This window comes from Bradyrhizobium sp. LA2.1 (genome assembly GCF_040547725.1).
Taxonomy (GTDB): domain Bacteria; phylum Pseudomonadota; class Alphaproteobacteria; order Rhizobiales; family Xanthobacteraceae; genus Bradyrhizobium; species Bradyrhizobium barranii.
Genome location: NZ_JBEPQI010000010.1, coordinates 229,388 through 287,058, shown reverse-complemented (window position 1 = coordinate 287,058; position 57,671 = coordinate 229,388). Strand labels below are relative to the sequence as shown.

At 61.1% G+C, this 57,671-nt stretch carries 48 protein-coding genes (2 of these 48 running past the window's edge); 18 read left to right on the top strand and 30 right to left on the bottom strand.

Annotated elements, in window-relative coordinates:
* On the top strand, positions 1-132 hold the final stretch of the coding sequence (gene egtD / locus ABIB95_RS21745; protein WP_354241992.1) for an L-histidine N(alpha)-methyltransferase. 822 nt of this gene lie to the left of the window's left edge; the window shows 132 of its 954 coding nt (coding positions 823-954); the start codon falls outside the window, past its left edge; its stop codon occupies positions 130-132.
* 69 nt (positions 133-201) lie between these two features.
* Positions 202-660, top strand: coding sequence for a DUF3788 domain-containing protein (locus ABIB95_RS21740; protein WP_354241990.1), 459 nt, complete (start codon positions 202-204; stop codon positions 658-660).
* Positions 661-958: 298 nt separating this feature from the next.
* Here ABIB95_RS21740 and ABIB95_RS21735 read toward each other — a convergent pair whose 3' ends face one another.
* From ABIB95_RS21735 to ABIB95_RS21720, 4 genes are all read right to left on the bottom strand, one after another.
* Positions 959-1,504 (bottom strand): carboxymuconolactone decarboxylase family protein, encoded by a 546-nt coding sequence (locus tag ABIB95_RS21735; RefSeq protein ID WP_354241987.1) that lies wholly within the window; start codon positions 1,502-1,504, stop codon positions 959-961.
* Positions 1,505-1,538: 34 nt separating this feature from the next.
* Positions 1,539-2,174, bottom strand: a complete 636-nt coding sequence (locus tag ABIB95_RS21730) for a nitroreductase family protein (protein ID WP_063981749.1) — start codon at positions 2,172-2,174, stop codon at positions 1,539-1,541.
* Between the two features lie 176 nt (positions 2,175-2,350).
* Positions 2,351-3,268, bottom strand: a complete 918-nt coding sequence (locus tag ABIB95_RS21725) for an NADP-dependent oxidoreductase (RefSeq protein WP_063986174.1) — start codon at positions 3,266-3,268, stop codon at positions 2,351-2,353.
* A gap of 269 nt (positions 3,269-3,537) precedes the next feature.
* Positions 3,538-4,029: an OsmC family protein gene (locus ABIB95_RS21720; RefSeq protein WP_354241984.1), complete on the bottom strand. Its 492-nt coding sequence runs from the start codon at positions 4,027-4,029 to the stop codon at positions 3,538-3,540.
* 468 nt (positions 4,030-4,497) lie between these two features.
* Between ABIB95_RS21720 and ABIB95_RS21715 the strand changes: the two genes are divergently transcribed.
* The 3 genes from ABIB95_RS21715 (at position 4,498) to ABIB95_RS21705 (ending at position 9,878) form a co-directional block, all read left to right on the top strand.
* Positions 4,498-5,031 (top strand): peroxiredoxin-like family protein, encoded by a 534-nt coding sequence (locus tag ABIB95_RS21715; protein WP_135214187.1) that lies wholly within the window; start codon positions 4,498-4,500, stop codon positions 5,029-5,031.
* Positions 5,032-5,478: 447 nt separating this feature from the next.
* On the top strand, positions 5,479-6,702 hold the full coding sequence (locus tag ABIB95_RS21710; protein ID WP_354242060.1) for an efflux RND transporter periplasmic adaptor subunit: 1,224 nt from the start codon (positions 5,479-5,481) through the stop codon (positions 6,700-6,702).
* Positions 6,699-9,878 carry an efflux RND transporter permease subunit gene (locus tag ABIB95_RS21705; RefSeq protein WP_354241981.1) on the top strand — a complete coding sequence of 1,060 codons (3,180 nt, stop codon included), beginning with the start codon at positions 6,699-6,701 and terminating at the stop codon, positions 9,876-9,878. The genes ABIB95_RS21710 and ABIB95_RS21705 overlap by 4 nt, the downstream gene beginning before the upstream one ends.
* 104 nt (positions 9,879-9,982) lie before the next feature.
* Here the strand turns inward: ABIB95_RS21705 and ABIB95_RS21700 are convergent, their stop codons facing one another.
* Positions 9,983-10,168, bottom strand: a complete 186-nt coding sequence (locus ABIB95_RS21700) for a hypothetical protein (RefSeq protein ID WP_063981754.1) — start codon at positions 10,166-10,168, stop codon at positions 9,983-9,985.
* A gap of 537 nt (positions 10,169-10,705) precedes the next feature.
* Between ABIB95_RS21700 and ABIB95_RS21695 the strand changes: the two genes are divergently transcribed.
* Positions 10,706-16,591: an AAA family ATPase gene (locus ABIB95_RS21695; RefSeq protein WP_354241978.1), complete on the top strand. Its 5,886-nt coding sequence runs from the start codon at positions 10,706-10,708 to the stop codon at positions 16,589-16,591.
* Here ABIB95_RS21695 and ABIB95_RS21690 read toward each other — a convergent pair.
* Positions 16,586-16,978: a response regulator transcription factor gene (locus ABIB95_RS21690; protein ID WP_354241976.1), complete on the bottom strand. Its 393-nt coding sequence runs from the start codon at positions 16,976-16,978 to the stop codon at positions 16,586-16,588. The two genes, ABIB95_RS21695 and ABIB95_RS21690, sit on opposite strands and share 6 nt — an antisense overlap.
* A 222-nt stretch (positions 16,979-17,200) precedes the next feature.
* On the opposite strand from ABIB95_RS21690, the gene ABIB95_RS21685 reads away from it, so the two are divergent.
* The 5 genes from ABIB95_RS21685 to ABIB95_RS21665 all read left to right on the top strand — a co-directional run bounded on the left by ABIB95_RS21685 (position 17,201) and on the right by ABIB95_RS21665 (position 22,964).
* Positions 17,201-17,836, top strand: a complete 636-nt coding sequence (locus ABIB95_RS21685; protein ID WP_354241973.1) for a response regulator transcription factor — start codon at positions 17,201-17,203, stop codon at positions 17,834-17,836.
* Positions 17,837-18,199: 363 nt separating this feature from the next.
* A complete protein-coding gene (locus ABIB95_RS21680; protein ID WP_354241970.1) occupies positions 18,200-19,090 on the top strand; it encodes a LysR family transcriptional regulator in 891 nt (296 codons plus the stop codon).
* A gap of 387 nt (positions 19,091-19,477) precedes the next feature.
* A complete protein-coding gene (locus tag ABIB95_RS21675; protein WP_354241968.1) occupies positions 19,478-19,879 on the top strand; it encodes an SPW repeat domain-containing protein in 402 nt (133 codons plus the stop codon).
* Positions 19,880-20,122: 243 nt separating this feature from the next.
* Entirely contained in the window at positions 20,123-21,718 is a 1,596-nt protein-coding gene (locus ABIB95_RS21670; protein ID WP_354241965.1) for a GMC family oxidoreductase, read from the top strand.
* A gap of 88 nt (positions 21,719-21,806) precedes the next feature.
* On the top strand, positions 21,807-22,964 hold the full coding sequence (locus ABIB95_RS21665; RefSeq protein ID WP_354241963.1) for an adenylate/guanylate cyclase domain-containing protein: 1,158 nt from the start codon (positions 21,807-21,809) through the stop codon (positions 22,962-22,964).
* 50 nt (positions 22,965-23,014) lie between these two features.
* On the opposite strand, the gene ABIB95_RS21660 is transcribed toward ABIB95_RS21665, so the two are convergent.
* From ABIB95_RS21660 to ABIB95_RS21650, 3 genes are all read right to left on the bottom strand, one after another.
* Positions 23,015-24,031 carry a helix-turn-helix transcriptional regulator gene (locus ABIB95_RS21660; RefSeq protein WP_354241960.1) on the bottom strand — a complete coding sequence of 339 codons (1,017 nt, stop codon included), beginning with the start codon at positions 24,029-24,031 and terminating at the stop codon, positions 23,015-23,017.
* A gap of 236 nt (positions 24,032-24,267) precedes the next feature.
* Complete coding sequence (locus ABIB95_RS21655) at positions 24,268-26,481, bottom strand: xanthine dehydrogenase family protein molybdopterin-binding subunit (protein WP_354241957.1); 2,214 nt, start codon at positions 26,479-26,481, stop codon at positions 24,268-24,270.
* Between the two features lie 4 nt (positions 26,482-26,485).
* Complete coding sequence (locus ABIB95_RS21650) at positions 26,486-26,941, bottom strand: (2Fe-2S)-binding protein (RefSeq protein WP_354241955.1); 456 nt, start codon at positions 26,939-26,941, stop codon at positions 26,486-26,488.
* Between the two features lie 238 nt (positions 26,942-27,179).
* Between ABIB95_RS21650 and ABIB95_RS21645 the strand changes: the two genes are divergently transcribed.
* Positions 27,180-27,359: a hypothetical protein gene (locus ABIB95_RS21645; RefSeq protein ID WP_354241953.1), complete on the top strand. Its 180-nt coding sequence runs from the start codon at positions 27,180-27,182 to the stop codon at positions 27,357-27,359.
* A gap of 86 nt (positions 27,360-27,445) precedes the next feature.
* Positions 27,446-28,294, top strand: coding sequence for an indole-3-glycerol phosphate synthase TrpC (gene trpC, locus ABIB95_RS21640; RefSeq protein ID WP_063986175.1), 849 nt, complete (start codon positions 27,446-27,448; stop codon positions 28,292-28,294).
* Positions 28,295-29,014: 720 nt separating this feature from the next.
* Here trpC and ABIB95_RS21635 read toward each other — a convergent pair.
* On the bottom strand, positions 29,015-29,404 hold the full coding sequence (locus tag ABIB95_RS21635) for a hypothetical protein (protein ID WP_354241952.1): 390 nt from the start codon (positions 29,402-29,404) through the stop codon (positions 29,015-29,017).
* A 393-nt stretch (positions 29,405-29,797) separates the two neighbouring features.
* Here ABIB95_RS21635 and ABIB95_RS21630 point away from each other — a divergent pair, with 393 nt between their 5' ends.
* Both ABIB95_RS21630 and ABIB95_RS21625 read left to right on the top strand, forming a co-directional pair.
* Positions 29,798-30,535, top strand: a complete 738-nt coding sequence (locus ABIB95_RS21630) for a sensor histidine kinase (protein WP_354241951.1) — start codon at positions 29,798-29,800, stop codon at positions 30,533-30,535.
* A gap of 87 nt (positions 30,536-30,622) precedes the next feature.
* Positions 30,623-31,249 carry a response regulator gene (locus tag ABIB95_RS21625; protein WP_063981767.1) on the top strand — a complete coding sequence of 209 codons (627 nt, stop codon included), beginning with the start codon at positions 30,623-30,625 and terminating at the stop codon, positions 31,247-31,249.
* 523 nt (positions 31,250-31,772) lie between these two features.
* On the opposite strand, the gene ABIB95_RS21620 is transcribed toward ABIB95_RS21625, so the two are convergent.
* The 7 genes from ABIB95_RS21620 to ABIB95_RS47385 all read right to left on the bottom strand — a co-directional run bounded on the left by ABIB95_RS21620 (position 31,773) and on the right by ABIB95_RS47385 (position 39,114).
* Positions 31,773-34,901, bottom strand: a complete 3,129-nt coding sequence (locus ABIB95_RS21620; RefSeq protein WP_354241949.1) for an efflux RND transporter permease subunit — start codon at positions 34,899-34,901, stop codon at positions 31,773-31,775.
* On the bottom strand, positions 34,898-36,142 hold the full coding sequence (locus tag ABIB95_RS21615) for an efflux RND transporter periplasmic adaptor subunit (RefSeq protein ID WP_063981769.1): 1,245 nt from the start codon (positions 36,140-36,142) through the stop codon (positions 34,898-34,900). The genes ABIB95_RS21620 and ABIB95_RS21615 overlap by 4 nt, the downstream gene beginning before the upstream one ends.
* 35 nt (positions 36,143-36,177) lie before the next feature.
* Positions 36,178-36,663, bottom strand: coding sequence for a DUF992 domain-containing protein (locus tag ABIB95_RS21610; RefSeq protein WP_354113646.1), 486 nt, complete (start codon positions 36,661-36,663; stop codon positions 36,178-36,180).
* Positions 36,664-37,263, bottom strand: coding sequence for a hypothetical protein (locus tag ABIB95_RS21605; RefSeq protein WP_135214203.1), 600 nt, complete (start codon positions 37,261-37,263; stop codon positions 36,664-36,666).
* Positions 37,260-38,396, bottom strand: a complete 1,137-nt coding sequence (locus ABIB95_RS21600; protein WP_354241946.1) for an AI-2E family transporter — start codon at positions 38,394-38,396, stop codon at positions 37,260-37,262. Before ABIB95_RS21600 ends, ABIB95_RS21605 begins: the two co-directional genes overlap by 4 nt.
* Positions 38,397-38,447: 51 nt before the next feature.
* Positions 38,448-38,684, bottom strand: coding sequence for a hypothetical protein (locus ABIB95_RS21595; RefSeq protein ID WP_071911297.1), 237 nt, complete (start codon positions 38,682-38,684; stop codon positions 38,448-38,450).
* Between the two features lie 232 nt (positions 38,685-38,916).
* Entirely contained in the window at positions 38,917-39,114 is a 198-nt protein-coding gene (locus ABIB95_RS47385; RefSeq protein ID WP_208072594.1) for a DUF6894 family protein, read from the bottom strand.
* A 240-nt stretch (positions 39,115-39,354) separates the two neighbouring features.
* Between ABIB95_RS47385 and ABIB95_RS21590 the strand changes: the two genes are divergently transcribed.
* The gene (locus tag ABIB95_RS21590; RefSeq protein WP_063981774.1) at positions 39,355-40,065 is read left to right on the top strand and encodes a Bax inhibitor-1/YccA family protein; all 711 of its coding nucleotides are present in this window, start codon (positions 39,355-39,357) and stop codon (positions 40,063-40,065) included.
* A 6-nt stretch (positions 40,066-40,071) separates the two neighbouring features.
* Here ABIB95_RS21590 and ABIB95_RS21585 read toward each other — a convergent pair whose 3' ends face one another.
* The 7 genes from ABIB95_RS21585 to ABIB95_RS21555 all read right to left on the bottom strand — a co-directional run bounded on the left by ABIB95_RS21585 (position 40,072) and on the right by ABIB95_RS21555 (position 44,908).
* Complete coding sequence (locus tag ABIB95_RS21585; RefSeq protein ID WP_354241943.1) at positions 40,072-40,575, bottom strand: DUF1269 domain-containing protein; 504 nt, start codon at positions 40,573-40,575, stop codon at positions 40,072-40,074.
* 187 nt (positions 40,576-40,762) lie between these two features.
* Positions 40,763-42,484, bottom strand: a complete 1,722-nt coding sequence (locus ABIB95_RS21580) for a complex I subunit 5 family protein (RefSeq protein WP_354241940.1) — start codon at positions 42,482-42,484, stop codon at positions 40,763-40,765.
* A 50-nt stretch (positions 42,485-42,534) separates the two neighbouring features.
* Positions 42,535-42,876 carry an NADH-quinone oxidoreductase subunit K gene (locus ABIB95_RS21575; RefSeq protein WP_135214208.1) on the bottom strand — a complete coding sequence of 114 codons (342 nt, stop codon included), beginning with the start codon at positions 42,874-42,876 and terminating at the stop codon, positions 42,535-42,537.
* Complete coding sequence (locus ABIB95_RS21570) at positions 42,873-43,802, bottom strand: MnhB domain-containing protein (RefSeq protein ID WP_247345505.1); 930 nt, start codon at positions 43,800-43,802, stop codon at positions 42,873-42,875. Before ABIB95_RS21570 ends, ABIB95_RS21575 begins: the two co-directional genes overlap by 4 nt.
* An 11-nt stretch (positions 43,803-43,813) precedes the next feature.
* Positions 43,814-44,107: a cation:proton antiporter gene (locus ABIB95_RS21565; RefSeq protein ID WP_247345502.1), complete on the bottom strand. Its 294-nt coding sequence runs from the start codon at positions 44,105-44,107 to the stop codon at positions 43,814-43,816.
* Positions 44,104-44,394, bottom strand: a complete 291-nt coding sequence (locus ABIB95_RS21560; RefSeq protein WP_071911305.1) for an MrpF/PhaF family protein — start codon at positions 44,392-44,394, stop codon at positions 44,104-44,106. Before ABIB95_RS21560 ends, ABIB95_RS21565 begins: the two co-directional genes overlap by 4 nt.
* Positions 44,387-44,908 carry a Na+/H+ antiporter subunit E gene (locus tag ABIB95_RS21555; RefSeq protein WP_354241936.1) on the bottom strand — a complete coding sequence of 174 codons (522 nt, stop codon included), beginning with the start codon at positions 44,906-44,908 and terminating at the stop codon, positions 44,387-44,389. The genes ABIB95_RS21560 and ABIB95_RS21555 overlap by 8 nt, the downstream gene beginning before the upstream one ends.
* Positions 44,909-45,273: 365 nt before the next feature.
* Between ABIB95_RS21555 and ABIB95_RS21550 the strand changes: the two genes are divergently transcribed.
* Positions 45,274-46,377, top strand: a complete 1,104-nt coding sequence (locus ABIB95_RS21550) for an efflux RND transporter periplasmic adaptor subunit (protein WP_502917853.1) — start codon at positions 45,274-45,276, stop codon at positions 46,375-46,377.
* Positions 46,374-49,439 (top strand): efflux RND transporter permease subunit, encoded by a 3,066-nt coding sequence (locus ABIB95_RS21545; RefSeq protein ID WP_354241931.1) that lies wholly within the window; start codon positions 46,374-46,376, stop codon positions 49,437-49,439. The genes ABIB95_RS21550 and ABIB95_RS21545 overlap by 4 nt, the downstream gene beginning before the upstream one ends.
* A 6-nt stretch (positions 49,440-49,445) precedes the next feature.
* Here ABIB95_RS21545 and ABIB95_RS21540 read toward each other — a convergent pair whose 3' ends face one another.
* The 6 genes from ABIB95_RS21540 to ABIB95_RS21515 form a co-directional block, all read right to left on the bottom strand.
* Positions 49,446-51,275: an SLC13 family permease gene (locus ABIB95_RS21540; protein ID WP_354241928.1), complete on the bottom strand. Its 1,830-nt coding sequence runs from the start codon at positions 51,273-51,275 to the stop codon at positions 49,446-49,448.
* Between the two features lie 52 nt (positions 51,276-51,327).
* Entirely contained in the window at positions 51,328-53,157 is a 1,830-nt protein-coding gene (locus ABIB95_RS21535) for an SLC13 family permease (RefSeq protein ID WP_354241926.1), read from the bottom strand.
* Between the two features lie 54 nt (positions 53,158-53,211).
* Positions 53,212-54,594, bottom strand: coding sequence for a M20/M25/M40 family metallo-hydrolase (locus ABIB95_RS21530; protein WP_354123506.1), 1,383 nt, complete (start codon positions 54,592-54,594; stop codon positions 53,212-53,214).
* 96 nt (positions 54,595-54,690) lie between these two features.
* Positions 54,691-56,349 carry an MFS transporter gene (locus tag ABIB95_RS21525; RefSeq protein WP_354241923.1) on the bottom strand — a complete coding sequence of 553 codons (1,659 nt, stop codon included), beginning with the start codon at positions 56,347-56,349 and terminating at the stop codon, positions 54,691-54,693.
* A 72-nt stretch (positions 56,350-56,421) separates the two neighbouring features.
* Positions 56,422-57,420, bottom strand: coding sequence for a glutaminase A (glsA, locus tag ABIB95_RS21520; protein ID WP_354241920.1), 999 nt, complete (start codon positions 57,418-57,420; stop codon positions 56,422-56,424).
* Between the two features lie 202 nt (positions 57,421-57,622).
* Positions 57,623-57,671, bottom strand: the 3' end of a protein-coding gene (locus ABIB95_RS21515; RefSeq protein ID WP_354241917.1) for an AbgT family transporter. 1,517 nt of this gene lie beyond the right edge of the window; 49 of the gene's 1,566 nt are visible here — the last part of the coding sequence; its start codon lies off the right edge, out of view — the gene reads right to left on this strand; its stop codon occupies positions 57,623-57,625.

The window sequence follows — 57,671 nt, the reverse complement described above, 5'->3', positions numbered from 1 at the left end:
CATACTGAGAGCTCCCGAAAATATACTGCGGAGAGCTTCGAGCGGCTTGCCCGCTCCGGCGGATGGAAGGTTGTCGAGCTTTGGCAGGACGCGGGCGGATTATTCGGCCTGTTCGGGCTCATTCGCTATTGATCTGCCGATGATGCGGCACACCAGGTCTTCCGAAACCAACGTGAGAGTTGCGGTGTAAAGGAAAGCGGCATGGAACAGTCCCCCCAGATCGGCGACAGGATCACCGACAAATCAGCATCGCCCGACGACAGCACTGTCCGAGACTGGATCGGGCCGAAGGCGTTCGGGCATTGGGCCGAGCTGCGAAAATGGATCGAGGCATACTACCCCGATGTTTTCGTGCCGGATTGGCTCTATCGTGGCAAGAAGCGTGGTTGGTGCCTGCGTTACAAGAAATCCAAGGCATTCTGCACCTTCCTGCCGGAATACAGGCTGTTTTCGGTCGAGGTGGTCTTGGGGGCAGCAGAGCGAGAGAAGTTTGAGGCGCGGCGTTACGGGTGGCGCTCGCAGCTGGTGAAGCTTTACGATGAAGCCCGAACATACCCAGACGGAAAATGGCTGAAAATTGCTATCTCATCCGCAGCCGATCGGCATGACGTGACGGAGCTTTTAAGTCTGAAGCGTCCGCCTCCGCGGTCGCGCGATTGAGACGCTCGCGCCGCTCCGGCGCGATGGTGGTCCTCCAGATGAAATAGACACGCGCCTTGAACACCTTCTTGTGCGACGGGGCGACGACATCGTTCTCGCTGGTGATCTGGCGGCCTGGAGCGATCCCTTGAGTGCTTTGTCGAGGAGCTTTGGCGCCGTGGCGACAAACGGCGACAGTCTTCGCGCCAACCAAAAGCCCGGACGCGTTCCCAAGAATCCTTCCCGGGTGCGTCCGAGCCTTGCGTGATGCTCGCATCATAGAGGCTCCTCAGAGATCGTAGATGCGAATGGATTGAGTTCAGATCGATCCAGCCGGCGCAACGGCAGGAAAGTCCTTCTCGGGATCGAACACGTTGTTGAAAAAGTTCGTCAGAGAGTACATGGCCACCAGCGCGACTATCTCGATGACGTTCGCATCCGTGTAGCCTGCGTCGCGGACGACTTTCAGATCGGCGTCACTAACCTTGCCGCGGGTCTCGATGACTTTACGCGCAAACTGGATGGCAGCGTCCCGCTTCGGGTCGCTGGCATGGCCCTTCCGAGCGAGAGTGATTTCATTGGCGGGCAGCTTGGCCATATGATTGGCCGTAAAGCTGTGAATCGTCAGGCAGTAGTCGCAGCCATTCACTTCGGAGACAGCGAGGCCGATGCTGTCGCGCGTCTTCACGTCTAGCGCCTTGCTCAAGGAGCCAAGCAGGGCGGCCCATGAGTTGAACGCGATCGGGCTTGCCGCGAATGTCGCCATCATATTTGGGGTGAACCCGATGTTCTTGGTGAACATATCGAGGGTCGGTTTCGAATCCGCCGGCACTTGTTCCGGCTTCAGAGCTGTAATTCTTGGCATCATAATCTTCGCAGGTTCTCGGTTTCACTGATCACTAAATGAGGTCCAACACATCGGCCACCGGGCGACGCGGCTTCTGCGGCCAGTTTCCCGGACGCTCCGCTCCTACGGACAGCAGCATGACCGGGACTTCGTCCTCGGCCAATCCAAAATCTCGGTGCACCGCTTCGGCATCGAAACCGATCATCGGCGTCGAACCCAGGCCCAGCGATCGGGCCGCATAGATCATCGCCGCCGCACCGAAGGCGCCGGTGCGCACTGCTTCGTCGCGCTGGCGCTGCGGGTAGTCCTTATAGAGATCGCGTGCGGGGATTTCCCAATCCGGTATCAACTTTGCCGGCATGATACCCGCCTCCACCACCGGCGCCAGGCGGTCCGGAATTACACTGGAATCAGCCAACTGGCCGCAGATGATAAAGGTAACGGCGGCTTCAGTGATCGCCGGCTGCTTCCAGGCGATCGGACTCAACCGAGCCTTGGCTTCAGGCGTGCGTACCGCGATGAAGCGCCAGTTCTGCAAATGGAAGGATGTCGGCGCAGTAGTGCCGATTCGCACCAGCTCGCTGATTTGGTCATCGCTCAAAGTGGCGGCAGGGTCGTAGTATTTGGCGGAGCTGCGGCTCAGGATACATTCGATGACGGCATTGGTCATGGCGATTCTGTTGGTCATGGTGATTCCTGTGCGTTAGGGGATGACTTGAGATAACGAGTGCTTTCGCTCTCTTTGCTCGAAATGCCGCAGGGATGGAGCCCGTCTGGCATCTCATGCCCGGGGGCCGTGGTAGTTTCCTGGGTTGCGGCGCGTCTGGTAGGACGTGACGGCCGCGTGCATCGAATGTGGGTCGGTCACGGACGAACGCGGATGATCGTCTTCCCGCCGATCCGCTTTGTTGGATTGAAGGCGGCGACGGCATCTTCGAGTGTCGTTACGTGGCCGACGTTCGTGCGCAGTCGCCCGTCGCGAACCCGCCGGACGATCTCACTCAGTTGGGCACGATCGGACTCGACGACGAAGTCGACCGCCAGGCCATCGGCGGGCCGCGCCTCGGCCGGCCCGACGATGGACACCAGCGTTCCTCCGGATCGAACCAGGCGCGCGGAGCGTTTCCTGATGTCGCCGCCAATGAGATCGAACACCAGGTCGACCGGGCCGATGTCGTCTAGAGCGTCGTTCTCCAGGTCGACGAACTCATTCGCGCCGAAGTCGAGCGCCTTCTGACGGTCGGCGGCGCGTCCGGTGCCGATGACATAGGCGCCGGCCTCACGCGCGAGTTGCGTCACCATCGACCCGACTGCGCCGGCCGCGCCGTGCGCGAGGACGCGCTGCCCCGCCTGAAGGCGGCCGTGCACGAACAATCCCTGCCACGCGGTCAGACCCGAGACCGGCAGGCTCGCGCCCACCGTGAAGTCAACGTCGCCCGGCAGCGGCGCCAGGTTGCGTGCCTCGATCGCCACATACTCGGCCAGTGTGCCATCGCGATACCAGTCCGCGAGGCCGAACACCCGCTGTCCCACCGACAGGCCCGTCGTGCCATATCCGAGAGCGGTGACCACTCCGGCCAACTCGTGCCCGGGAATCGACGGTGTCCGGTCACGATCGAGGCGATCGGTCCACGTCGAAGGCCACGACAGCTCGGTTCCAACGAATCCTGACGCATAAACTTGAACGACGACGTCGTTTATTGCTGGCCGCGGTTCGGGTCGCTCCACCAGCTTCATCCCGACCGTTCCCGCAGCTTGGTCCGCCACGACGATTGCCCTCATCGCCAACCTCCTCGTGTGTGGTATGTCGTCATCTTCCGAATTGCCTTGCGGGCGACCAAAAATACGATCGCCAAATTCGACGGTCCAATGACCTGTGGCTATGGAATCGATGCCATCGACGCGAAAGATCAAAGCGCGTCGGCAGTGAACGTCGGGACGAATGCCCCGCGAGGGATGATTTCCGGGCACTGAGGACGCAAGAAAGAGCTGCAATGCGGGTTTGATCGGCTGCGATGCGCCGGTACGGTGATCGACCGCACGAGAGACGCTCAATCCGGAGTGATATTCGGGATCGGGAGTTGAGCCAGATCATCCTCGTAGCTGGCCTGAGTGCTTGGGCTGTGGCCGGAAGCAGTAGCGTCGAGGCGCGTGTTGATAGCGGCGCCGATGCCGAGAATCTTGCCAACGGGGCAGAGGTTTGCGGCTTCCAGCAGGAGCGCGCGCTGATGAGCATCGAGTTCTCCCTCCAGCACGAGGGTGCGTGCGAACGAGTCTCGTTCGCCCAGAGCGCCATGGCGGAAGCTGACGCTCACTTCCAGCCGCTCCAGCGGAAGTCTCTGGCGTCGAGCCTGAAAACGAATGCTCATAGCGGTGCATGCGGCGAGAGATGCGCTAAGGAGGTCGTAAGGATTGGGACCAGAAGAAATGCGGCCGACGCCATCCGGGCCGCCGACAGTAAAATGAGAGCCGCCGACACGGCATACCAGTGCACCAGGATTGGTGGGGTCGCTTGCGACAACAACTTCGCGGATCTTGGTCATGACTAGGTCCCGATTGTTCGAATGATCGACCACCGGCTTCGACGAGCGTGAACGCAAGCAGGCAGCGCAGAACAAGTCTTGCAGATAGCGCGAGGTCTCAGCGCGGCGTCCGCTCCGGCCGGCGCGTTCAGCAATTAAATCCGGCAACCATTCGGGTAAAGCTATCATGTCCATAACCGCCGGGAATGCTTCGGGAGTCGGTGCCGAAGCTCCGCGACGAGAAAATCCGTGAACCCGCGCGCCGGGCTTGACGGTCTTCCGCTCGCGACAACGCATTGACTTCCATCGAGGCGAAGTCTCGGTCGGAGAAACAACGCGCGGGAATGGAAATCATAACGGTCGGACATTTCTCAATTGAAGGTCGGCGACGTAGTTTCACCCTGCAGGGCGGGGCGGAGTGATGGCTCGTGCGCGATCGGCGGGTGCCGGAATTCCCGACGTACTTAGGAAAACACTGCGGAGAAGAGAATGCTGCTGCCTCGTCGACCGGTTCCCGAACTGCGCGTGCCGACCCTTGCTCATGGCGAATTTGATCTTGCTGCCGACGCGCCGAAGCTGTTTACGCTGATATGCTTTTATCGCGGACTCCATTGCCCGGTCTGCCTCAAATATCTGCGCGAGCTGGAATCGCTGATACCCGAATATGAGCGTCGCGGTACAAAGGTCATCGCTATCAGCTCTGACGTTCGCGAGCGCGCTCAGGAAATGGCAAACAAGGTCGGCGCCAGCTTGCGATTCGGATATTCACTGCCGCTGGCGGTTGCTCGCAAGTGGGGTCTCTATATTTCGTCGTCGCGTGGAAAGACATCGATCAACATCGAAGAGCCGTCACTGTTTTCGGAGCCCGGCGTATTCCTCGTCCGACCGGATGGTACTTTGTACTACGGCGCTGTTCAAACAATGCCGTTCGCACGTCCGTTGTTCTCGGAATTGCTTCAAGCGATCGATTTCGCTATCGCCAGGGATTATCCGGCGCGTGGCGAGTATGACGGCCCTCTCTGAGCGGCCGTCGGCTTAGCTACCGGCACACCCGCGAACATGAAGGCCGCTGCGCGGGAGCTACTGCTTGATTCTCTGTTCGGTCCGGCTGTTTCGGGTATGTTTGATCTTACCGGCTCTGACCGAGCGCGACTGGGAATTTCCCGCAGAATAAGACGTCGCGGTTTCGAGTGCCACGCGGCCTGCGGCATTCCTCGCGACGGCATCGCGCTCGCGCGGCGAGCAGCAATAACGACCGTTTATCGAGTCCATGGCGAGAGGTGATTTCCGTCGCCGGCATTGCAAGGCCATTCTCCAAAGCATCGTCGAGCCTAAACCTGCGGTTCTGCGATCAAAGCGCGGATCACGATGAAAGCTCGAGAGCGCAGTGGGTCGATATGCGAAGCAACGACGTAATCTAGATCATCGCGCTGGGTTCTTGGAGAGACGGAAGTGAGTATGACTGATAGAATGGTGCAACCGGCTCCGGCACCTCAGCTCGATCGCGGTTCGTTTTATCGCTTTCCACGACGCTTCGTCGCACCGATCGGTCTGCTGTTCGCGCTGGCGCTCGCGGGCTGCGACAAGAAGGCACAATCGCAGGAGGCTGCGCCTGCACCGCCGCTGGTTACAGTCGCGCAACCAGTCAAGCGCACGGTCACTGACTGGGACGAGTTCACCGGCCGCTTTGAAGCGATACAGGAGGTTCAGGTCCGTGCCCGCGTCGGTGGCTTCGTCAACAGCGTCGAGTTCACAGACGGTGCGATCGTTCATGCCAGCGATCTGCTCTACATCATCGATCCGCGCCCGTTCGAGGCGGTCGCCTCACAAGCGCAGGGCCAACTCGACGACGCGCGGGCCAAGGCAGAGCTTGCCAAGCGTGAACTCGACCGTGGGCTGAACCTGGTCCAGACCAGCGCAGTTTCGGTGCAGGTCGTCGATCAGCGCCGTCAGGCCTTGCAGGCGGCTTATGCGGCCGAGACGCAGGCCGAGGGTGCGCTGAAGGCCGCGCAGCTCAATGTCGAATTCACCCATGTGCTGGCGCCGATCACCGGCCGCGTCAGTCGCCATCTGGTGACCCCCGGCAACCTCGTGCAGGGCGCCGATAGCGGCGCGACGTTGCTCACCTCGATCGTGTCGCTCGATCCGATTTACATCTATTTCGACGTCGACGAGGCGACCTATCAGCGCAACAGCAGGCTGTGGTTCGAAGGCAAGCGGCCAAGTTCGCGCGATACGTCAAATCCCGTGCAGGTGACGCTGACCGGCGAGACAAAGCCCTCGCATGTGGGGAAGATGGACTTCCTCGACAATCGACTGGACATCTCGACTGCGACGCTGCGCAGCCGCGCGATTGTCCCGAACAAGGATCTCTCGATCCTCCCGGGGCAGTTTGGCCGCGTCAGGATCATCGGCTCGTCGCCCTACGAGGCGCTGCTGATTCCGGACGCCGCTATAGCCACCGACCAGTCGCGCAAGATCGTGTTCGTGGTCAAGGCAGACAACACGGTAGATGTAAGGCCGGTGATACTCGGGTCGCTCGATGGGGGGCTGCGCGTGATTCGCGAGGGCCTCATGCCGGGGGATCAGGTCATCGTCGACGGGCTGCAGCGTGCCCGCGTCGGCGCCAAGGTGACACCGAAAATGGCGCAGGCGCCGGCAGACGACAAGACTCCGGCGGGTGCGAAGCCATGAATCTTGGAAGGCTTTCCATCAACCAGCCAATCTTGGCGATGGTACTGTCGATCGTGCTTGTGATCGTCGGCACGATCGCCTACCAGACGCTGCCGGTCTCGGAATATCCGCAGGCGGTGCCGCCGACCGTCACCGTCACCACGCAATATCCCGGCGCCTCAGCGCAGACCGTATCCGACACGGTGGCAGCCCCGATCGAGCAGGAGATCAACGGCGTCGAGGACATGCTGTATCTCTACAGCCAGGCGACCTCGAACGGCCAGCTCACCATCACCGTCACCTTCAAGCTCGGTACCGACCTCGACAAGGCGCAGGTACTTGTGCAGAACCGCGTCGCGATTGCGCAGCCGCGGCTGCCGGACGAGGTGCAGCGCAACGGCGTCGTAACCCGCAAGAACTCGCCCGACATCCTGATGGCCGTATTCGTGCTGTCGCCCGACGACTCGTTCGATCAACTCTACATCTCCAACTACACGCTGCTGCAGGTGCGCGATCAGCTTTTGCGGCTCGACGGCGTCGGTGACATCCAGATGTTCGGCGCGCGCGACTACTCGATGCGAGTGTGGCTCGATCCCGACCGGATCGCTGATGTCGGCCTGACATCGGGCGAGGTGCTGGCGGCGATCCGCGCCCAGAATCTGCAGATCACCGGCGGACAGATCGCTGAGCCGCCGATCGCCGATCGCGCGCTCCAGCCGAACCTCGTCTTCACTGGCCGCCTCAAAGATATCGGGCAGTTTGAGGACATCGTGGTGAAGGCCGGTTCCGACGGCCGCACCGCACGTCTGCGCGACGTCGCGCGCGTCGAGCTCGGTGCGCTCTCCTACGCCACCAGCAGCCGCATACTGCGCAAATCGGCCGTCGCAATGGTGGTGACGCAACGGCCCGGATCGAACGCGCTCGCCACGGCGAAGGCAATCTCCACCACCATGGCGAAGCTGAAGGAGAGTTTTCCGAAGGGGCTCGACTACAATATCGGCTACAACCCCACCGAATTCATCGCCCAATCGGTCCATGAGCTGATTAAGACGGTCTACGAGGCGATGGCGCTGGTCGTCATTGTGGTGCTGGTGTTCTTGCAGGGATGGCGGCCTGCGATCATCCCGATCATCGCGATCCCGGTGTCGCTGGTCGGCACCTTCGCGGTGATGGCCGCGCTTGGATTCTCGATCAATAATTTGACGCTCTTCGGTCTGGTTCTCGCGGTCGGCATCGTGGTCGACGACGCCATCGTGGTTGTCGAGAATGTCGAGAGACATCTCCAGCACAGTATGAGCCGGCGCGAGGCGGCGCTCAAAACCATGGAGGAAGTCGGCGGCGCGCTGGTCTCGATCGCACTCGTGCTCTGCGCGGTGTTCGTGCCAACAGCTTTCCTGGGCGGCATCTCCGGGCAGTTTTTCCAGCAATTCGCCGTCACCATCGCAGTCGCGACCGCGATCTCCTGCTTCTGCTCGCTGACACTGTCGCCGGCACTGGCCTCCCAGATTCTTACGCCACACGAGGAGAAACGTCCGCCGGCGCGCTGGAACGTCATTGCGCGCGGCTGGGACGGCTTCACCGCGCTGTTCAACCGCATCTTCGATCGCCTAGCGCGCGGTTACGCGGCCACCGCCGACTTCGTGATCCGGCATACGGTGGTGATGCTTGTGATCTATCTCGGGCTGATCGGCAGCGCCGGCTGGCTACTCGCCACCACCTCGCAGGGCTTCATTCCCGCGCAGGATCGGGGTTACCTCATCATCTCGGCGCAATTGCCAGGCGCCGCGTCGCTGGCGCGGACCGCTGCGGTGGTGCGCGAAATCGAGCGGATCGCGCTGGATACGCCAGGTATCGTCCGTGTCGGGGCGTTCAGCGGGTTCTCCGGCGCGACGCGCACGCAGGCCGGCAATGCCGCAGCGCTGTTCCCGGTGTTCGACGAGCCGGAGGCGCGGCAGAAGAAGGGATTGACGGCCAACGCGATCACGGCCGATCTACGCAAGCGGCTGTCGGCGATCCAGGGCGCTTTCATCATCGTCATTCCACCGCCCGCGGTGCCAGGCATCGGCACCGGTGGCGGCTTCGCCATCCGCATCCAGGATCGACAAGGGCGCGGTCCCGAGCTGCTCGCAGCGGCGACGGACGAGCTCGTCGCCGCCGCGCGTAAGTCGCCAAATCTGACCTCGGTGTTCTCGCCTTTCACGGCGAATACGCCGCAGCTGTTTGTCGATATTGATCGTGTCAAGGCGCAGAAGCTCGCGGTCCCCATCGCCAACATCACCGACACGATCGAGACCTACTTCGGTTCGACCTATGTCAACGACTTTAATTTGTTCGGACGTACCTATCACGTCACGGCGCAGGCCGATCTCCCATTCCGCAAGGAGACTTCCGATCTCGCGCGGCTGCGTACCCGGAACGCCGCCGGCGACATGGTGATGCTCGGCAGCGTCGTTGACTTCAAGGACATCTCGGGACCCGATCGTGTGGCGCGATACAATCTCTACTCGACGTCCGAGGTACAAGGTGAGCCGGCGACGGGCGTAAGCTCGGCCACGGCGCTCAGCACCATCAAGCGATTGGCCGACGAAACGTTGCCGAGCGGCTTTTCTCTCGAATGGACCGACCTGTCCTATCAACAGGTGATGGGTGGCAATGCCGGCCTCTATGTGTTCCCGATCTGTGTGCTGTTCGTCTATTTGGTGCTGGCAGCGCAATATGGCAGCTGGACGTTGCCATTCGCGGTGATCCTGATCGTGCCGATGTGCCTGTTCGCGGCCACCATCGGGGTGCGCATCATGGGTCAGGACGTCAACATCCTAACCCAGATCGGCTTCGTGGTGCTGGTCGGACTTGCGGCCAAGAACGCGATCCTGATCGTCGAATTCGCGCGCGATATCGAGCTTGAGGGCAGGTCGCGGCTGGAGGCTGTCATTGAGGCCTGCCGGCTCCGCCTGCGGCCGATTCTGATGACCTCGTTTGCTTTCATCCTCGGCGTGCTGCCCCTGGTGGTTTCTACCGGTTCGGGCTCGGAGATGCGCCAGGCGGTCGGCGTCGCCGTGTTCTTCGGCATGCTCGGCGTCACGCTGTTCGGCCTGATCTTCACGCCGATTTTCTATGTCGTGGTGCGCAACCTCGCGGAAGGCACGAACGAGGGCAGGCCAATTCAGCCGAACGCGGCCGCGGCCGCGGCGGAATGAGCTGCGTTGGCCGCGGTGCGCTATGACGTTGGCAGCCCCAGCTTAGCAGCCGCTGGGCCGCTGCCGCGACGCCTATTCGACGGCTCACGCATTTCACGTATAGTCTAGCGGCGGATCGAGCAATCCCTTGCACCGTCGAGCGACGCCTTCTTGGCTCGCCGCTCGTGGTCGTCGGCAAGAGCCTTCAGCTGAGCCGCAATCACGTGGTCCGTCATGGCTTTGGCAGAGCGAAGCAAGGTCTTCGCTGTCCTCAAATATTCTTTGCCTCGCTGTGAGATATGAAGCGTCATGACGCCCTCGCGTGGTTTTCGGGCGACTGGTCGAAGCGTGTTGGAACCAGCCCATCCAATTGTGCTCACCCTGGCGGAGTGCCCTGAAGCGATCGACGCATCTCGGACCTCCTGGCCTACGATCGTTCAACAGAACGCCGACTTCGGCCGGTATCGAGGATGGGGGCGATTGGTTGCAGATTGTGTTCAAGCCAGTTGAAAGGAAAGTCACCTCTCGCCATGGAGTTGATAGCCGATCGTTATCGGAACGGCTGGGGCGCGCCTGGGATTCTGCGGCGAGAGAGCGGCGCTCGTTCCACGGGGATTTCGATCGAGCGGAACTCTCGATCCATTTGCTTTACCGGCGAATTTCGCGGCAATAAGGCCGGCTTCTGCGAGGGGGATCCCTATAGCCGTATCCGGTCGGACCGGGGATCGGCTGGCATTTCTCGGGCGACGGAGTACGATTTCTCCCGGCGGGGGAGAAACCGCGCGTGTGGCGCGCGAAGCGCTTGATTGGCCGAGTTCAGGCCGAAGCCCGACGCCGGAGTCTGACAGATGGTGCGGCAGTCGCTGAACGTCGCATACTCGGATGGTAGTTCCCAGGTGTTGTGGGAGGATGGCGAGCGCGTGTTTAGCCGCGGCTGGCGAGTGGACGACAATGGCAACCGGCTCGCCGTCCTGCTCGTTGCTCCTGCCGCCGATCACCCGTCCCGGTCAAGACTCCATCGTCTCACGCACGAATACGAGCTGAAGGATGAACTCGACGGGGCATGGGCGGTGCGGCCGCTGGCCCTCATGCGCGACGCCGGTCGGACCGTGCTAGTGCTCGATGATCCAGGCGGCCAGCCGCTCGAACATTTGCTCGGTGAGCCCATGGAGGTAGCGCGCTTCCTGTGCCTGGCTATCGCCGTTACCTCAGCCTTGGGCAAGCTTCATCAGCGCGGGCTCATCCACAAAGACATCAAGCCAGCTAATATCGTGGTGGACTGCGCGGATGGACACGTGCGTCTCACCGGGTTTGGCATCGCATCGCGCCTGTCCCGCGAGCGGCAGGCGCCCGAGCCGCCCGAGACCATCGCCGGTACGCTCGCTTACATGGCACCCGAACAAACCGGGCGGATGAACCGCTCGATCGACGCCCGCAGCGACCTCTACGCCCTCGGCGTCACGCTGTACCAGATGCTCACGGGCGTGCTGCCCTTCACGGCGGCCGATCCGATGGAATGGGTGCACTGCCATATCGCAAGACGACCGGCGCCGCCCAGCGAGCGGTTAAAGAGCCTCCCAGGCTCCGTCTCTGCGATCATTATGAAGCTGCTCGCCAAGACTGCCGAGGAGCGTTACCAGACGGCTACAGGCGCCGAGATCGATTTACGGCGCTGCCTCGCCGAATGGGAAACCCGAGGCGATATCGACGAATTTCCGCCCGGGGAACATGACACTCCGGATCAGCTGCTGATCCCCGAGAAATTGTATGGTCGGACAGCCGAGATCGATACCCTGCTTGCCTCCTTCGACCGTATCGTTGCCGGCGGCAGGCCGGAGTTGGTCCTCGTTTCCGGATACTCCGGCATCGGCAAATCCGCGGTCGTTAACGAGCTTCATAAGCGGCTTGTTCCGCCCCGCGGTCTTTTTGCGTCGGGCAAGCTTGATCAGTACAAACGCGACATCCCCTACGTCACCCTTGCGCAGGCCTTTCAGAGCCTGATCCGCCCTCTCTTGAGCAAGACCGAAGCGGAGTTGCGGAAATGGCGGGAGGCGCTGCTCGAGGCGCTCGAGCCGAACGCTCGGCTCATTGTCGATCTCGTTCCGGAATTGAAGCACATCATCGGCGAACAGCCACCGGTCCCCGAACTGCCGCCACAGGACGTGCAGGGTCGCTTTCAGCTGGTGTTCCGGCGATTCATCAGTGTATTCGGGCGACCGGAACATCCGCTCGCCCTGTTCCTTGATGATCTCCAATGGCTCGATGCAGCAACGCTCGATTTGCTTCAGGATCTGTTGACCCGGCCGGATGTACAGAACCTGTTGTTGATTGGCGCTTACCGCAACAACGAAGTCGATCCCGTCCATCCGCTGACACGCAAGCTTGAAGCGATCCGCCAAGCCGGAGCGATACTACACGACATCGTATTGGCGCCCTTATCCTGTGAAGATCTGGGACAATTAATCGCGGATTCCATTCACAGCGAACCGGAGAAAATCGCGCCGCTGGCACAGCTGATTCACGAAAAGACAACCGGAAATCCGCTTTTCGCTATTCAGTTCATTTCTGCGCTCGCAGACGAAGCATTGCTCACTTTCGATTATGACGAGGCGCGATGGTGCTGGGAACTGAATCGCATTCACGCCAAAGGTTACACCGACAATGTGGTGGACCTTATGGTGGGGAAGCTGAACCGTCTGTCCGCGGAAACCCGGAACGCACTGCAAAAGCTCGCCTGCCTGGGCAACGACGCAGGGTCCGCCATGTTGCGGATCGCTTACCAGGACTCCGGGGAGGAGATGCACGGGCAGCTTTGGGAAGCGGTGCGAGCAGGGCTGATCTTTCGTTCAGAGGATTCCTACAAGTTTCTCCACGACCGTGTCCAGGAAGCGGCCTACTCCTTGATTCCGGAGGAATCGCGTGCCGAAGCCCATCTCCGAATAGGGATGCTGCTCGCAGCGCAGACCCCCCCAGAGAGGTTGGAGGAGACGATCTTCGAAATCGTCAATCAGCTCAACCGCGGCTCGCATCTCATCACGTCAACTGAGGAGCTTGAGCGGGTCGCTGAGTTGAACTTCATTGCAGGTAAACGCGCAAAGACCTCGACGGCATATGCCTCGGCGCTGAACTACCTAGTCTCCGGCGTAGCACTGCTGCCAGGGGACTCCTGGGAGCGCCAGCACGACCTGATCTTTGAGCTGGAGTTGCACCGGGCCGAATGTGAATTCCTCACTGGTGCACTGGCGGAAGCCGAGCAGCGCCTGGCGATGCTGTCGGCCCGTGCCGCAACGACGATCGAACGAGCCCGCGTGACGTGCCTGCAGGTGGATCTTTACACGACCCTGGATCAGGGCAGTCGCGCGATCGCAGTCGGTCTCGACTATCTCCGCCACCTGGGTGTTGACTGGTCGGCGCACCCGTCGGAAGACGAGGCAAGGTGCGAGTATGACCGGATCTGGTCCCAACTCGGCTCCCGCGCGATAGAAACCCTGATTGATCTACCTTTGATGAGCGATCCCGTATCGCTCGCGACCCTTGATGTGCTGACGAAGCTCGGGCCGCCGGCCCACTATACAGATGCGAAACTACGTTCGATGGTCATCTGTCGAGCAGTCAATCTCAGTCTCGAGGGCGGCAATTGTGACGGGTCGTGCTACGCCTATGCAGTGCTTGCCAGGCTTGCTGGACCGGAATTCGGCGACTACCAGGCGGGACTTCGATTCGGCCGTCTCGGCTATGAACTGGTCGAACAGCGCGGGCTAAAGCGCTTCCAAGCCAGGACCTATTTGAACTTTGGATACTTACTCATGTTCTGGACGAGACATGTCCGGGAAGGTCGTGATCTGCTGCGACGTGCGTTTGAGACAGCAAACCAGATAGGTGACCTCACTTTTGCGGCGTACTACTACACCCACCTGAACACGTATCTTCTCGCGGCGGGCGATCCGCTCGATATCGTGCAGGTCGAGGTCGAGCATGGTCTTGCGTTCGCGCGGAACATGCGGTTCGGCTTTGCGATTGACTCCATTGCCGGCCAGCTAGGGCTGATCCGGACACTCCGCGGCTTGACGCCGATTTTCGGTTGCTTTGACGATGGGCAGTTCAACGAACTCCTACTGGAGTCTCGTTTCCGCAAGAACCCGGATCTGGCGTTGGCCGAGGGCTCGTATTGGACCCGCAAGCTGCAGGCACGTTTCTTTGCCGGCGACTATGTGGGTGCCCTCGAGGCCTCATTGAGGGCGCAACAGCTGCAGCCGACATCGGCGTCTTTTTTCGAATGCGCGGAATATCACTTTTACAGTGCGCTCTCCAGAGCGACATCCTGCGAGTCCGCGGCGGCCGGCCAACGGCAGGAGCATGTCGAGGCACTGGCTGCGCACCACCGACAGCTCGAGGTCTGGGCGATGGCTTGCCCGGACAACTTCGAGAACCGCGCCGCACTCGTCGGGGCGGAGATCGCCCGGATCGAAGGCCGCGCGCTCGATGCCGAACATCTTTACGAGCACGCTATCCGCTCGGCACACACGCATGGCTTGGTCCACAACGAGGCGCTCGCCAATGAAGTCGCCGCACGCTTTTATGCCGCACGCGGGTTCGAGAAGATCGCACATGCCTATCTGCGGGACGCGCGGTACGGATACATCCGCTGGGGAGCCGACGGCAAGGTGCGCCAACTCGACGAGTTGTATCCGCACCTCAGGAAGGAAAAGCCAGTTGCAGGCCCCACAAGCACGATCGGGGCACCCGTCGAACAACTGGATCTATCTACGGTTATCAAAGTCTCGCAAACCGTGTCGGGCGAGATCGTCCTGGAAAAGCTGATCGACACGCTGATGCGCACGGCGATTGAGTACGCGGGTGCCGGGCGAGGTCTGTTGATCCTTGCGGTCGGCGATGGGTACCGGATTGAGGCGGAAGTCACGATCAGCAATGATATGGTGACCGTCGGTCAGCGACAAGCAGGTGTAACCGCTGCAAATCTACCGGAGTCCATTCTACACTACGTGATCCGGACAAAAGAGAGCGTTCTTATCCACGATGCCGCCGCCGCGAACCCGTTTTCCGCCGATGAGTACATCCATAAGCATCACGCCCATTCAGTTCTCTGCCTGCCGTTGCTCAAACAAGGCAGACTGGCCGGCGTACTCTACCTAGAAAACAACTTGGCGGCCCACGTTTTCACACCCGACCGCGTCACAGTCTTGAAGGTGCTTGCGTCGCAGGCGGCCATCTCGCTCGAAAATTCGCGGCTTTATGACGACCTCGCGGATCGGGAAGGGAAGATCAGGCGTTTGGTCGACGCCAACATCATTGGGATCCTCATTGCCGATCGCGAAGGACGGATCCTCGAAGCGAATGACGCGTTTCTACGCATCGTAGGATATGACCGTGCGGACTTGGTTTCGGGCCGCGTGCGCTGGACCGAGCTGTCCCCGCCCGAATGGCGCGAGCGGGACATACTGACTCAGGCAGAACTGAACTCAGCCGGAATAGTTCGACCCTTCGAGAAGGAGTATGTTCGGAAGGACGGCAGCCGCGTTCCCGTGCTTATTGGCGCTGCTCTGTTCAAGGAAGGAGGCGACGAGGGCCTTGCATTCGTGCTCGATTTGACGGAGCGAAAGCGCGTCGAGGAAGCGCTTAGCCAGGCACAAAGACTCAGCCGCACCGGCTATTGGATCTACAACGCCACAACGATGCGTTACCTCTATTGGTCGGACGAGAGTTACAGGATCTGGGGGGTTGATCCGTCGCAGGGCCTGCCAAGTCGGCAAGGTATTTGGGAACGTATTCACCCAGAGGACCGCGACAGAGTGTGGGGCGCGGTTCAGGAGGCCGTGCAACAAAAGAGAGACTTCGTGGCCGAGTTCAGACTTCTCCTACCCGATGGAACAATCAAATGGGTCGAAGGAACCAGCTATCATGTGTTTTCGCCCGGGGGCGCGCTGGCTGAGGTTATCACCACAACCGTCGATGTGACGGAGCGAAGGCGGGCGCAGGACGAACGTGAAAAGCTGCGTCAGTTCGAACTGGATTTCGCCCACATGAACCGCGTGAGCATGATGGGAGAATTGGCGGCCTCGCTGTCTCACGAAATTCTGCATCCGATCGCTACCGCTCGTAACAACGCCCGCGCAGGGATCCGCTTTCTGGAGATGAAACCGCCAAATCTGGATGAGACCAGGGAAGCGCTTGCTTGCGTCGTGAGGGACACTGACCGCGCCAAGGATATCGTCGGACGGATGCGTGATCACATCAAGAAAGCGCCTCTGCGAAAGGAGCGTTTTGATCTCAATTCGGCTATCAACGAAGTGATTGTACTGGCGCAAAGCGCAATTCACAGGAACAGCGTTTCGGTCCAAACCCGGCTCGCGGATGGACTGCTTCCGGTTATGGGGGATTGCGTTCAGCTGCAACAGGTATTGCTGAACTTGATCCTGAACGCGGCCGAAGCGATGGGCCTGGTTGAGGAAGGGGCGAGAGAGCTATTGATCAGCACCAGGGAGGATCAGACCGGCGCCCTCGTAGTCGTACGGGATTCGGGGCGGGGCATTGATCCGGGGCATTTCGATCGAGTCTTCGACGCCTTTTACACCACGAAGTCCGGTGGAACAGGGATGGGGTTGTCGATATGCCGTTCCATCATCCAAGCACATGGAGGCAAGTTGTGGGCGGAAGCGAACGAACCTCGCGGCGCTGTATTTCAGTTTACCCTGCCGGCGGACAACGACTCATGAATTATCTTCAATCGGCGTACCCGACCGCAGAGCCGAGCGCACGCATCGCTCGAGAATGTCATCGTCCACTGGCTTGCTGAGATAGCAAATAACCCCGTCCTTCAGAGCCTGATCCCTGACAACCTCATCGGGGTAGGCGGTAACGAGGATCGTTGGGATTGCATACCCTGTATCGACCAAACGCCTGTGCAGCTCGACTCCGGTCATTCCGGGCATGTTAACGTCAGTGATCAAGCAGGCGGTTTCAGGCAGAGCCCGCGATGCCAGGAAATCGGCCGCCGACGAAAACGCTTCGACAGTATAGCCCAGCAGCATTATTAGCTTTCGCATTGACTCACGATGGGGCTGATCGTCGTCGACGACGGATATCAGTGTACGATGCAACATAGCGGCTTCCAGGCACTTCCGCCGGCCGGCGAGGCAGCGCCTCGCGCTGCATGCAACGTAGTGTCTCGGACATCCCTCAATAACGCAATGTCGGCGTTCCTAAGCGATGGTTTAGGCGTCCGGCTATCCGCTCAGGCAAAATATTCTGTTCATCTCGATAGATTGTGCGTAGGGTGTGCCGGACTAGGCAAGAATGCGCTTCCCCAACGCAGGATACCGGGAATGGGTGAGGCAAATCCCAGTGTCTTGGTTATCGATGATGATCGCGAATTTCGCGATTCGGTCGCGCGACTGTTGCGGACAGTCGGCTTGGATGCCCGACAATTTTCGTCTGTTCCCGATTTTCTCGAGGCCGATCCGCCGGATGGTCCTACTTGCCTGGTGCTCGACGTAAGAATGCCGGGGCGAAGCGGTCTCGATCTTCAGAGCGAACTTGTCGCCGCAAACAGGCAAGTGCCTATCATCTTTATCACAGCCTACGCCGACGTGCCGATGACTGTGCAAGCAATGAAGAGCGGTGCGATAGAGTTTCTTACAAAGCCATTCCGAGATCAGGATCTGCTTGACGCCATCGATGCCGGACTCACTCGCGATCGTGCCCGACGTGAGAGTGACAGCGTGGTGGCTGCAATAAGGCGGCGCCTCGACACGCTCAGCCCCCGCGAGACTGAGGTCATGCTCCATGTCGTGGCTGGTCGCCTGAACAAGCAGATTGCCAACGATATCGGCATCGCCGAGTCCACGGTGAAAGTGCATCGCACTAACCTGATGCGGAAGATGAAAGCGCGTTCGGTCCCGGAACTCACCCGGATGGCGGACTGCCTCAATATAAAACTACAGCATCTGCAGAACTTCTGAGCCTGAAAGGCGTGCCATCAGCGCTTCCGTGCGAGGGTGCCGTCTACTCGCAAATCGCGTCCACCTCATTTCGCCGCGCCGCTGATCCTCTCCTTTAGGGGCCGATCCGGCCAACGGATTCGGGGCGCGAGGTTTACGCTCTCACTTCTAAGCGATCGCTTAGCACAAGCAGCGACAAGCGAACCTCATCATACCTCCGCGTAGTCGACCGAGGCGCCCCTATCCGTCAAAATGCGGCCGTTGACGGTAACCGAGTTCGCCTTCCCCCTCTTGGTGAACGACCACGAGCGCCCGAATCCGGGCAGGGCGACGCAAGGCCTGTCAGTAGAGACAGCCGCACCTTGACGGAGAACATAGCAGCCCATGGAGCTTCATCAGGTTCGCTACTTCCTCGCCGTCGCGTCCACGCTCAACTTCACCCGCGCGGCCGAGCAGTGCAACGTTACGCAGCCCGCTCTGACCAAGGCGGTGCAGAAACTCGAGCAGGAGCTCGGCGGCCAGTTGATCTACCGCGAACGCCAGCTCACCCAACTCACCGATCTTGGAAAGGAAGTCCTTCCGATGCTGGAGCGCACACTGGTCTCGGCAGAGGCGGTGCGTCGCAGGGCCCAGGAGTTCCAACGCAAGGAGATCGCGCCACTGAGGATCGGCCTTGCCCCATCCATCTCGGCGTCGCTCGTCCTCGATCCGATCGCGGAGATCGCAAAGTGCGTCCCGGGACTTCACGTCGAGCTGCGCGAGGACGCGGCGGAGAAGCTCGTCGATCTCTTGCTTGAGGGGGAGATCAACGCCGCAATGGTCGGCGACGTGCAGGACGTGCCCGCCCGCATCGACGACTGGTCGCTGTTTGAGGAGCGCTATGTCGCGGTTCTCGCACCGACACACCGGCTCGCAAATCGTCCCTCGATCGGCATCGACGACCTCCGTGAGACGATCTTGCTGGAACGCGCCGGATGCGACATCGCCCCGAAGATCCAACGGTCGTATTTTCCCGAGGAACCGCTCCACCTCGGCCACTGCAGTGGTCACGACTTGCACTTGCAGCACATGGCCGCTGCTGGCTTCGGCGTGATACTCGCGCCCGAGCACATGCCGCACCTTCCGACGCTCAAGACCATCCCGCTCGAAGGCGACCTGGTTTCGCGGGAGGTGCGGCTGCTGGCTGTGCAGGGGCGCTGCTACTCGCCGGCGCTGGACGCTTTCGTCAGGTTCGTTCGCCTTCGCGACTGGTCGGTCGTCGCTCGGACGGCGTGAAATCGTCGAATGCGTACAGCGCCCGGAAGAGCATGCGGCGCATGCGTTCACCTGGTTGGTTCAAAGGCCATCCAAATGCGCTACGCGAACAATGCTGCCTTCCCAAGCTGTCCCTGACCTCGACAGCCGGACACTGAGCCACCACCGTCGGCCTCGCGGACGACGCGCCACGCTTACCCGCTTCCGTGGCGCCCGACGACTGGAATGGAAACGATAACGACCGGGCATTTCCAATGGTTGGCGTGCCGGCCTACGCCTGTTGCTCGTCTAACGGATTGGCCCGTGCCGGAGTGTTTGCTGGCACAGGATTGCGTAATCTCTCTCTTGGGTGGATGCACTTTCCGCGTCGCAAGGACCCGCTCAAGTAATCGACCAGAGGAGTCTCCGATGTCGTTTCGCTTCATCACCAAATCTATCCACGCCTACCTGATCGACTATCCTGTCGCGGTCGTCTTGATCGCCGCGCCGTTCGTGCTGGGGCTCGGTCAAAGCGGACCGGTTGCAGTGGAGCTTTCGGTCGTCGCCGGTGTGGCCGCGCTGCTCTTGGCCTCCCTGACCGACCATCCCACCGGGATCGTCCACATCATTCCCTACTGGCTGCACCTTTGGGTCGATCGCGCCGTCGGGGTGGTCTTTGTCATCGCACCGTTTGCCTTCAAATTCACGGGGCTCGACGCCTGGTACTACTGGGGCCTCGCTGCGGCTGTCCTGTTCACGACGTCAGTCCTGAACGCGCCTGAGAAGCCCGTTGCGAACCGTCCGGAATTGGGCAGGCGCGCAGCCGGCTGAAAGCTGCGATGGCGTCGTCGAGACGTCGCCGATGTTCGTCTGCAGCGGTCCACAGGACCTCGGGGAGCGACAATAACGATCGCCTATCAACTCTATGGCGATAGGTGATTTCCCCCGCCGGCGTTGCAGGATCACTCTCCAAAGGCATGGTCCGATCAATCTCAGGATCAGGAGCTGCGATAGCGCCACGTCAGCGACGGACGCCGATTGAACGATGCAAATTCTGTGAAAGAAAAGACACTGATGTCCCAGGAAGCCTACGATATTGTCATTGTTGGTGCAGGCGCAGCCGGCTGCGTCGTTGCGAGTTATCTTGCCGAACACACCGATGCGTCGATCGCGTTGATCGAAGCGGGCGATATGGATCGCGATCCGTTCATCCACATCCCAGCGGGCTTCGCCAAACTTCTGGCCCACGACCGGCATGTCTGGAAATACGAGACGGTTCCCCAGCACGGGACGAAGCGAGCATATCGCTCAGGCAAGGTACTCGGCGGCGGCTCCTCGATCAATGCGATGTGCTACGTGCGTGGTCAGATGCGCGATTTCGCCGCGTGGCAGGACGCGGTCGGCGACACCGGAAAATGGTCGTATGAAGACCTGCTTCCCGTCTTCATGGCGCAGGAGGACAACGACACCTTCCACGACGAGTATCACGGCATAGATGGTGGCCTGGCTGTCCAGTTGCCCAAGGGCATCAATAAGCTGAACCAATATTGCCTCAAGGCATTCCAGGAATATGGGATTCCCTATAATCCCGACTATAACGGCAAGAGCCAGATCGGCGTCTCGCCGGTGCAGTCGACGGTCGGAGACCAGCGCCGATGCAGCGCGGTCGACGCTTATCTGCGCCCGCACCTCACTTCGGGCCGCGTGGTCCTGCTCACCGGCAAGACCGTCGCTCGCGTCCTCGTCGAAAACAAGCGGGCTGTGGGCGTTGAGTTCATGGACACGAGCCTGAAGAGGATCATGGCCAACGAAGTTGTGCTGTCGGCTGGCGCCGTCCATAGCCCGACGATCCTCATGCACTCAGGCATCGGGCCAGCCGAGCAGCTGCGTCAACACGGTATCGCGGTGATCGTCGATTCTCCGGCGGTAGGCGAAAATCTCCAGGATCACCCGATGGTACCGGTCCGTGTCTATGTGAAGGGTGATCTCGGCTATCAGGCTGCCGCGCAGGGTCTCGGCAGCGTGAAGGCCGGCCTGCGCTATCTCGTCACGAAGGACGGCCCGGCGTCGGGTAATGGCATCGAGACGGTGACACACTGGAATCCATCTGATTTCACCGCCGAGCCTACGATCCAATGCTATCACGCTCCTATCGTCTTGAACGAGCAGCTCGGCCCGGCGGGCGACCGCTCGGGCATCACTTTCGAACTCGTGGTGCTTCAGCCTAAGAGCCGCGGCTGGGTGCGGTTGGCCGACAGTGACCCGACGTCGATGCCCCTCATCAACCCGAATTTCGTTGGCGAAGAGGAAGACCTGAGGGCCGCGGTGGAATCAGTGCGCGCGATCCGCAAGGTCATGGCCCAGGAGTCGTTGGCGCCGGTGATCGAGGAAGAGATGGACCCCGGCCTGCACGTCCAATCGGATGCGGAGATCCGCGAATGGGTGAAGCGCGTCGTGACGACAATGTGGCATCCGGTCGGCACCTGCCGGATGGGCCAGGATGCACGAGCGGTGGTTGACGCGAGGCTCAGGGTCCGCGGCGTCGACGGCCTGCGGGTAATCGATGCCTCGATCATGCCGAACATAACCAGCGGCAATACCAACGCTCCGACCCAGGCGCTTGCGCGCCACGCTGCGACGATGCTGGTCGAGGATCTGAAACGCACCTGAGGAGTTCTGGCGCGAGCAGGCGAGGCCGGCCTCCGGCCCACGCCGGCCGGGAAGCCGCGCGGGAGCTGACACCGGCCATGAGCGTCCAATGCGTATAGAAAGGTTCAGGTACCTGGCTCCTGCAGCCGTACTCGCGATCGGCATCTTTCTGGTCGATACCTTGTCATCACTGCAGTTCGCGGTCGCCTCGCTGTATGTTGTCGTCGTGTTGGTAGCTGCCCAGGATCTCGATCGCGGAGGCGCTGTCGTCGTCGGCTTAATCTGCGCACTGCTTACCATCCTCAGCTATATTCTTACGCACGGCTTCGTCCCCAACGGGATCGCAGCGTTGCGATCCAGTGTTAGCCCGATCGCGCTCTTGGTCACGACAATGCTTGTGCTCCATAGACTTTCCGCTAACCAGCGCGTCAAGAAAGCAGAGCGCGAACGTATGAACCTGGCGCGCTTCTTCCCGCCAAGCATCGCTGAACAGCTCATCAAGGCGCGGACCCCTCTTTCGTTTACGCGTTGTCAGCGTGCAGCAGTCCTGTTTGTCGACATCGTCGGGTTCACTGACTTCTCATCCAACAGGCCTCCGGATGTCGTCGTCCAGACGCTGCGACACCACTTGCGTATGTTCAGTGACGTGGTGTTCTCCCATCAGGGTTCGATCGACAAGTTCCTGGGTGATGGGTTGATGGCCTTTTTCGGCCTGCCGTTGACCAGCCTGCGCGACGCCACCAACGCTGCGGAGTGTGCGATCGAGCTCATCAAATCCGTCGATTCTTGGAACCGACGCATTGAGGCAAGAGACCAGTCGCTCCGTATTGCCGTCGGTATCCATTACGGCGAAGTCATCTATGGAGACGTTGGCAATGAGAAGAAATTGGAACTCACCCTGATCGGTGACACCGTGAATGTCGCTAGTCGGGTTGAAGCCCATTGCCGGGTATTGGAGGCTTCGGTGCTCGTCACCGGCGAATTCATGGATGCATTGTCTGCGGAAGGGAGCGCGGAACTCGCCACTGCGTTTCGCGACGAAGGCGCACACATGTTGCGTGGCCGAAGAGATCCGGTCCGTCTTTTCAGTATTCGCAGGCTGTCGTGCGAGCAGGCCAACTGCGCTTGGCGGTCGCCTCGCCAGCGAAACTCATTGAATCACGGTGGGAATCGGCAAAGCCAGGCCGACCTGTCCGGCCGCAGAGCCTTTAGATGTCGTGGGGGGACCGGTGGACCTTGCTTATCGTACGGGAAGCGCGATGCTTAGGGTGTCCATCGTAGAGCGCATAACGCCTACGAGCGGATCGCACCCCGTTCTCAAATATCCTTCCGTACTTCGCCCTCCTTGGCGATCCGCCGATGGTCGCTCGGATCTCGATTGTACGCCTTTCGAAAAGCCCGCACAAAACTCGAACGGCTCTCGTACCCCGCATTAAGAGCCACTGCGTCGATCGACATCGTCGTTGTCGTCAAATCGATCGCGGCCTGGCGCATTCTTAAGTGTCGTAAGACAGCCATCGGGGATTGTCCAAAAATGTCCGAGAAGCGCGCCATGAACGCCGAACGACTCAATCCTGCACTGTGTGCCAAGCTTTGAACTGAATGGGCGGCTCCTGGCCGCGCCACCATATCTGCAAACGCACGAGTGACCTGCCTGTCAGCAAGTATCGAGAACCGTTCAGTCCACCGTCGGGATGACTTGAGCGACCGTCGTACCAACGAGACAACGATCTGCCTGAGCAGAGAAGCTGTCATGGCTCCAACGCCGACCTCTTGCTGTAACAACTCGTTCATTGCTTCGCGAAGCTTGAGATCAATCCTGTCCGCCGGCTCGAATTGCTCGATGACCGGTTCGCGGAGTTCTCCGAACAGCCTCACAGACTGGCCAAAGGATGCGTTAAAAAAGCCGCATATCTGGACGATCTCTGGTTGCTCTTTCGGCACTGCGACGCGAAGGATGCCTTCTTGACGAGTCCAGCAGTCTCTCGAAATGAGCTTCGGAGGGCGATTTCCACCGTCGACCTCGATCATGAGCGGAGTGTTTGGCGGCACGATGATGAGTAAATGAGGGCTCAACGGTATCGTCGGCCCGCCATCAATTGATAGACGTCCCATGCCACTTAAGTTGTAGTGGATCCCGGGTACGTCAATCGTCCCAAATTCGACTCGATGGCCTCGCGGCACCAAAATCTCGGTCATGGCGATGACATCTATGTCGAGCGCCTGCATCAAATTGTTGAGGTCTGCTGTAGACAATTTGACAGTGGCGCCCGCGGGCGGTGAAACGTTCTGCCCGACGAGAGCCTGTTTTGGAATCGATTTCGAATTATGCATGACTGTGGTGGCTCCTGCTAACGGCTACCAGCACCGATAGTGCTCCGAAATCTGTTCTCCGAGGATCGGCGGAGGCGTCGCCATGCCGTTCGTACCACTGAACCTCGCCTCTCGCCATTAGGCGAAATTTTGACTTGCGGAGAACGCGAATGTTCCAATAGCCATTATGTTCCGGGGCTTTAGTTCCCGACCGTCATCACGTGCGCGCTACAACGCGTGCGGGATGACGGGAAGGATTAAGACGACGACTTCAACGAATTCGTATCGATCGGCAGGCTGCGCACACGCTTGCCTGTTGCGGCGAAGATCGCATTGGTCACTGCAGCACTGACAATGGCCGTCGGAGCTTCACCAACGCCACCCGGAGCCTCCGCGTTCTTGATCAAGTGTGTCTCCACCACCGGTACCTCGTCGATACGCATCGGCAGATAGTTGTCAAAATTGCTCTGCTCGACCCGACCATCTTTGAACGTGATCGAGCCATGAAGCGCGGCCGTCAGCCCGAAAAGCGTTCCTCCTTGAACTTGGGCTTCGATCGTATCGGGATTAACGTACATTCCGCAGTCAAGCGCACAGACGATCCGCTTAACTTTGACGGAGCCATCGGCCGCTACTTCGACCTCGGCGACCTGCGACGTGTAACTTCCGTATGCGAATTGTACTGAAATTCCGCGGCCATGCCGCACGGGAAGGGGTGATGCCCACCCCGCCTTTTCCGCCGCAAGCGATAAAACAGAGAGTGCTCGCGGATTGTGGCCAAGCAATCCCTTGCGGTAGGTGACGGGATCCTGCTTCGCGGCGTGAGCGAGCTCATCTATGAAGCTTTCGACCACAAAAACATTGTGAGTCGGTCCGACGCCGCGCCACCAAGACGTCCGGACACCAGGGGGCTCGACCCGGACAAAGTCGACGTGGATATTGGGCAGAGCATAGGGCGGCTCGGCCGCCGCTTCGACGGCATCGGGGTCCAATCCGTCCTTGACGTAAGGGGGATAATAGCGAGCCATGACTGAGGAGCCGGTGATCCGATGCGTCCAGGCAACCGGCTTGCCGGCCGCGTCAAGTCCGGCCGACAGCCTATCGAGATAGTACGGCCGATACATATCGTGCTGGATATCTTCCTCGCGGCTCCAGATCACCTTCACCGGGCCATCGACGTGCTTGGCGATCTTGACGGCCAGCACCGTGCCATCGGCCTCCAGCCTTCGGCCGAAGCCACCGCCAATCAGATGATTGTAAATTTTGATTGCGTCCTTTGGCAGGCCGGTGAGTGCGGCCACCAGAGACTGCGTGATCGTAGGCGCCTGCGTCCCGACCCAGATATCGCAGCGATCCTTCCGCAGGTGGACTGTGCAGTTCATCGGCTCCATCGCCGCATGGGCTAGGAAAGGCACCTGATAGATCGCGTCAACTCGTTGCGCCGCGACAGCAAGGGCCTCCTCTGCATCACCATCGTTACGGGCAACCGCCCCTGGTTTCTTGGACTCCTCCTCCAGCTGCTTGACGATATCGGCGTTGCTGACCTTGCCGTTGGGCCCATCGTCCCACGTGATGGCGGCGGCCTCGAGCCCCTTCTTCGCCGCACCCATGTGATCCGCCACCACGGCAACAGCTTCATCGATGTTGACCACCTGCCGGACGCCCTTCACCGCCAGCGCGGCTTTCTCGTCCACCTTTTTCGCTTTGCCACCGAGCACGGGCGAAATAGCAACCGCTGCAACCTTCATACCCGGCAGTCGCGTATCGATGCCGTAGAGCGCGCGCCCATCGACCTTTATCGATGAATCCAAGCGCCTGGCACGCGTGCCAATCAAGGTGAAATCTTTCGGGTCCTTCAATTTGACGTTTGCCGCCGGCGGCACGGGCAATTTCGCTGCGGCCGTCGCAAGTTCGCCGTAGCTTAGATGCTTTGCGCCTGACGCGTCGAAGACGATGCCGCCCTTGGCGCGGCAGGTCACCGGATCGACATTCCAGCGCTTTGCGGCTGCCCCGATCAGCAGACTGCGACCTACTGCGCCTGCCTGACGCAGCGGTGTCCAGAACGCTCGGACAGAGGCGGAACCACCTGTATTTTGAATGCCTATGATCGAGTTGACGTAAAGCGCGTGATTTGGCGGCGCATGCTGAACCTGAATTTGGTCAAGCGTCACCTCCAGTTCTTCAGCGAGAAGCATCGAGAGCGACGTGTAGACCCCCTGTCCCATCTCGACCATCGGCATGACCAGCGTCACGGCGCCCGTTGGATTGATCCGTATAAATCCATTCGGCGCGAAAGTACCCGTGACCTCGTTTTCGACCACCTGCACCTGCGAAGTGGACGCCGCGAAGACGGAGCTCGTGCTGGCGCCGGTCAGCGAAAAGCCGAGCAGCAAACCTGTGCCCTGAAGGAAGGCGCGCCGTGACACGCCTGTTTCTTCGGCGACCTGCTCCCTCAAAATTGGTCCATTCATGATCTCAAACTCCAGCAGCCAGCCTGATCGCGGCGCGGATGCGCTGATAGGTGCCGCATCGGCAGACATTCCCCGACATGGCGGCGTTGATGTCGCCATCCGTCGGCTTCGGCATGTCTTTCAGGAGCGCCGCCGCCGACATGATCTGGCCGGATTGGCAGTAACCGCACTGCACCACCTCGAGCTCCAACCACGCCTTCTGTACAGCTGCGCCCTGCGGCGTCTGGCCGATCGCCTCGATCGTGGTGACCGCGCTGTCCCCAATGCTGTCGATCGTTGTCTGACAGGAGCGGACCGGCTGGCCGTCGAGATGCACAGTGCAGGCGCCGCACAGCGCCTGGCCGCAGCCGAACTTGGTTCCGGTCATGCCGAGCACATCGCGCAGCACCCACAGCAATGGAACGTCACCGTCGACATCGACCTCATGGGGTGTACCGTTGATTTTCAACGTGAATGCCATGCGTGCCTCCTGAGCGCGTTGGGAGTGAGGAGTGAGTGGACGAGCACCCACGCATTGGTCGTCCTCGACAGGATCAAGTCGCCCGATACGGCCTATTCCGGCAGATGCGACGGATTGAGGTTGCGCGGGGCGTTACTCGATGAATCTCCGATAGCGACGCCCATTGATCGCAGCGCGGGACGAAATCTTCCAATAGCCGGCATGTATGGTTTCCATAGCAGCGGGGAATACTGCTGCGATGGTGCTGTCCGCCAAAGGCATCGCACTGCGCGGCGAGCAGGCGCGGGCTCATTCAGCTTCGACAATTGCTTCCAAGAGCGAAAGTGACGCGCGCATTTGGCGCATTGATCGGCGGCGCGAGCGTTATAACGAGCTCGCGCATGCGCACCAACGCGAAGGGCTAATAAAGAGGAAGTGAGTAAGCGTCGATAATGATTGATTTGTACCGACCGCCGAAACAACGCAGATGGTCGAATGACAGGTAAGTCCACGAACAGGTCGATGATGTCAGACATCTTGAAGAAAATCGAAGCCTATAAGCGCGAGGAGATTGCCGCCTCCAAGCGTGCTCATTCCTTCGCGAGCATCGATGCACGCGCCAAGGCGGCGGCGCCACCGCGCGGCTTCGTCCGCGCGATCAAGGAAAAGCATGGCGGCGGTGACTATGCGCTGATTGCTGAGATCAAGAAGGCTTCGCCATCGAAGGGCCTCATCCGCGCCGATTTCGATCCGCCGGCCCTGGCAAAGGCTTATGAGGCCGGGGGCGCGGCCTGCCTCTCGGTGCTGACCGATACTCCGTCGTTCCAGGGGCATCTCGACTTCATGGTCGCGGCACGCGCGGCGACCAATCTGCCGGTGCTGCGCAAGGATTTCATGTTCGACACCTATCAGGTCGTCGAAGCCCGCGCTCACGGCGCCGACTGCATCCTGATCATCATGGCCGCTCTCGATGACGCCGCCGCCAAAGATATTGAGGACGCCGCCATCGCGCTTCAGATGGATGTGCTGGTCGAGATCCACGACCGAGCCGAACTCGAGCGGGCGCTGAAACTCCGCTCGCCGATGGTCGGCGTCAACAATCGCAATCTCCGTACCTTCGAGACCACGCTCGCGACCAGCGAGGCGCTAGCGCCGCTTATCCCGGAGGAGCGGCTGATGGTCGGGGAAAGCGGCATCTTCACGCCGGACGATCTGACCAGGCTCGAGCGTGTGGGAATGTCGACCTTTCTGGTCGGCGAGAGCCTGATGCGCCAGCCCGATGTGACGGCGGCAACCCGCGCGCTGCTGGTGCGGGACACGCCGGCGACGGCGGCGGGAATACGTTCCAGCCGAGTCGCACCATCCTCTCAATAGGCGACTGCATCTGGGGGGCTGCTGTGGGTCCCCGACTTGAGCCTACCGTTCGACGAGCTGCCGGGTTCAGGCGGACGATCGGAGCGAATATCGCAGATTTGCTGCGGTTTCCTGACTCGAACCCCCGACGCTAGTCGTTGACGCACCTGCGTTAAGGCGGGTTACGCAGGGGCCGTTGTCGTTAGTAGTGCGACGAATATGAGGGGCAGGTGGAGGCGCGAAGGCGGCTAATGCCTTCATAGTGCCGCGAAGCCACAGCGCCGAGACTTGCCCGGTTAGCTGACCACCGATTGACCACCGAACCGCCCTGAACAAACAGCGATAAAGGTGGTCAACCAGGAGCGAAGTTCACTGTTTTTGTTGAACTTTTCGGTTGCTACTTACGTTCGGGACGCAAGGGGCGCGCGTGCTGGGCGCGCGATCAAGCGATTTACATTTCGGCCATAACGTATTGATTTTGCTAGTGCTGTTTTGGTTGCCTTTTACAGCTAAGTGCCTGAAATCTCTTTTAGAGAATGAGACTCTTAATCAGCGGGTCCCAGGTTCGAGCCCTGGTGCGCCCACCATATCGAAAGCCCTATTAGCGCAGGGTTTTTCCATTTCAGGCGACAGAGCAAAGCGCGTATCGTGCGACGCTTTTGGTGGTCGGACATCGCACCGTGTGTCGACTTGGCGATGTTCGCGAGATGTTCTTGCTGGTTCGCATCACCGTCGCGCTCGTCATCTCGCATGGTCGCCAGTATCGTCCATGACTTGTCGCACGCCCACAAGAGCGTCGCGTTTCGTCGCAGTTGTGACGTTTCGCTGGCCGACGTCGAGGATGTCCCTGGCGAGATGGGCGCACAAAAACGCTGCCAGCGCCGTGACTATCATGTAGACCGAGACTGGCCAGCTCGCGTCGCCACTCCACTGCACCAGCAGCGTCGAAATCAGTGGCGCAAAGCCGCCGACGACAGCGCCGCTGACTTCTTTTGCGAAGACGAGACCAGTGTAGCGGATCCGCGTGTCGAACAGCTCCGAATAGAACGCCGCGATGGATCCGGAGATCGATGCGACGCCGAAAGACAAGCCGACGATGCCTCTGTTGATTTCCGAATTACGGAATTTCAAAGAGGTGGCCCGGGCGGAATATGGAAAGACGTCTTACCTAAACAGCGGCGGACTGTTCTGCGGCGCAACACCCTCGCCGGGCCGCTCGCCGCCGTCAAGCGGGCGATGACACAGCGCGCAGATTGACGGACGCGTCTTCATAATCGCGTTTTCGCCGACCCGCATGCTGCTCCTTACCTGCAGCTCCTTGATCTGAATCAGGGAGCATCGCGCCAAATTTGGGATGCTCGGCACACGACGGGGATTGGCTGCCTAGAGGATTTCTACGTAGTGGCTTATACTGATTGCGTGGTCGGTGTGTCGCGGCGGTAGGCTAAATTTATCGGAGAGTTGTCTGCATATGCCAGGAAACTAGCGGTGCGAAAGTTAGCACTGCAGGAAGGCGAGTGTATCATGTCCCTTCAGGAGACACCGGTCAGCCGACATGTTCGAAATGCCTCCGGAGGATCGAGGCATGCGCGCAAGGCGAATTCCGAACGGCTCGCTCTGCAGGAAGAAGTTCATCGTCAAATTGCTTCGGAGCTTCACGATTCAACGTGCCAGCATCTGGTGGCGGCGAGCCTCATTCTGATGCAAGTAAGGAGTGCGCTAGGCGATCCTCTGAAGGCGACGAGACATTGCGATCAGCTCGACATCTCGATCGATCGCGCTATGAAGGAATTGCGGTCTCTCACATATCTGCTTCACCCTCAGGACCTGTTTGAAGGAGGGCTCAGGACGACAATCGAGCAATTCGCACAAGGGCTCGCAGCCCGAACGCCGCTGAATATTGAGGTCTCGATATCGTCCGCGGTCGACGGCCTGCCATACGGGGCGCAGCGAGCGTTGCTGAGAATTGTTCAGGAGGCCCTGACGAACGTTTACCGCCACGCCAAGGCGACACAGGTCGTCATAACTATCAGGACGAGGGACAGGAAGTTCAAGCTCGAGGTCCGAGACAACGGACAAGGCATGGTCGCTGCAGATGGCGCATGCCGCTTTCGTCCGTGGGCACCCGGAGCGGGAATCCGTATCATGCGAGCTCGATTGCAAGAGATGGGAGGGCAGCTTGAGATATTATCGGCACCCACAACGCTGCGGCGCGGTACCATCCTGCGCGCGACCTTTCCATGCGCTCTTGCGCGCGAGTGAGATGGCCCGGTTGGAGATGCTGCTGAAACGCAGCGCCCATAGCTCGTCCAGGTTCTCTTGCGACAAGATCATCGAGGCAGCCCTCTCATGAAGCGAATTCTCATTGCTGATGATCATGATGCTGTTCGATCCGGGCTACGGGCGGTCCTCGAGCAGCGGCCGGGTTGGATGATTGTCGCCGAGGCGTCCGACGGAAGATCGGCATTTGAGGCCGCTCTCAAAGAGCGGCCCGATGTTGCGATCGTCGACTTCTTCATGCCGCGCATGACGGGACTGGAAATAACTCGAGGAATAAAAAAACATCTCCGCGAAACTGAGGTGCTGATCTTTACCGCGCACGAATCCGGAGTGCTGGCTCAAGAGGCGCTTCAGGCGGGTGCGCGCGCGTTCCTGGTCAAGTCGGACGCAAACAAGCTGCTGTTGGCTGCCGTTGAAGCGCTAATGGCACGTAAGCCATTCGTTGGCGGACGATTTTGTGGTCAGTCGGGTCGAGAAGACGAAGCTGGCGAGGGGCATGTGAAGCTGTCTCCGCGAGAGCGGCTCGTTGTCAAGCTCGTGGCCGAGGGGTACAGCAATAAGGGTATCAGCGCGATGCTGAGCTCAAGCGTGAAGACCACGGAAACGCATCGGGCGTCGGCCATGGGAAAACTGGGGGTCAATTCGATAGCTGGACTGGTCCGCTACGCGATCAGAGCTAAATTGATTGAAGAGTGAACGAAATCAGCGGCTGCCGGCCCGCCGCGCTTCGCAACCGATCGCGGCGGTGAAGCAGAGCTGATCGCTGCGGAAGCGCAGCGCTGTCCTTTCCCGTCCGCAAAGGGATCGCGGACGGTCACCTCCACCGCCACCCGCAATGGCGGCGACCGCGATGCCACCAGCAAACCCAACGGCGCCTGCGCGGTCGCGACCGCCCCCAACCGGGGCCATGCGGAGGACCCCACTGCGCCTGCGTCGCGAGATCCGTGGTTATCGCGGCCCGTCCCAGATTTGCGGCGACCGGCATAGCCTCCGCTGTCGCAATGAAACGAACGCCGATTGCGCCGACAGCTGCGGCGGCGACGGCGCCCTGCGCAAAACCAAGGAAGGCACGACGTGTGGGAGCGTTCATTGTTCTTCTCCTCTCTTCTTGTCACGCAGTTTCAAGTACGGACTACGGTAGCGGGGAACGGCAACGCCGGCATCCAACGAAACCCTGAGCAACAGGCTCGGCGTATTCCCGCCGTCCTGGATACTCGGGTCACGTGGTTTGCGCCGGGACCGGTCGTGCCTTCGCGCGCTCGCGCAGGCGTTGAAACGTGACGTAGAGCATCGGCACCATAAAAATCCCGATTGAGCTTGCGGCGAGCATGCCGGCAAAGACAGCGGTCCCGACCGCCCTGCGGCTCAGCTCGGCGGCGCCGGTTGCGAGTACGAGCGGGAGGAGTCCGAGAATGAAAGCAACCGAGGTCATCATCACCGCGCGGAACCGCATATGCGCCCCCCGGATCGCGGCCTCCGCAAGCTCTGTGCCGGCTTCCCGTCGTTCCTTCGCGAATTCCACGATCAGAATGCCGTTCTTGGCGGCAAGCGCGATCAGCACCACGAGGCCAATCTGGCCGTACAGATCGAGATTGAGGCCGGCGATTTTAATTCCGATATATGACCCTAGAACGCCGACAACGACGGAGAGCAGCACCGGGATCGGGATCACCGTGCTCTCATACAGCGCCACCAGGAACAGATAGGCGAACAGCACGGCGAGCGCGAGCACCACCCCGGTTTGTCCCGCTGCCTGTTGCTCCTGATAGGCGGTGCCGGTCCACTCGAAACTGTAACCTGCAGGCAGCACGTTGTTGGAGATCTCTGCCATCGCTGCCATCGCGGTGCCGGACGAGACGCCTGGCGCCGGGCTGCCGTTCACCGTCACTGAACGATAATTGTTGTAGCGGGTAATGACCTGAGGCCCGGTTACGATCTTGATGCCGGCGAGCGACCGCATCGGAACCATCTGACCCGTGCTATTGCGGACATAGATGCGCCAGATATCGGAAAGGTCGGCGCGATCGAGCGCCTCCCCCTGCACGTTGACCTGCCAGGTACGTCCATAGAGGTTGAAATTGTTGACGTAGATGCCGCCCAGCGTCGCCTGAAGGGCCGTGAAGATATCGCTGATGGTCACGCCAAGCGCCTGCGCCTTACGTCGATCGATGTCGAGATAGATCGATGGATTGGTCGCGGTGAAGGTCGAGAACACTCGCGTCAGCCGCGGATCGGCATTGGCTGCTCCGATCAACGCACCCGTGACACTGGAGATCGCGGCGGGGCTCTGTCCTTCCAGCGCCTGGAGCTGGTACTCGAACCCGCCTGAGGTGGAGAGTCCGATGATCGGCGGCATATTGAACGGCAGTACATTGGCCTGCCGGATTTGCGCGCCGGCTGCGTAAGTCTGCTGGATCAACGCCTGCACCGAATCCGCGGCCGCCTTGCGATCGGCAAACGGCTTGAGGCGCGTCACCACCAGCGCGCTGTTGGGCTCGGACGCCCCGTCAAGCAGGGAGAAGCCGATGATGGCCAGAACATGGTCGACGGCCGGCATCTCCTTCAGGACGTCCTCGATCTGTTTGGTGACTTCACTGGTCCGCGCAACGGATGCACCGTCCGGCAACTGCACCGAAGTGAAGAAAGCGCCCTGGTCTTCCTCGGGGAGGAACCCTGTCGGCGTCAGGTGCGACATCCCGAAAATGCCGGCTGCGAACACGGCGACCAGGATGAGGGAGAGACTGGCCACGCGCAGCAGCCGTCGTACGCCGCTGCTATAGCGATCGCGGATCCAGTCAATGCCGCCAAGAACGTGGCCGATCATGCCGCGCCGGGGTCCAGTATGCCGCAGGAACAGCGCGCACAAGGCGGGCGACAAGGTCAGCGCATTCAGTGCCGAAATCATCATGGCGGCGCTGATCGTCACCGCAAATTGTCGAAACAGCGTGCCGGAAATGCCGGGAATGAAGGCGATCGGAACAAAGACGGAGAGCAGCACCAACGTGATCGCGATGATCGGTGCCGTGATCTGCGTCATCGCCTTCTTGCTTGCCTCGACTGGCGAAAGATCCGGTTCCTCCTCCATCACTCGCTCGACGTTCTCCACGACGACGATGGCGTCATCCACGACGATGCCGATGGCGAGCACCATCGCGAGCAGTGACACGGTATTCGCGGAATAGCCAAGCATCAGCAGCACCGCGAAGGTGCCGACCAGGCTGACCGGTACGGCAATGGCTGGTATGACCGTGGCCCGAAGATTACCGAGGAACAAATAAACCACGATCACGACCAGGACGAAGGCCTCTCCCAGTGTCCGCAGAACCTCCGAGATGGTGTCCCGTACGAAGCTCGTGGAATCGTACTGCACGAGATAGCTCAACCCCGTCGGGAATCGCTTCGATAGCCGCTGCATCGTCGCCGCGACCGCCTGCGCTGTGGTCACGGCATTGGCGCCCGGCGCCAGATAGATCGCGAGAGGCACCGCGGCGCGCCCGTCGATCCGCGCTTCGCTGTCGAGGTTCTGCGCGCCAATCTCGACCCGGGCGACGTCCTTGACGAGCAGCGTCGAACCATCCGGGTTGGCGCGCAGCACGATATTGGCGAACTGGTCGACCGTCGCGAGCCGTCCCAGGGTCTGGACGTTGAACTGGAATTGCTGGTCGTCGCTGATTGGACGCGCGCCGATGCGGCCGACCGGCGCCTGGACGCTTTGCGTTCGAATTGCCGCGATCACGTCCGAGGGCGTGAGATTGAGGCTGGTCAGCCGCTGCGTATCGAACCAAATCCGCATCGAGTAGTTCATCTTGGCGAACAGGTGAGCTTGGCCGACACCGGGCGTGCTGGAGATCGCGTCGAGTATGTTGATGATCGCGTAGTTGGTGATGAACAGCGGATCTTGCTGGCCGTCGGTACTGTAAAGCACCAGAAATTGCAGGATCGCCGACGATTTCTTTTGCACGGTCACGCCCTGCTGCTGCACCTCGGTGGGCAATTGCGACAGCGCGCTCTGCACCCGGTTGTTAACATTGACGGTGTTGATATCGGGATCGGTGCCGAGTGCAAATGACACCGTCAGGGTGTAGCTGCCGTCGTTGCCGCTCGTCGATTTCATATAGAGAGCTCGGTCGACGCCGATCACTTGCGCTTCGAGCGGTTGAGCGACGCTGGCCTCCACGACCTCGGCAGACGCGCCGGGAAAGGTCCCGGCAACCGTGACCTGCGGTGGCACAATGTCCGGAAATTGCGCCACCGGGATCCGTGTCAGCGCGAGCGCACCTGCAATGGTGATGATGAAGGCCACGACCATCGCAAGTCGCGGGCGATCGATGAACACGGCGGACATCATGGCTTTTTGTCCCCCGGGCGCGGATCAGTTGAACCGCCATGGTCCGGCTGCGAAGGCGCGTCGCCTGTGCCGGCCTTCATGCTCGACTGGATCAGCGCGCTCGCCGGGCCCGGAGAAACCGCCTGACCAGGACGAACTCTTTGCAGGCCTTCGACGATCACCTTGTCGCCTGCCGCGAGGCCGCTGATGACGGAGGCGATGGTGGGCGTCGATTGCCCCAGCTTGATGCGGCGTTGTTCGGCTTTATCGCCGGCGCCAACGGCGAGGACATAGTCACCCTGCTGGTCGGACAGCACCGCCGAACGCGGGACCGCCAACACTTCGATGGGCTGGACACCTTCCAGCAAGACCGTGACGAACTCGCCGTCAGTCAGTTCGTGAACGGTTACGCCCGCGGCGGACGGCGCGCGCAGGATCGGGTTGGCGATCTCGCCGCGCACGGTGATCGTGTCCGTGTTCTGGGCGATGGTGTTGTCGACAAAATCCAGCTTGCCGGACTTGCCATACATGCGGCCATTGGGCAGCCGCAGCCGGATCACCACGGCTTCCAAGCCTCCCTGCGGACCATAGCGTTCGCGTAGTTCGAGCCCCTGGCGCAACGGCACCGGGAAGGTGACGTACATCGGATCCTGGCTGACGATCGTGGTCAGGACGCCCGAGCTGGGACCGACGACATTGCCTTCGGTCACGGCCGTACGTCCGATCTTGCCGTCGATCGGCGCGCTGATCATGGTGTAATCGAGGTTGATCTGTGACGCATCGACTTGTGCCTGCGCGGCCTGGACCTGGGCTTCCAGGCTGCGTTGGTTGGCGATCGCCGCGTCGTAGGTCGATTGCTGACCGGCCGGCCCGCTGAGCAGCGTACGCGCCCGGTCGGTCGTCAGCTTGGCGTTCTCGAGCATCGCTCGGAGCTGGGCCACCTGCGCCTGCTTTGACGCGAGATCGGCCTCGAACGGACCGCGCTCAAGCCGGTAGAGCGGGTCGCCCTTCTTGAGCTCGGCACCCTCGACGAACAACCGCTGCTCCAGGAATGCGGTGACGCGAGCCACGACATTGACGCGATTGACCGCCTCGATCCGCCCGAGAAATTCGTTGGTCTCGGTGATCGGTCGTCTGATCGCTTCCACGATGCCGACAGCGGGCGGAGGGCCTGCGGCTGGCTGTGTCCAGCCCGTGCCGCCAGCGATGAATGTCAGGAAACCCGCCGCCAGCATCCTGACCGAGACGTCCGCAAGGTCCATTTTCCGCTCCTTGCTCCGGGGGGCGGGACAAGCCGCTATCCCGGTCCGCGCGGGCCGAGTGTCAGGTTCGTAACGCCTGCCGCAAGGTTCAATCCGATCGATCGCTCGATCGACAGAGGCTGGAGCGTAATCGTCCGGCGAGAGCCTCCGATCAGAACGTTCGCTCCGAGACCGGGGCCGAACGCGACATTGCCGCTCGCCCCTACGTAGCTCCCGCGCAGCGTGCCGGGGCCGACGCGCGAGTTCCTGGCGAAGACGGCCCATGAGAGGGTTCCTGCGCTGGTCACGCCGATGTCGAGACCAACGCGCCGGATCCGTCCGTCGTAGACGTACTGCCGGGCCGGGCGTCTCGTGATGAATATACAACGAAGCTCCTGCGCGGAGCCAAGCACCAGCCCAACGCGCGGAGTGCTGGTGCATACGAGCCGGCCGACCCTGAAGGCCTCGGCGCGTGCGGGCAGGGCGTCGGCGCACATCAAGGCGGATCCGCAGATGATCGCAAGAAGCAGGTTAATGCGCATTCAGGCCTCCATTTGACTTCCGGTGTCGGTGGGCGAACTCCCTGGGCTGCGATCCTGGCGAAGCCAGAACGTGATGCCGAGGCCGATCAGCAGGACGGCGCCCAACAGGAAGAAGATGATGGATTGTTGTAACCAGGATATCGCCGGAACCGTGACGCCCATCGCAAGGCCGAGGAAGGCAATTTGCGGCGAAAGAAGACTGACGCCCGCGAGGAAGGTGCCGAGCGCAAGTAACGTGAGAAGGACGAGGCTGGTTGCCGGTGTCGGCAACAATTGCTGAACGCCTGACACCAGCATGATGTTCATCGTGACCAGGACGGCAACCCAGTGCAGCGCCTGGGTCCAGATCAGTCGCCACCGGGCCTCCTTGCCATCGATCTCCGGCCATTTGTTGATGACGCACACAACGCCGATGGCAAGCGCGAGAAATTCCCAATAGCCAACGAGAGGCTGGTGAGAGGCGTTGGTATAGGCGACGCCCGCGACGGCGAGCACCAGTGCGATGATGTAGGGAAGTTGCTGCCACAGAAAATGTGTCATCCGCGTGTGCGCCGGGGATGGCTCCATTCCATTGTTCTGCTCGGCTCGAATCTCGCTCATGGCGCTCCCATTTGCGATGGTCCCTTGTTGGACATCCGCCCGCTGTTATCGCCGAGGTAATCCTCGACGTAGAATCTAATGATCGCGACCCGGCCGACCGCGACCAGCGGCATGGCGAGTGCGATACCCATCACGCCTAGCATTGCGCCCAACAGTACGATCGCGACCAATGTCCATGCGGGAGGAATTTCGACCGCCTGGCGCTGGATCAACGGGCCGATCACATAGCCCTCGATCGATTGAATGATTGTGTAGATGACGACGGCCCAGATCAGCAGCGATGCGCCGAGCGGCATCGCGACGAGCGCGATCGGGATCGCGGCAAGGATCGGCCCCAGATACGGAACGAAGTTGGAAAGGCCCGCCTGCAGCCCAAGCACGAAGGGGCCGGGAAGCCCGATCAGATAGAGCGCGACCCACACGCATAGTGTCATCAGGGTGATGCGGATCAGCTGTCCGACGAACCACAGCCGCAGGACGTTTCCCATCTCGTTCATTACGGCGCGTGTTCGGGCGCGATAGGAAGGCTTCGCCAGCATCACCAGACTCTCGCGATGGCTGGTGGGATCAAAGGCGAAGAGGATACCGAGGAACGCGATCACCAGCACACCGGTCAGAAAGCTCGACGCTCTGCCAACGACGAGCTGGGCGTGGCTGAAGAACCGGCCTTGATCGGACAGCAGCCATTGCGCAAAATCGCGCCCCGATTCCGGACCAAGCAGATCGACGCCGTAGGTCAGAAGGCGTTGCTGCAAGACGTCGAACTGGGTGTCCATGACCTTCAGCAGGATGCGTGTTTGCTCCGGCAGCTTGCCGCCTCCCCAGACGAGACCTAGTCCGACCAAGGTGGTGAGCAGCAGCAGCACGAATGTCAGCCGCCAGACACGATTGAGTGGAATTAGTAGCGCCAGTGCGCGTGCGGCGGCATCCAGAAAGGCAGCAAACAGTACGCCCGCGAAGATGATGAGAAGACTCGAGGCGGTTTGCCATACGAGGAAGAGAGCAACGCAAGTGGCGAGCAGGGCGAGACCCGTTGCGAGAAAGCCGCGCCGCCTGTCGGTCATGCCCCGGTCTGGAGGCTCACGGACCACGACCTCGCGCGGTTGCTCTTGTCCTGTCCTCACGTCGCTCATCGATCGGGTGTCTCGGCGGCGGATTGCGATGACGAACTGTCGCGCCGGGGCTCAGGTGCGAACACGGCGGCTGCCATAATGGGGATGCGAGCCGCCGCGATGACGCCAGTAGCGATGCTTGGTGGGGTTCGTATTCGTATTTGGCGCGGCGGTGCTTGGGGCAGGTGTCGTGACCTGCTTTGGCACGGATGCGGCCGGATCGGTCGTCTGCGCCTGGGAACTGGTCGACTGCGCGGTCGCAATCGATCCGGCAAGGATCAAGGCACCGCAAATGGTCCGGACATTCATGTTTGTCTCCAACTGACCCACAACAACACTTCAGATCGAGATAGCGCCGACGGCCAACGAATAGACGCGGACGCGTGCGGCGAGCCCTCAACCCCGGAGATGAGGTGGGCGGAAGGGTCGAATTTGAACGGGGTAGGCCGGCCACCCTCGGTTACGAGACTAGAGGCAGCTTCTCGGTCGGCGCATCAGGGATTCTATGTAGAGGGCGAGGCAGGAAATCGGTCGACCGCCTCTAATGAGGACTTGCCGATCCGGGCGCAGCGGCCGGGGTGACCAGCACGAAGCTCGCGCGGAACAACTCGCCTGCCTTAGCGAGTTCAGTCGCGATATGCCTGGCGTGCAGAACGGCGGCGTCATGGTCGGCGCACTCGCATCCAATTCCGTCCGGACAAAGGCCGTTTTTGTCGACGATGTGAAAGAAGTAGCGCATGCGAACGGATTAGGCCGGTGCGTGACCAGCTTCCAGTGACAAAGGTGTAAGAGTCCAGGCAAAAAGGATGAGAAGCCAGGGGCAACCCAAGGTTACGTTTCGGTAAGTCGCTCTGGCGGATACGGGTATCCCGAGATAGGGTGATATATCTTCCGGCGCTCGGGTGATCATCCGATGTCCCCGCAGGGGCCGGACCGCTAGCTTGGTTTGTTCATGTGAACCAATCCGAGGAGGCAAGCGATGTCGAATTATGATCCGAATCTGACTGCCTCAGGCACTGGTGGCGGCGCGCTTGCGATCGATCCCGGATTGCGCGCCTACATGCTGCGCATCTACAATTATATGGCCGCGGGCGTGGGCCTGACTGCAATTGTGGCGTGGCTGACGTATCAGCTCATGGGTCCCGCATTGCTCGAGAGCCCGTTGATGTGGGTTTTCATCCTGGCGCCACTCGGGCTGGTGTTCTTCATCGGGGCGCGCATCAATACGCTGTCGGTGGAAACGGCGCGCATTCTATTCTTCGTCTATGCCGCGCTGGTCGGAGTTTCGCTCTCGACGCTGCTGCACATCTACACCAGCGCCTCGATCACGCGCGTGTTCTTCATCGCGGCCGCGATGTTCGGGGCACTCAGCGTCTTCGGCTACACCACGAGGCGCGACCTGTCCGCGGTCGGCAGCTTCCTGTTCATGGGCCTGATCGGCATCATCGTCGCAAGCCTGGTCAATATTTTCCTGAGGTCGACGGGGCTCGATTGGTTGATCTCGATCGTCGGCGTTGGCGTCTTTGCGGGACTCACGGCCTATGATACGCAGCGGATCAAGGCGATGTACGAGAGCAGGGACGATGCGACGACGGCAGGCCGCAAGTCGGTGATCGCGGCACTGTCGCTCTACCTCAACTTCCTCAATCTGTTCATGATGCTGCTGCGCCTGCTCGGCGGTAGGCGGTAGGCGGCTTCAGGCCGCCGGCCGCTCCGCCGCGCTGGCGAGCGCATCGCGCAGGATCTTTTCCTTGGTCTCGTCCAGGGACGTTTTCAACACGACTCCGCCGGCATCCTTGATTTCGTTCAACACCTTGTCTGCCGTCATGTTCTTGATCAGGACGAAGAGAGCGGCGTTGCCGGTGTGGAGCGAAGCGGACAGCTCCTTCATGAAGGAATCGTTGATGCCGAAATCGGACAAGGCGCCTCCAAGCGCGCCGGACGCAGCGCCGACCGCGACACCGATGATCGGATTGAGGAAGAGCACGCCGACCAGGAGTCCCCAGAAGCTGCCGGTAATCGCGCCCGTCGCTGTGGTGTTGACGAGCTGGTTGAGCTTGATGTTGCCGTTCTCGGCCTTGACGGCGATCACGGCGTCACTGATGGTGATCAAATATTCCTTTTGCAGTTTGAGCAGCCGAGTTCGGACTTCTTCGGCCTTTGCTTCGGTCGGGTATACGATCGCAACCAGATCAGACATGGAGACCTCCTTGGCATTCCCGCAGGGACCGCGGGAAGACTGATGCCAACTGCATGGCGCGGAGACTAAACGGCGAATTGCAAGCTCGACATCCGAGAAAACCCTTGGGCGCGGGAGAGAATGTTCCGGATCATGAGAGCAGGGGAATCCCTCGGCCCGATCTGCGCGATCCGGCTGTTCTGAGTCTTCAATTTGCGGCGAACATCGACGCGGCGAGCAGCAGCGACACCAGGAGCAGGGAGATGCCCGCGGCGGACCATTGACGGAGAACTTCGTCGCCTCTTTCGATAAGGCTGCCGAATCTAAGACAGCCGCGCCGGAGCGGACCGACCACTCTCATGAGCGCTTTCCAGGCCGCGGATGAGCCCAGCGGGTGTGGCCACGGGCTGAGCAGGATCGCGAGCGCCGCCCCTCCCAGCACAGGCAGGAGCAATTTGGATAGCGCGTCGATGCCGAACAGCTTCGATGTGGCATCATACGGGACCGGCAAATACGAATCCCAGGGCAGCAAGCCAAGGAACAGAGAACAGAGGGCCAAGGCAAGTGCAGCAAGGTCCCGGCTGAGCGGTGCTGGGCCGATGAGGGTAATCGGCTGGTCTGATGGCGCGAACGCATGGGACAGGACTAGTACGACATAGGCGGTCGTGAACATTCCGCCGGCCTGGAGCACGACGGCCCACCACCACTGCCCCGTCCTCGCCGTGTCCTGGAGCAATAACTCCTTCGCGAGTGACGCTCCGCTCGGTTGAACACCCATCAAGGCGATGCCGCCAATTGCGAACGCCAGGACGCTCAAGGGCAGGGCCCGTGCGACACCTCGCAGCCCGGTGATGCGATCGTGGCCGAGCCCGGTGTAGATTGATCCGACGGCCATGAACATCGCCGCCTTGGCAGTCGCATGGGAAACTGCCTGCAATAGGCCGCCCGCCAGGGCCTGGTCACTTTCGAGCTTTCCGGACGCGCCGAACGCAAGAGGAAACATCAGGAAGAGATATCCGATCTGAGCCAGCGTCGAATACGCAATCAGGAGCTTGAGGCGCTCTTGCCGGAGAGCGACAACGCTTCCGAACAAGATCGCTCCGGTTCCAAGCGCCGCGAGCAATTGTGCGGCAGCCAAGCCGGGCAAACCCGGCATGACGTCGAACCAGAGCCGCACAAGGATGAAGAACGATCCCTTCACGACCAAGGCGGACAGGATCGCGCTAGCTGCGGCCGGTGCGCCGGCGTGAGCGGGTGGCAGCCAGAGGTGCAACGGAAAGAGTGCAGTTTTGGCGAGGAGACCGGTCGTCATCAAGGCTGCCGCGATGAGCACGCCGGAGTCCGCGCTCACGCGATGCGACAACAACTCGATATCAAGGGTGCCGTAGAGACCATAGAGCAGCGCGGTGCCCATCAGGTAGAGGACCGAGCCGAGCAGTGCGAAGAGCAGATACCGCAGCGCGGCCCGAAGCGTCTCCGCGCGACCGTCGAGAGAGACCAGAGGCACTGCGGCGAACGTCAGCAATTCCAGCGCAACATACAGCGTGAAGAGGTCTCCCGCGACGAAGATCGTGTTCAGCGCGCCCCAGATTGCCAGAAGCAGGATCCAGAATGCGAAAGGTGCGCGCGCTTCGACAGATTGAGGACGAAAATCGGTTGCGGCAAAAATGGCGACCGCGCAGATCACGACCGCCGTCGTCGCGAGCATGACCGCCGACAATCCGTCCGCGCGGAGGGCTACGCCGAGCGGGGGTGGCCAGGCGCCGAGTAGGTAGGCGAGGTGGCCGTCGCTCCGAGGCAAGAGCACGAGAACGGCGACAGCAATCGCCAACCCGACCGGTACGACCGTGGAGGCAACCTGCCGGACGTAGCGCTCGCCGAGAGCAAACGCCAGCAAGACGCCCGCGACCGGCACGACGATCGACAGCACCAGCAGGAAGCCGCCGGCGGTGGTCACCAGCGCGGGGGCGGGGGGCAGCATCAGTGACCGGACGGATCGGAGCGCGGGCTCGCCGCCGCCCGATTGTTGAGCGTCGTGGAGCCTGCGATCTGAAAAAGCCGCAGCAACAAGGCGATCGCCAGAGCCGTTGCGGAAAACGCGACCACGACTCCTGTGATCACCAGGGCCTGCGGCACCGGGTCGTTGCCAAAGCCCGCTGCGGCGCCTCGCCGCCCGACGATGCCGAACAGAAGAAACACGCCGCTGCCGAGCAGGTTGAATGCGATGATCTTGCGAAGCGGTTGCGGATTGGCAATCAGGCCGTAGAGCCCGAGCCCGACCGCCGCGGCGGCGCATAGTCCGAAAACCGTCACGGCGCTCATCGCTCAGCGCTCCTTTCAGGTGCACCGGCGAGCAGCAGGCCGAGCGTCGTCGCGATCGTCAGGAGCATCGCGACCTCAATGCTCAGAATTAGCGGCTTGGCGAACGCAACGGGATAGGCAAGGAACGCCGCCCCAAAACAGAGCCCGCCAAGGCCGACGGCAAGGAATAGGCCGGGGCCGGCGACCAGGATGAGACGTAGCCATCGACTGCGCACGGGCGGGGTATCCACCAACCCGGCCATGATCACCAGCAGCCACATCGATGCGAGAACCGCGCCGCCCTGAAATGCTCCGCCGGGGTGATCCGCGCCCGTCCACAGGATGTAAATGCCGACGACGATGCCGGCGGGTGGCAACAGGCGCGCAAGAAAGGCGAGAACACCATTTGGATCAGCCTGGTGGCGTGGTCCGGGACGACCGCCCCAGGCCTGATCCGACGCAAGCGACCAGACACCGACGATGGCGAGCAGGAGCACGACCTTCTCGAGCATGGTGTCCATTCCGCGGAATGCCATGAGAACGTTGGTGACGGGGTTGGTCATTCCGGTCGCCCCGGCATTCGCGACGACGGCGGGCGCGAGCGTTGGCGCCGGATCGGGCAGCAGCAGGATCGTGACGGCCAGCGCTGCCGCGATCGACGCGGACAGTATGGCCGCGCTCAAGCGCACGATCAGGCTGGGCCCTTCCGTTGTCATCGCCTCGGTATCGCGCAGCCGGGCCGCCGCACCCAACAGCACGACGCCGCCCAGGCCTCCGCCAATTGCAGCCTCGGTCAGCGCGACATCGACGGCGTCAAGACGGACCCAGATCAGCGCAACCAGCAGTCCGTAGGCGATAAAACCGACCGTGGCCGAATAGGTGTCGGGGACGGCGATCGTCCAGATGGCGAGGCCCAGCACCACGGCGGCGAGCGCGATCTCGAACACTGTTGCGATGTTCATTTGCCTGACCCGCTCTGACGTGCCGTGCGCGCGATCAATTGGGAGACGGTGGCGCCCGCGAGCAGCACGAACATCCAGATGCTGATCAGCTTCAGTCCGTCGCGCAGGCCTCCTGTTTGGGGGAGCAGCCCTAGCACGACGAAACCCAGGCCGAGGTTATCGGCCTTGCTGAGCGCGTGCAGACGAGTCAGGGTGTCGGGAAAGCGAAGAAGGCCGACGGTGCCGGCGAAAAAGAAGAATACGCCTGCCGACACTCCCGCAACCGTGATGATGTCGCGTGCGATGCTCATCTGTCCTCCCCCGGATCGGCCCCATCGGTTTCGAGGCGGGAGAGCCCCTTCTTGACGAATGCGATGGATGCGAAAGTGGCGAGCAGTGCCAGTATCAATGCCACGTCGACGGCCGCCGGCACGCCTGTCACGGTGCCGAGCAGCAGCAAGACGGCAATGCCGGCAGTCCCGATCAGTTGCGCCGCCATCATCCGGTCGGCATCTGTCGGGCCACGCAAGATGGAGACCAGCCCGAGCCCCAGCATCGCCAGGATCAAGCCGACTGCGGCAGTGAGGAATTCAGTCATTGTAGAGGGCCCGAACCAACGCCGCTTCCTCCGCGGCAAGTTCGGCAACGACCGGTTGCTCGACGTCGAGACAGTGATAGACGAGCTGCCCGCTCTCCTCCCCGGTTGGCACAGTGCCAGGCAAAAGGCTGGTGAGTGTCGTGAACACGTTCCGTTGCATCCCGCGTGAGAGGCCGGTCGGATAGAACACAAATCCCGGCCGCAGCGGCAGCCGGGGATCGAGCGCGCGGCGTGCGACGTCTACGCCGGCGACCACCGATTGGTATAGGAAAAGCAGCGCCAGACGGACCATGGCAGGAATTGACCGCCGGGATCTGCTCGGCTCCAGCAGGTGCAGGCTTGTCCAGGTTGCTGCCGCGATTGCTGCCGCCGCGGCAGGAATATCTGACGGATTGGCGCCGGCAAGCACGAGCCAGAGGCAAAGGAAAAATGCGGCTCTGAAAGTCGCAGTTCGCCACGATCCTCCAACCGCGACGACGGCACGCCCATATCGATCACCTGAGGACCCTGTCATCCCGGTTTCCTCGGTTGCTCCCGGATTGTGTCGTCCGGGTCTGCCGTGCTTTGAGGAAGCGCGTTTGCGCGCCCCAGACGAGAATTCAAACGGCGGAGCCGCGGCAGGGTCGCGACTGCTTCACCTGACGATTGCATCATGCGTCGTGGACGGAACCGGCGACATCGGGTGATTGCCTGATCATGTCTCAGGAATCTGCTGATGGCCGAGCACGGATTCCATCCGGCACCACCGAGTAGATTTACCGATGTTGACGGCGGACTCCTTCGGCAAAAATGCGGATGGCGGTACCGGGGAAAATGCGACTGCGGACTGAGCAATCCTCCCGGCAAGATCTCACTCCCGGAACGGAACAGGTCATGTTCATGCACGGCAGCCGATCCGCGCCCCGAAACATCCTCACATCGACGCTGGTGACGGCGTTCTCGCTGATGCTGGCAGGATGTGGACGGGAAACCGAAACCAAGGACGCATCTCCGCCGCGGATCGTACGCACAGCGACCGTACAAAAACGCAAGGTCACAACGCCGCTGACATTCTCCGGACGGGTCGAGGCAGAAGACGAGGTGAATGTCGCATTCCGGATCTCGGGACGCTTGTTGAGTAATGACACCAAGATAGGCGACCGGGTCAAGGCCGGCCAGGTGCTGGCACGATTGGAGTCGCAGAATGAACTGAGCACGCTGCGGCAGGCGCAGGCCTCCCTTGCCGCCGCTCAGGGGCAATTGACCCAGGCGCGCAATCACTTCGATCGTCAGGAGACGCTGTTGGCGCAGGGGTGGACCACGCGCGTCAACTATGATGCCGCAACCCAGGCGCGGCAAACCGCGCAATCGCAAGTCGATGCGGCCGAAGCGCAACTGAGTTCTGCGCATGACCTCGTTGGTTTCACCGAACTCAAGGCTGATGCACCCGGTGTGATAACAGCCACAGGTCCGGTCGCCGGCGAGGTCGTCCAGGTCGGGCAGATGATCGCCAGGATCGCACGGCAGGACGGTCGCGATGCGATCTTCGATGTCCCCGCTCAATTGATCAGGTCGGCCTCCACCGATCCAGAGATTACTGTCAGCTTGGCTGACGATCCGTCGATAACGGCGCAAGGGCGCATTCGCGAAGTCGCTGCACAGGCCAGTGCTGTGACCCGAACCTTCGAGGTCAAGGTCGGCCTGACGGATCCGCCAGCCACGATGCGGTTGGGTGCGTCAGTGATAGGGCGAGTGAGTACCACTGCAGGGCCGATGATCGATATTCCATCTTCCGCGCTGACCAGGATGAACGAGCAACCCGCCGTATGGGTCGTCGACCCGGCCACCGCCACGGTCGCGGTGCGCAATGTGGACGTGCTGCGATTCGATGAAGCGCAGGCCATCATTTCCCAGGGGCTCGACATCGGCGAAATAGTTGTCACCGCCGGCGTTCAGGCGTTGCATCCGGGTCAGAAGGTCCGGATTCTTGGATCCGAGCCATGAGCGGAATTAATCTTTCCGACTGGGCTCTGAAACACCGTTCGCTGGTCGTCTATATGATGATGATTGCGGTGGTCGGGGGAGCGCTGTCCTATTTCCGGTTGGGGCGCAACGAAGATCCCGCCTTCATCATCAAGACCATGGTCGTCCAGGCCGCGTGGCCCGGCGCAACTGTGGAAGAGACGATGAAGCAGGTGACTGAGCGCCTCGAACGTCACTTGCAGGAAACGCCGCATCTGGACTTCCTGCGGAGCTTCACAAGGGCCGGCGTCGCGACCGTCTTTGTAAATCTGAAGGGGAGCGCGAATGCGAAACAGGTGGCCGACACCTGGTACCACGTACGAAAGACGATCGGAGACATGCGTCACACACTACCCGCAGGCGTGATCGGGCCGGGGTTTAATGACGAATTCGGTGATACATTCGGCATCATCTATGGCTTTACCAGTGACGGCTTCACTCAGCGTGAGTTGCGCGATCGGGTCGAGGACATCCGCTCAAGGCTGCTTCTCGTACCTGACGTGTCAAAGATTGAGCTTCTGGGCGAACAGGATGAAGTGATCTTCGTCGAGTTCTCCACGAAGGAGCTCGCGGCCCTCGGAATTGATCGGTCCGCTCTTATTGCGGCGCTCCAGTCGCAAAACATCGTGCGTCCGGCAGGAACGATTCAGACCGGCTTGGAAAGCATCTCGATTCGGGTTTCAGGCAGCTTCCAGTCGGAGCAGGACGTCGCCAACATCAATTTTTCCGCCGGCGGCCGCATGCTTCGCCTGAGCGATATTGCGCAGGTGCGACGCGGCTACACGGATCCGCCCCAGCCGATGTTTCGGATCAATGGCAAACCGGCAATAGGCCTTGCAATCGCCATGCGGGATGGCGGCGACATTCTCGCGCTCGGCGCCAATATCAGAAAGGCGATGGCGAAAATCACCGCGGATCTCCCCATTGGAATCGAGCCCAGCCTGGTCGCGGACCAGCCCGTTGTCGTCGACCAGGCGATCCGCGAGTTTACGGTCTCGCTGTTGCAGGCGATCGGCATCATCATGGTAGTGAGTTTCATCAGCCTGGGCGTACGACCCGGCCTGATCATCGCGCTGGCCATACCGTTCACGCTGGCGATCGTGTTTCCGATCATGGGACTTCTCAGCATCGATATGCAGCGAATATCGCTTGGCGCGCTCATCATTGCGCTTGCATTGCTGGTCGACGATGCGATGACCACGACCGATGCGACGCTCAGTCGGCTCGCAGAGGGCGCCAGTAAGATCGAGGCGGCAACTTTCGCATATCGGACCCATGCAATGGCGATGCTCGCGGGCACGCTGGTGACGATAGCGGGCTTTATACCGGTCGGCTTTGCCGCGAGTTCCGCCGGTGAATACACGTTCTCGCTCTTCGCAGTGGTCACGATCGCACTGCTGGTTTCCTGGTTCGTTGCGGTCATTTTCACGCCACTGCTCGGAGCAGCGATCCTTGTTCCACCGAAGCAGACAAGTACGGCGGATCCGGGCAGGATCTTCCGCATGTATCGGAGTTTCCTGACTTTCGCGATGCGCGCGAAATGGCTGACGATCGCGATCTCCTTGGCGCTCTTCGTTTGTTCGGTGCTTGCGCTGCCGCTCATCCCGCGACAATTCTTTCCATCGTCGGACCGTCCCGAATTGCTCGTGGACCTGAGCTTGCCGCAGAACTCGTCAATCCACGCGAGCGAGGCTGCGGCAAAGCGCCTGGATGCTGCCCTCTCGACCGATACCGATGTGGCGCGGTGGAGCACCTATGTCGGGCGCGGCGCCATCCGCTTCTATTTGCCCCTTAATGTTCAGCTCCCGAACGATTTCTTCACGCAGGCCGTGGTGATCGCCAAGGATGTCGCTGCACGCGAGCGCCTGCATTCCAAGCTCGAAAAGCTGCTCGCGCAGGAGTTTCCTAACGCGATTGCGTTCGTTTCTCCGCTTGAGCTCGGACCGCCGGTTGGTTGGCCGGTGCAGTATCGGGTCAGTGGGCCCGACGTGGAACGGGTGCGCGAAATCGCGCTCAAAGTCGGACAGATCGTAGCCTCCAGTCCGGACACCAAGCAGGTGAATTTCGATTGGATGGAACCCAATCGCCAAGTTCGTATTCGCGTGGACCAGAACGAGGCTCGCCTTCTCGGCCTCAGTTCGCAAGCGATCGCGACAGTCCTGAATACGGTCATATCCGGCACACCCATTACCCAGGTTCGCGACGATATCTATCTGGTCAATGTGGTGGCGCGCGCGACCAACGAGCAGAGGGGCTCGCTGGACGGTCTGCGCAACTTGCAGGTGGCGCTGCCGGGTGGGCAGACTGTTCCTCTCAGCCAGTTCGCCTCCTTCGAATATGACCAGGAGTTTCCGCTCGTCTGGCGGCGCGACCGCGTTCCGACCCTGACGGTTCAGGCTGCCATTGCCGGTGACAAGCTGCCGGAGAGCGTGGTTACGTCGCTCTCGATGGCGATCGAGAACTTCAGAAAGAGCCTTCCTTCGGGGTACAGCGTCGTCGTGGGTGGCACCGTGGAGGAAAGTCAGAAGTCGCAGGCGTCTGTGCTGGCAGTGGTGCCGGTGATGCTGTTCGTCATGTTTACCGTCCTCATGGTGCAGCTCCAGAGCTTTCCGAGACTGTTCATGGTGCTCAGCGTGGCGCCGCTCGGCCTTATCGGCGTGGTTGCAGCGTTGATGCTGTCCGGCAGGCCCCTGGGTTTTGTCGCCATTCTCGGCGTGCTCGCGCTGCTGGGCATGATCAGCAAGAACGCGGTCATTCTGATCGGTCAGATCGACGCCGAACGCGCTTTGGGCAAGACGGCCTGGGACGCTGCGGTGGATGCCAGCAGCTCCCGTTTTCGGCCGATCATGTTGACGGCCGTATCGACCGTTCTCGGGATGATTCCAATCGCGCCAACAGTATTCTGGGGACCGATGGCATTCGCGATCATGGGCGGACTCCTTGTCGCCACCGTTCTGACGCTGGTCTTCCTGCCGACGCTGTATGTAGCCTGGTTTGCGCGGGACGAGAAAGAGCAACCGTCCGCGGGATCGCGCCCGGCCTGACGGCCGCTAAAATCGGAGCAGCCAAGGCACCAGCGCCAGGGTCGTTACCATCACGACGACGGTAAAAGGGACACCAATCTTCAAGAAATCGCCGAAACCGTAATTGCCCGGTCCGACCACCAAGGTGTTCACCGGCGAAGACACAGGCGTCATGAAGGCGGCCGAGGCTGCGATGGCGATAGTCATCGCGAAGGGATACGGCGAGGCGCCGATGTCCTTCGCGACAGCGAGCGCTACTGGCGCCATGAGCACCGCGGTTGCCGTATTCGAGATGAACAGGCCAAGGGCAGCCGTGATCACGAAGAGCAGCGCCAACAGGACTCGCGGTGATGCCTCGCCCGCAAGATGCGTCACCGCGTCGGCGGCGAGATCGACGCCACCGGTTCGTTGGAGCGCCAGCGAAAAGGGCAGCATGCCGACAATAAGAACCAGGCTCTTCCAGTTGATCGAGGCATAGGCACTGTTGAAATCCACGCAGCCCAGCAACCCCATCAGCAAGCAGCCGATCAGAACCGCGTGCACGTTCGGCACCACACCGCTGACCATCATACCGACCGTCAAAGCCAGCACCGCCAGAGCCTGAGGCGCGAGGTTCGCGGCCGGGAGAACCTCTTTGTGCTCGGTCGGTAGGTTCAGGACGACAAGATCCGAGAATTCGGATCGCAGCTTGCGGATGTCAGACCAGAAGCCGGTCAGCAGAAGGGTGTCACCGATCTTCAAGGTCTCATCGAGCAGCCCCTGGCTCACGACCTCGCGACCGTGCCGCAACCCCAGCACCGTCAATCCCATTTCGCTACGGACCCGTGCCTGCAAAACGCTCGATCCGATCAGCTTGGATTCCGCCGGGACAATGACTTCGACCATGCCGATTTCCTGGGAACGATCGGTGAAGTAGCCGCAATCGCCCAAAGGGAGCTTTTCGACCATATAGTCATTCAGCATCCGGTTGGTTTCGGCAGGGGACGCGATGACGTCGAGTAGCAGGATCTGCCCGGCGGCGAGTTCGGTCCTTGCATTCGGGCGGCTCACCTCGGTCCCAAAGCGGCCGGGAAGCTCGATGGCGAGCAAATTCACGCCACTGTTCCGGAGCGGGAGCTCTCCCAGGCGCTTGCCGACCAGTGGCGAGTCAGTCAGCACGCGTACGCGCAAGGCGCGATCGGCGAGGCCATACTGCGTTACCCAATCAAGCAAGTTCGGCTGGCGGCGCTCGCCGTCCACACGCTTGGCCGAGACGGGCAGAAACCGCCGCGCGAACAGCATATAGGCAATGCCGAGCGCCAGGAATGTGAGCCCAAAGGGCGTGAAGCTGAAAAAGCCGAAGCCTGCCGCACCCTGGCGGATCAGCTCGGCGTTGACCACGAGATTTGGCGCCGTCGCGACCAGGGTGAGCATGCCACTGATCAGGGCCGCAAAGCTCAAGGGCATCATCAGCTGGCTCGGCGCGGCGCCCGTGTTCTGACAGATGCGCAGCACGACCGGGATGAATATGGCCACCACGGCGGTCGAACTCATGAATGCACCGAGCCCGCTGACCGCGAGCATCAGCAGCACCAGCATGCGCGTCTCGCTGCTGCCGGCGGTCGCATTCAGCCAGTCGCCGAGGCGACGCGCCACGCCGGTGCGCACCAGCCCTTCTCCGATCACGAAGAGGCCCGCGATCAGCACGATGCTGGGATCACTGAACCCCGCCAGCGCCTCGTTGACGGTAATCACCCCAGTAAACGGCATGATCACGATCATCAGCAGCGCGACCGCATCCATGCGCGGGCGATTGGCCATAAACATCACGATCGCGGCCGCAAGCAGCAGAAGAACCAAAGCAAGATTGGTGTTCATACGGAAATACCCGGTCGGTTAAGACGCAAACCAATCATCCTGCGCAAACTGCTCATCCTGCGAATGGCCAGAAGATGGGCACGAGAAACGTGCCTACCAGGAAGAACCAGAGCAGCAACGGTAGACCCATCCTCCAGAAATCGCCAAATCGATAGCCGCCGGGGCCCTGCACCATAAGGCTCGCTGAGGCGGCGATTGGCGTAAGAAAGGAAGCGGCCGCAGCCACCGCCACCGTCACCAGCGCGGTGCGCGGCGAGACACCGACGGCTTCCGCGGAGGCAATCGCTATCGGAATGACGATGAGTGTTGTCGCTGTGCTGCTGATCAACTGGCCGATTAACGCCGTGAGCAAAAACAGCCCCGCCAGCAGCGCATACGGGCTCGCATTGCCGACAATGGCAACGAGTGTATCGGCGATGAGATAGGCTGCCCCCGTCTTGTACATGGCGGTCGAGAGCGGGATCAGCGAAGCGACCATGATTAGCACGTTCCAGTTAATCGCCCGATAGGCTCGTTCGATCTTGAGTACGCGCAACAGGATCACCGCGCAGGCCGCCGCCAATCCAGCGACGACTCTTGGCACGACGCCCGTCGCTAGCAGCGTAACCATGACCGCGAGAATGACAATGGCGCGTATGGAGCCGGTGCCCAGGGGCCTGGCCTGGCTGCGGATCATGTCAGGGGCAGCAACGACGAGCACGTTGGGATCTCGCCCGTACTCCTCAAGCGCTTCCCAACGGCCCTGCAGCAACAGCGTGTCACCCGCCGCAAGAACGGTTTCGCCTGGTCCGAGATTCTCGCCGCCGCGTTGAACGCCCAGGATAATCAGATCGCCACTTTCGGTGACCATGCCGGGGAAGACGGTCTCACCGATCAGACGAGAGCGGGGCGGCAGCACCACCTCGGAAAAGCCATGGCTATCGTTGAACAGTGCCTCCCGCATTTTGCCGATCGTCTCCTGGCAGGGCGTCAGGCCATGCTGCTCCGCGAACGCGTCCATCGCCGCCTGCTCACCGCGCATGATGAGCCGATCGCCTTCCACGAGAGAATGTTGCCACGAGATGCTGTTCTGGCGGCGAGGGCGAATAGCGATGAAGCTGAGTTCCGGGTGGTTCTCGCGCTCCAGCCGCGATTCCAGCACTGCCTGCAACGTGCCGCGATAGGGCGAGGCGGCGGTGATCTCGAGCTGGTACACCTGGTCAAACAGCTTGTATTGCTCGGTCAGCATGCGCGAATGGTGGCTCAGATCCTCCGGCATTTCCCGGCTAGTGCGCACCGGCAGCAGCGTATCGCCGAAAAGAATCACGATGGCCACGGTACCTGCCAGGAGCGGTACGCCGATCACCGTCATCTCGAAAAAGCCGAAGGGCGCGAGACCGACATCGCTCGCCGCGTCGGAAAGCAGCACGTTCACAAGGCTTCCGGTCAGTACCAGCATCGAACCCGAATAGGAGGCGAAGGCGAGAGGCATCATGAGTTGCGCAGGCGGACGCTTGAGCCGGACGGAGACGATCACCAGCACGGGCAGCAGAGCAGCCACTGCGCCACCCGAGCCGATCAGCGCCGTGAGAAAGGCCACTAGCAGCATCGACAGCACCAACAGGCGTGTCCGGCTTTCGCCGGCGTAACGGATCAGCACCTGGCCTGCCCACGTGGTGACGCCGGACGAATCCAGGCTGGCACTCACCACGAAGAGCGAAGCAATGAAGAGTATCGTGGTGTCGCCGAAACCTGCCAGCGCCTCGGAGAGCTCCAGAATGCCGGTCGCGTAAAGCACGAGTGTCGCACTTAGCGCCACGACCGCGACCGGCACCCGGTTCGAGACGAACAGCAGCACCATCGTGGCGATGATGGCGAAGGTAATGAGTATATGCGGCGTCATCGCACCTCGCGAGGGCGGTCTGGCCTAGAGCCAGCGCTGCGTGCCCGTGCCGCTCTACCGCGACAGCGCTTCCAGAATACGTGCCCAGGAGCGGATGCCTTTATGGAAGCTCTTGAGATTGTACTTCTCGTTCGGGCTGTGGATGCGGTCATCCTCGAGGCCGAAGCCCGCAAGCACCACGTCCATGCCCAGCGATTGTTTGAGCTGATGGGTTACGGGAATGGAGCCGCCACCGCCGATGAAGACTGCGGGCTTGCCCCATTCGGCCGTCAGTGCGTCGCGCGCCTTGCCGAAGGCCGGGGCCTCGATTGGGAAGCGGATCGCCTGACCCGCGCCGTGCTCCAGGAATTCCACACGGCAATCGGCCGGGACGCGTGCATGCACATGCTCCCGGAAGGCTTTGCGGATGGCATGGGGGTCCTGATCGAAAACCAAGCGGAAAGACACCTTTGCCGATGCCATGGCGGGAATTACGGTCTTGAATCCGGCCCCCTGGTAGCCGCCGCCCATGCCGTTGATTTCGCAGGTCGGGCGCGACCAGACCATCTCCAGCGCGTCACGGCCCTTCTCGCCGGCGGGAATCGAAAGCCCGATGGCGCCGAGGAAGGACTTTGCGCTGAAGTTCAGGCTGTCCCATTGCTCGCGCAGCGCCTTGGGAAGTTCCGGTACGCCGTCATAGAAGCCGCGCAGCGTGACGCGTCCGTTGTCGTCGTGCAGGTCAGAGAGGATGCGGGCGAGGATGCGGTTCGGATTGGCCGCGGCCGAACCATAGAAGCCCGAGTGCAGGTCGCGGTCGGCGGCGTGTATGATGACCTCTTCCCCGCAGAGTCCGCGCAGCATGGTCTGGATCGCCGGCGTCTCGTGGTCCCACATGTTGGTGTCGCAGATCAGGCCGATATCTGCGCGCAGCTCCGCGGCATGGGCATCGAGAAAGCCCGGCAGGTTCACGCCACCGGATTCCTCTTCGCCCTCCAGCAGGATCGAAACCGGAATCGGCAGTTTGCCGGTGACCGCCTTCCAGGCGCGGCAGGCCTCGACAAAGGCCATGAGTTGGCCTTTGTCGTCCGCGGCGCCGCGGCCCGTGATGATCTTCGCGCCATCGGGCATCGTCTGGATAGACGGGTCAAAGGGATCGCGCTCCCAGAGCTCGAGCGGATCGACCGGCTGCACATCGTAATGGCCGTAGAACAGTGCCGAGGGGCCGGGCACGCTGCGGTCATGCGCCACGACCATCGGGTGCCCCGGTGTCGGGCGCACCGAGGCGTCGAAGCCAATGCTCTTGAGGTCGGCCACGTGCCATTCGGCATTGGCCGTACATTCGGCCTTGTAAGCCGGATCGGTCGAAATCGACTTGATGCGCAGGATCGCGAACAGACGCTCGAGAGCCGCATCGAGATTTGCGTCGACGTTGGACAGGACATCATCGAGCTTGGTCATGGAGCCCTCCGGAGGGTCTTCTGAGCCGTTGGTCAGTATGCGCGGGCGCGATCGCCACATTGTCCGTCGTCGCGAACGCTGTTCCTTGGCACGAGGTTACGATTGCTGTTCGTTCCTTCCGCGCTTACGCGGCGCCGGGTCGGGAATTTCGCCTGGCAGGAAGTTGGGAAGCTTCCCTGCCGGGAAAATCGCAAGCAAGGCAACGCCAGCCATGATGAGGAGGCCAATTTTCAAAGCGCGTAATCGCACGACAGTGTTGACGCGCACCGCTTCCGCCACTTGAGCCGGAGAGGCCGTGGTTTGCTCCATCACGCTCTGCAGCCGGTCATTGCTGATGAAGGTGATGTTATCCAGGTCCAGCTGCGCCTGTATCTCAGGCGGCAATTTTGGATTTTCGGCGATGGTCCGCAAAACAGCCGCGCTTAACAGGCCGACGAGCAGTGCCCCGGCCACCGCTGTGCCGACGGCCGCGGCGAGATTGTTGGTCGTGCCGCGCAGCGAGCCGACGTCGCCCGCGAGCTCTTTCGGCGAAGCCGTGACCAGCACGTTGAACAGCAGTGTGACCAGCGATCCCTGTCCGATGCCGAAAATCACCAGCCCAAGGAGAACCGGGACGGCGCTCCAATCATTCCTCACGACAAAGGCGAGCCAAAGGAGCGCCACAGTGCAGAGGATGAAGCCATAGCGTCCGATCTGCCTCGGCGTGAACCGACCATAGAATCGCACGATCAGCATCGCGGCGAAGAAGACGGTGAGGTTGAAGGGCATCATGGCGATTGTTGTCGCCAGCGGCGTGCGCCCCTGCACGATCTGGATGTATAATGGAACCGAGAAATTGAGCATCGCTTCCAGCGCTACGACAGCAAACATCGCATACACCGCCGCGCGCTCCTGCGGGGAGTCGATCACCTCGAGCGCAAGAAGCGGTGTCTTCCCCGCAGCCTGCTGTCTGTGGGTCCAACTCAGAAAGCCCTGACCGAGGACGATACCCATCACGATCATGATCGGGGCGGGAGATACGCCAAAGAGGTCGAATGGCGCATTGGGCCCCGCCAATCCCAGCCCCCACCGATTGAGGTTGTTGAAACCGAAGCTGATCAGAATGATGGCTGCGGCAGCGAGAATGACACCTACGAAATCGATCCGGACCTCCGGACGCGCCTCATCGGGCTTGAGACGAAAGCTCAGAAGGAAAACCACAGCCGACACGGCGATCAGAATCCCGAACGCAGGGCGCCATCCGATGAATGTGCCTAGAGTACCGCCGATGACAAACGCCAGAACGCCCGCAGCGGCGCGCGCGGAACCCAATGCGCCAACGGCTGTTGCCTGCTGCCGCCCCTTGTAGTTTTCCGCGATAAGCGCGACCAACGACGGTACGATCACCGCACCAGCCGCGCCGGACAAGGACTGCGCAGTAATCATGAGATCCGCGTTTGGACTGAACGTCATCAATGCCTGCGCGGCGCCGAACACGGCAACGGCAACGCGGAATACGTGCGTCGCCCCGTAGCGCTGTGTCAGCTTCGCACCGAGCATGACGAAGCCGGCAACAAGCATCGAATAAGCCACGATACCGGTGGCGACAGTCGTGGGCGGAACGCCAAAACTGTTGACCATCCCTCCCAGCGCAACTGGCAAGGAGGCAACGTTGAAAGACATGATCATCTGGCCGAGGGCGATGGTGATCATCGGCACCCAGGATGCATTCTCTTCTTCAACGGAGTGAACCGTCGTCGCAGATGCCATCGTCATGGCGTGTCCCCTGTCATTCTTTCTGAAGTCCAACCACGGTCAGTGCGGGCTGAATCTCCGACAATTGCAAACCTAGGCTTCCGGGTTGGACATGAATAAATCCATGCCCAGCCGCTGCGACAGGTACTTCGCTACAAGCTGTCCCTTGACGCTGTTTCCGGCGCCGTCAAGCGGCGGCGCAAAAGTCCCCAGACCGCCCTTTCCCGGGGAGACCGTGACAATCCCGCCGCCGATGCCGCTCTTGCCCGGTAGCCCGACATCGTAAAGCCAATCGCCTGATGTCTCGTACATTCCGGCAGTCGTCATGACGGCCAGTGCGTAGTGGCAGACCGACGGATCGACCACGCGCACTTTCGTGATGGGGTTCACGCCACCGTCCGCCAAAGTCGCACCCATCACCGCCAGATCCTTGGCACTCACATTCATCGCGCATTGTCTGGTGTAAAGATCTGTCGCCTCTGCAGGATCACAGTAAATCCGTTCGAAACTCTGGAGCAGGCGGGCGATGCTCTGGTTTCGGAAGTTGGTCTCCGTCGCCGAGGCATAAACCTCGTCGTTAAGCGCAAGCGGACGTCCGGCGAACTGTGACAATCCGTCGTAGATGAACTTCCATTTCGCATCAGCCGTCGTTCCCGGTACGAGGCTTGTCGTTGCAATCGCGCCCGCATTCACCATCGGATTTGTGCGGCCATCGGGGTTGCGTTCGACGGCAGCGAGCGAGTTGAACGGAAGTCCGGTCGCGTTCGCTCCAAGCTTCTGGCGTGCCTGCGCCGCGCCGAGGACCTGACAGACCAATGCAAAGATGAACGGCTTGGAAACGCTCATGATCGAGAATTCGTATTCGGCCGCCCCTACGGCGTAGACCGCGCCGTTGGTGCCGACCACGCAAACGCCGAACAGGTCGCTCGGCACCTCGGCGAGCGCGGGATATACTTGAGAGTTCTTGCCGTCCGTATTTGATTTGTAGCGCGCGTACACCTCGTCGATCAGCGAGATGACTTCAGCTTCGGCCGGCAAGTGTCCGGTTGATACGTAGGAATAGTTGTTGTCGGCATCGGCGTTCGCATTCATAGCGCGTTCCAAGCCTCCATAATGAGAAGCACCGAGGGAGCCCCGACATGTGTCGGGTCAAACGCTCCTCACTCGCCGTTTTCGTTCACTGCCTTTAGCGAGGCCCAACGGACCGTCATCTAACGTTGATTTTCCTTGGTGAACAATCAGGCCATTTACCCGGACATCTCGGGGTTTTTCCGGGTTAGGGCTGCCTTGCGCCTCACAATCCCCAAGGCAAGCCCAGCAGGTACCAGACAACGAACAGCACG

What these genes read in the sequence shown, in the direction of transcription:
- ABIB95_RS21590 (WP_063981774.1), top strand. Translation starts at nt 39,355, where the DNA reads ATGTCGAATTATGATCCGAATCTGACTGCCTCAGGCACTGGTGGCGGC.
- ABIB95_RS21690 (WP_354241976.1), bottom strand. Translation starts at nt 16,978, where the DNA reads ATGTTGCATCGTACACTGATATCCGTCGTCGACGACGATCAGCCCCAT.
- ABIB95_RS21740 (WP_354241990.1), top strand. Translation starts at nt 202, where the DNA reads ATGGAACAGTCCCCCCAGATCGGCGACAGGATCACCGACAAATCAGCA.
- ABIB95_RS21695 (WP_354241978.1), top strand. Translation starts at nt 10,706, where the DNA reads ATGGTGCGGCAGTCGCTGAACGTCGCATACTCGGATGGTAGTTCCCAG.
- ABIB95_RS21735 (WP_354241987.1), bottom strand. Translation starts at nt 1,504, where the DNA reads ATGCCAAGAATTACAGCTCTGAAGCCGGAACAAGTGCCGGCGGATTCG.
- ABIB95_RS21545 (WP_354241931.1), top strand. Translation starts at nt 46,374, where the DNA reads ATGAGCGGAATTAATCTTTCCGACTGGGCTCTGAAACACCGTTCGCTG.
- ABIB95_RS21675 (WP_354241968.1), top strand. Translation starts at nt 19,478, where the DNA reads ATGTCGTTTCGCTTCATCACCAAATCTATCCACGCCTACCTGATCGAC.
- ABIB95_RS21595 (WP_071911297.1), bottom strand. Translation starts at nt 38,684, where the DNA reads ATGAATGTCCGGACCATTTGCGGTGCCTTGATCCTTGCCGGATCGATT.
- trpC (WP_063986175.1), top strand. Translation starts at nt 27,446, where the DNA reads ATGTCAGACATCTTGAAGAAAATCGAAGCCTATAAGCGCGAGGAGATT.
- ABIB95_RS21625 (WP_063981767.1), top strand. Translation starts at nt 30,623, where the DNA reads ATGAAGCGAATTCTCATTGCTGATGATCATGATGCTGTTCGATCCGGG.
- ABIB95_RS21720 (WP_354241984.1), bottom strand. Translation starts at nt 4,029, where the DNA reads ATGACCAAGATCCGCGAAGTTGTTGTCGCAAGCGACCCCACCAATCCT.
- ABIB95_RS21725 (WP_063986174.1), bottom strand. Translation starts at nt 3,268, where the DNA reads ATGAGGGCAATCGTCGTGGCGGACCAAGCTGCGGGAACGGTCGGGATG.
- ABIB95_RS21550 (WP_502917853.1), top strand. Translation starts at nt 45,274, where the DNA reads ATGCACGGCAGCCGATCCGCGCCCCGAAACATCCTCACATCGACGCTG.
- ABIB95_RS21575 (WP_135214208.1), bottom strand. Translation starts at nt 42,876, where the DNA reads ATGAGCGCCGTGACGGTTTTCGGACTATGCGCCGCCGCGGCGGTCGGG.
- ABIB95_RS21660 (WP_354241960.1), bottom strand. Translation starts at nt 24,031, where the DNA reads ATGCATAATTCGAAATCGATTCCAAAACAGGCTCTCGTCGGGCAGAAC.
- ABIB95_RS47385 (WP_208072594.1), bottom strand. Translation starts at nt 39,114, where the DNA reads ATGCGCTACTTCTTTCACATCGTCGACAAAAACGGCCTTTGTCCGGAC.
- ABIB95_RS21665 (WP_354241963.1), top strand. Translation starts at nt 21,807, where the DNA reads ATGCGTATAGAAAGGTTCAGGTACCTGGCTCCTGCAGCCGTACTCGCG.
- ABIB95_RS21600 (WP_354241946.1), bottom strand. Translation starts at nt 38,396, where the DNA reads ATGAGCGACGTGAGGACAGGACAAGAGCAACCGCGCGAGGTCGTGGTC.
- ABIB95_RS21610 (WP_354113646.1), bottom strand. Translation starts at nt 36,663, where the DNA reads ATGCGCATTAACCTGCTTCTTGCGATCATCTGCGGATCCGCCTTGATG.
- ABIB95_RS21540 (WP_354241928.1), bottom strand. Translation starts at nt 51,275, where the DNA reads ATGAACACCAATCTTGCTTTGGTTCTTCTGCTGCTTGCGGCCGCGATC.
- ABIB95_RS21715 (WP_135214187.1), top strand. Translation starts at nt 4,498, where the DNA reads ATGCTGCTGCCTCGTCGACCGGTTCCCGAACTGCGCGTGCCGACCCTT.
- ABIB95_RS21710 (WP_354242060.1), top strand. Translation starts at nt 5,479, where the DNA reads ATGGTGCAACCGGCTCCGGCACCTCAGCTCGATCGCGGTTCGTTTTAT.
- ABIB95_RS21525 (WP_354241923.1), bottom strand. Translation starts at nt 56,349, where the DNA reads ATGACGATGGCATCTGCGACGACGGTTCACTCCGTTGAAGAAGAGAAT.
- ABIB95_RS21605 (WP_135214203.1), bottom strand. Translation starts at nt 37,263, where the DNA reads ATGAGCGAGATTCGAGCCGAGCAGAACAATGGAATGGAGCCATCCCCG.
- ABIB95_RS21555 (WP_354241936.1), bottom strand. Translation starts at nt 44,908, where the DNA reads ATGACAGGGTCCTCAGGTGATCGATATGGGCGTGCCGTCGTCGCGGTT.
- ABIB95_RS21650 (WP_354241955.1), bottom strand. Translation starts at nt 26,941, where the DNA reads ATGGCATTCACGTTGAAAATCAACGGTACACCCCATGAGGTCGATGTC.
- ABIB95_RS21670 (WP_354241965.1), top strand. Translation starts at nt 20,123, where the DNA reads ATGTCCCAGGAAGCCTACGATATTGTCATTGTTGGTGCAGGCGCAGCC.
- ABIB95_RS21630 (WP_354241951.1), top strand. Translation starts at nt 29,798, where the DNA reads ATGTCCCTTCAGGAGACACCGGTCAGCCGACATGTTCGAAATGCCTCC.
- ABIB95_RS21730 (WP_063981749.1), bottom strand. Translation starts at nt 2,174, where the DNA reads ATGACCAACAGAATCGCCATGACCAATGCCGTCATCGAATGTATCCTG.
- ABIB95_RS21700 (WP_063981754.1), bottom strand. Translation starts at nt 10,168, where the DNA reads ATGACGCTTCATATCTCACAGCGAGGCAAAGAATATTTGAGGACAGCG.
- ABIB95_RS21680 (WP_354241970.1), top strand. Translation starts at nt 18,200, where the DNA reads ATGGAGCTTCATCAGGTTCGCTACTTCCTCGCCGTCGCGTCCACGCTC.
- ABIB95_RS21615 (WP_063981769.1), bottom strand. Translation starts at nt 36,142, where the DNA reads ATGGACCTTGCGGACGTCTCGGTCAGGATGCTGGCGGCGGGTTTCCTG.
- ABIB95_RS21530 (WP_354123506.1), bottom strand. Translation starts at nt 54,594, where the DNA reads ATGACCAAGCTCGATGATGTCCTGTCCAACGTCGACGCAAATCTCGAT.
- ABIB95_RS21535 (WP_354241926.1), bottom strand. Translation starts at nt 53,157, where the DNA reads ATGACGCCGCATATACTCATTACCTTCGCCATCATCGCCACGATGGTG.
- ABIB95_RS21585 (WP_354241943.1), bottom strand. Translation starts at nt 40,575, where the DNA reads ATGTCTGATCTGGTTGCGATCGTATACCCGACCGAAGCAAAGGCCGAA.
- ABIB95_RS21705 (WP_354241981.1), top strand. Translation starts at nt 6,699, where the DNA reads ATGAATCTTGGAAGGCTTTCCATCAACCAGCCAATCTTGGCGATGGTA.
- ABIB95_RS21565 (WP_247345502.1), bottom strand. Translation starts at nt 44,107, where the DNA reads ATGAGCATCGCACGCGACATCATCACGGTTGCGGGAGTGTCGGCAGGC.
- ABIB95_RS21620 (WP_354241949.1), bottom strand. Translation starts at nt 34,901, where the DNA reads ATGATGTCCGCCGTGTTCATCGATCGCCCGCGACTTGCGATGGTCGTG.
- ABIB95_RS21560 (WP_071911305.1), bottom strand. Translation starts at nt 44,394, where the DNA reads ATGACTGAATTCCTCACTGCCGCAGTCGGCTTGATCCTGGCGATGCTG.
- ABIB95_RS21685 (WP_354241973.1), top strand. Translation starts at nt 17,201, where the DNA reads ATGGGTGAGGCAAATCCCAGTGTCTTGGTTATCGATGATGATCGCGAA.
- glsA (WP_354241920.1), bottom strand. Translation starts at nt 57,420, where the DNA reads ATGAATGCGAACGCCGATGCCGACAACAACTATTCCTACGTATCAACC.
- ABIB95_RS21645 (WP_354241953.1), top strand. Translation starts at nt 27,180, where the DNA reads ATGGTGCTGTCCGCCAAAGGCATCGCACTGCGCGGCGAGCAGGCGCGG.
- ABIB95_RS21655 (WP_354241957.1), bottom strand. Translation starts at nt 26,481, where the DNA reads ATGAATGGACCAATTTTGAGGGAGCAGGTCGCCGAAGAAACAGGCGTG.